Raw genomic sequence first — 50125 nt, 5'->3', positions numbered from 1 at the left:
CGAACTCGTCGGCGAAAGCGTCAAGAGCGGTCTCCCCCTGAGCGAGCCTCGCGGCCAAATCCCTGCTCTGCCTCCCCGCTTCGTCCCGCCCACCAACTCCCACAGCCTGAAGGGCGGCGACACTCGCGGCCACCCGTGCTCGCTGCGCGGCGATCCGCGGATCGAGTCCGGTCTCGTCCGGCACGCCGGCGACCTCGCGCAGCCGCTGCTCGACGGCCTGAAGTTCGAACCACTTCTGATCGGCAGCGCCCTGTTTCCGATGGAGGCTCGACTCCTTGGCCCGCCACAACGCGGAAGCCTGAGAAACCCTGTCCTGGGCCTGCGAGGCCGTCGCCGGAAGCGGCGCGCCCAGGACCTTGGCCAGGTCGGCGTTGATCACCCGGGGCAGGGCCGATCCGGGAAGCTGGACGACCACGGCGCTGGTGACCCCGCCCACGTCGGCCACGATCAAGTGCTCGGTGTCGAACTTGATCAATCCGCTACGCCCCGTGTCCTGCAGGGTCACCGTGCGCAATCCCGCGGTGACGCCGGAGAGCTGGCCACTCGCCATGGCCGCCTGCACGTCAGCGCCACCAGGAATGTGCAGGTTGTCGGCTCGATCGGTGATGCCCCCGTCACCGCCGACAACCTGGGCACCGGCGGTGCCGGAACGGGCGGTGTCGGAAATGAAGCTTTCGAGGATTTTCGCGGACTGGTCGAAGCGGACGCTGTCACTCAAGCCGACGATCTGCGCCCCGCTCAGCCGGGAATAGATCTTGACCTTCGCTTCCTGCCCCCCGGCGAGCGACATCGTGTAGAGGGTCGGCAGTGGCAATGAAGCCGAGGACGTCTTGACGAGATTGGCGCGGATCACCGTGTTGGTCACCGACAGCGCGAGCGTGTTCATCGCACCCGTCTCGCTACTGGTCAACCCGGCTTTGGCGCCCGCACCCTCGATCGCCCGAACCACGCCTTCCCGGATGTCAGCGGCGCCGCGGAAACCTTCGACGAGAACGTCAGCGGGAAGTTTCAGTCCACTGCTCTGCCATCCCTTGACACTGGCGTCGGTGTGCCGTCCGAGGGGGATCGTCAAGCTCTCGTGTTCCCGTCCGCGATCGGCGCCGATCTTCAGGTCATCCGCGTTGGCCCGGATCGTGATTTCGTCGGTCAACGCGCTCGACGCGATCTGACGGCCTTCCTTCTCGACCGTCAGTTCCCATCGCAGCCGGACCCGGTACCGGGCACCGGGACCGGACGCGGTGGTCGCGCGGATCGTGGTCAGCCCCGAGCCGGTGACCCGGCGGTCGATGCGCTCACGGGTGCCGCCCACACCGGCCGATCCACCCAGCGCGCCTCCGCCGCTGGGATCGCCGGTGGAGAACAAGGACCGCCAGCCAGGACGGAGCCACCCGCCCCTCGACTTCGAACGTTCTTCGACGGCCTTGTTCATGGCGGCGTTGGTGATCGCCTGCTCGATCTCGCTGCCGTCGTTTTCGTAGCCGTCGAATTCAACGGTCTCCGCCGTCGCTTTCAGCAGCACGTTGTAGTCGTCCGACCACAACACTCCCGGCTTGTGTACGCGCAGCGGCAGGCCACCGTCGAGCGCGTTGTCGAGCAACGATGTCGCGTTCGAACCATCGACCAGGTCACTCAGCCGTTCGGCGGCGCCCATCGCGTCGTCCAGAACGACCTTGGGTATCAGATTACGGTGTTCGCCGTTGAGGCCGGCGCGAAGGGCGGGCAGCAAACCGGAAAGGTCCGGCAGGTCCTCGGCGACGTAAGAGCCGAACGAGCCCGAGGAACCGAACGACAGTTCCGGCGCGGCGAGTTTCGGTGCCGTCTCCCGCGGTTCCGCCGCGGGAAGCAGGCCCTGCGCCCTGGCCTGACGCTCGGTCATCCGGACGAAAAGCGAACCTGGCATGAACTTGTCGGCCCCAGCGGCGGACACCGGGCCGTCGATGACCCGCTTCTGCCTGCTCTCGGCGACCATTCGCGCTCGGACGTCGTACCGGACGAGCACCGTACGGCTGTGGGCGGACGCCCTTTCCTTGTGGTCGACCATGACGGTGTGTTCGCTCGACTGGCCTCGCTTCCTGCCCCAGAACCTGGCCGAGGTACCCATCGCGATCCGTCCACCCGCCGACGACGTCGGCGTCGCGTCGGGCGCGAAGAAGTTCACGTTCGCGCTGGGACCCACCGCCTTCACTCTCAAGGATTCCGACGCCGCCTTGGTGGCGCCGCTGAAGGTCACCTTGTCGCGGCCGACGTCGGACACCTTCACCACCAGCGGATCGGTCAGTTCCAGCCGCATGCCGAGGGCGCCGATCCTTTTGGTGGCGCGACGCCCGTAGCTGAGACCGTTCCGCCGGAAGGCCGGTATCGAAGAGGATTTGAGCAGCGCCCGCAGCGTCTCGGGGGCGAACCATTGGTGCACGAGCTGGTGTCCCTTACTTCCCGGAAGCACCAGCACCTCGTCGTCGTTCGTGGCGCGGTTGGACAGATCAACAGCCAGCTCACCGAGTTCTCCGGCGTGGGCGAACGCCTCCACATACAGGAATTCCGGCACGGGAGTGGTCGACGCGGACAACTCGTCGATGGCGGGCGTCTGCTCGGGATCGAGGTGGACCACCTTCGTGGCCCCGGGAGTGAACTTCGACGGGTCGGTCTTGTGGACCGCGGATTCGCTCACCCACAACTCGGTCTTCCCCGTCACGGTGGGGATCGGGACCGCGGCACCGGGCTGGGAGCCCGCGAGGACGCGCACCTTAGGTATGGAACGGAAGGGCGATCCGGGGGTCAGCCGCCGGACCCAACGGCGGGGACGCCGGTGACTGACGATCTCGATATCGAAGGCGATGTTATGGCTGAAAACGTGGGACAGATCGGCGCCGACCTGTTCGACGGTCACAGCGCTGCCGGCCGCACCGGAGTTCTTCCACGACCGGCCGTCGGCGAATTTGACCGGCGTCGCCGCGATGTTGGTGATCGCACCGACGTCCAGCGCGCTGGAGAAACCGACCCGTCCACGTGCTTCCGGCCCGCCACCCCAGCCGCGCTCCACGCCGGCGCCACCGGCGACGGTGACACCCGTGGTCTGGATCCCGGCCACTGTGCGCCCGTCGGCCTGCCCCAGATGACGACCGTCGTCGAGCTTGCCCTTGACCCGCACGCTGATGAACTCGTCGAAGAAGAGGCCACGACGTTTGAGCTGGGTCGAGATTCCCGGTCCGAGCAGGCTGTCCAACCTGTTCATCATGGCTGTCGCGGAGAACACCGATGCCAGCTTCCGCTGGTTAGCCAGGCGTTCCTCCGCCTTGTCGCCGGAACCACGGGACGTTTTCGCCTCACGGTTGCTCCACTTGGGCAGCAGATCTTCCAGACCAGGAGCTCGCCTCAAAGCGCTTTCGATCCGGGGCAGGATACCCGCGGCGACGGGTGTGGCCCCGGCCCGAATATGTCCGCCGGCCGCGGCGGCGGCCACGTAAGGAGGTTCGAAGCGTGGTCCCACATCGATGAAGCGCTTTTCGTAACCCGGCGGTACCGGCAGGTTTTCGGCCGTCGCCTCGTGCAGGTCCAGCCGGACGTACTTCGTCGCCGGCTCCGTCACCCAATCGCCATGCGTGGTCTGCACGGCGATCTCACCCTTCACCCGATAAAGACCGACGTCACCTTGGACGTACATGCTGGTTCCAGTGGTGGTCGACCGCCCCGTGATCGCGGTGTCGGAAATGCTCGCGGCGATGTTCCCGGTCACTCCCCCGTAGCCGGCCGCGACCCCGGGAACGCCCGCGCCACCGCCGACACCCCCGAGAAGATCCGGCCCGGCCTTCGTGGTCGACGCGACCGATTCTTCGGCCGTCGCTGTGTCCTGCGTGCGGGACTCGCCCTCCGCGGGCACCACGCCGACGAACTCCACGTCGTGCGGACGGAAGATCATCCGGGCGGCTTCGCGGTAGGCGCCGTGAGGGCTCACGAAATCCGCCGAGTGCGCAGCCTCACCCAGCCACATCTTCCTCGACAAGGTGCGAACGTTCGCGGCGGAAACGAAGTCGCGCAACGCGGACCGACCGGGAGCCCCCAATTTGGACACAGACGGGTGGAGTTTCCGCTGAACCTTTTCGAACATGGTGCGCTCGTCGAAGAGCACCGCGTCGACAGCGAGGAATCCGAGCCTCTTTTCCCAGCCGTCACGGGGCTTTCCCTGCGAAACCCCGGCCGGCTTGGTGACCTTGCTGACCGAATCCGATAGCAGCAAGGTGATCTCACCTGTGGTGGTACCCCCGGTGATGCCGCCGTCTTCGCCGGTGAGGGTGATGTAGTACTTGACGGGGACCTTGGCGCTCCGCACCTCGGAATTGGGCCGCCAGATGGTCTGCGCGTTCGTAGACGCGTCGGAGGTGCGCACGCCGACCGGCCTGGCCAGTCCCGTGCCGCCACCGGCGATGACCGGCACACCGCTGCTCATCAGCGAGATCGTGGAAAGCCCCAGCCGGTAAGAGGAATTGTCCGCACGGGACTGCGACTGGCCGAAGACCTGCTGGTCCCGTACTTCGCGGACGGCCCTGGCGGGCTCTCGCTTGCCCTCACCCGGCGCCGCCCCGCCGAGATCCGGCACAGCGACGACGTGCGCCTCGAACCATTTCTCCCCGACCCGGACCTGGAAGCTCCGTCCACCGCGCGCCTCTGGTTCCGCGGTTCCGGACGATCGATCCACGCCCGGCTCCTTGCCGAGGAAGGTCTCGAACCTCGCACGGTTCAGCTTTCCGACGATGGCCTTGATGCCCTCCGGCTCCGCGGTGCCGAAGGGAGCCAGCAGCTCGGTGATGCGTTTGCCGACCTGGTCACGATCCTTCACCTCGCTCACCACGACCAGTCCCAGAGCCTTGCCGTCGCGGGCGTACTCCGGCAGGGCCCCCCGGAACGACGAACCCATCTTGCCCGTTTCCGGGGCCACGGACGGCGCATGGCCATCGCCCTGAGCGTCCGATCGCGAAGGCCCGGCCGCGTCGTCTTCTTCCTGGATCGTGGCGAGCGGCCGGTATTGCCCCGGTCCCGGATGCGATGATCCAGGCGGGGTGCCGTTCTCCCTCGCCCAAATCTCGATGACCGGGTTTCCGACGCCTGAGACGACCTCGGGGGTGCCGGGCAGGCCGAGCGCGATCGGCCCGGGCCGCGGCGCGGAGCCGGGACGCGACACCTGGGCCAGGTGGACAGCCGTCTCCAGCGCGGGCATGACCAATGCTTGATAGATGTCCTCTGCTTCGTCGCCGAAGGCAAGGGCCTGTACCTCGGCTCCCGGATTGTCCAGCAGGAACTGGGCGACATCGCGGGCTTGGTCCCTGAGTTCGACGCCCCCGTCCAGGTTTCCGGGCGCCAGTTCGACGCGCAGGAGACGCTGCCCACCCGACAACGCCGGAGCGGTACCCGCGCCATCGGAGTCCGAGCCCTCCCCGTCGTCCTCCCAGATCGGGGGCAGATCGGCGTCGTAGACGTCATCCACGACCAGGAGCTGTTCCGCGTTCTCGTCGACCCAGATCTCGACGATCGTGTCACCGACGCCGGGCAGGAACTCGGGCATGGCCGCCAGGCCGAGTTCGCTCCGCCCGAGACGGTGCCCCAAGGGAACCGAGAGCTGCTCGAGGTTGGCGAAGGAGTCCAACTTGGGCATTACCACGCTGGTGAAGTCCTGTACGGCCCTCAACCGCTCCCCGATCACGCGATAGCGCACCCGGGGAGCGCGGCCTTCCTCACGCGCGACGAGAAGGTCGCGAGTGAGCCGGGAAAGCGGCTTCCAGTGTTCGACCGGCACGGTCAAGCTGTCCGCCGGGAACTCCATCCGGACGACGCGTCGCCCGCCGTGGAGAGCCGGATCCGCCTGCGCGGCGGCCAGAGCGTTGTCATAGTCGCGTTTCGCGTTCCAGAACTTGGCGGCGGCGCGTCGCTCGAAGGCGGCCTCGATGAGGGCGCCGTCGGGGGTCCTGGCGGCCACCGCCCTGGCCTTCCCCCTGGCCGCGGTCCACTCCTTGTCGCGCCTGGCCAGTTCGAGGGCGCTGTTCTTGAGCGCTACGGGCAGCCGGTGGTTCTGGTCGTTGCGGCGAACGTGATAGCCCTTGTCGTAGTCGACGTCTCGCACCTGCGTCGTGCGCCGGGTGAGCGGGCCAGTGGAGACGGGTTCGGCCACCAAGCGGAACCGGGTGGGATAGGACCAGGTGCTGGTGAGGGGATCGGCCGCGGCGGGGGTCCCGGGCTTCGGCAGTGCCCTGCCTCCCGACCGCTGGGCACCCTCGTGCTCGTGGCCTTCGCCGAAGACGGCGTGCGGCTCGAAACCGAAGAACAAGGCCTGCATACTGCCGAAGACCTGACGGCCCTCTTCGAAGGTGGTGTGCCCGGGCGCCTGGGGTACCCCCGCGCCGAAGACCGGCAGGGTCGCGACCACCTGTGTGGTTTCGCTGCCGCCGCTGAACTCCTTCATCCGCGTGGCATCCGTGTGCCCGTTGAGCTTGATCCGCCCGCTCACGTTCTCGAGGGCGCCCGGCCCGTCGATCATGGCGTGCAGCGTCAACTTCACGCCGAGTTCCGAAGGGAGGATCAGCTCGGTGCCCGTGGCGTCATCTGTTTCCGGCAGGACGGCTTCGGACGGCAGGGTCGAGGCGCTGCCGGCGCCGAAGTGCGACGGCGCCAAGGCGTTCAGCTGGCTCGGGGTGAGCTGCTCCCGCAGCAGCGCCAGCGTCCGCGAGTCCAGTTCCTTCCCGGTCGCGGCCTCCAGCGCGGTTCGGGCGGCGTCGCGCAGATTCTCGACCACGCCGTCGAAGTGGGTGATCCGGAAGTCCGCGGGGTCGTCCGGCAGTTTCGCGGCGCCGGAAGGGTTCCGCCACTTGTCGAGCCTGGCCTCGGTGGCTTCGGTTTCCGGACGCCAGGTGACCGTGCCTTCGTGGGGCAGGTCGTCGCCGGTTCCCTGGTCTTCCACCGCGGACCGGGTGAGCACTGTGCGCTCGGCGGAGATTTCGGCGATGCGCTCGCCGTGCCGTTCGATGCGGATGTCGAAATTGAGATCGACGCTGCGCTCGGCCAACGCTCCGCTGACCGTCTCCGACTGAATCAACTTCGCGGTGCGGCTGTTGGTGCGGCTCCTGAATTGGCCCAGCCACTCGATGATGTGCCCGACGCCGTAGCCGAGCGTGATGAGGGGCGCACCGTGCTTGCCGGGCTCGCGCTCGGCGTCCTTCACGTCGGATTCCGATTGGAACGCCATGCCCGCGGCCGGAATCGTCATCAGTTCGAGGAGGTTCCGCTTCGCGGTGCGAGTCGTCGCCGCCAACACGGACGCCACTGACGTCTTGGTGAGCTCTCCGTGCACGACACCGACCGGCATCGGCTCGCTCGTCGGCCGAACGTCGACGACGAGATCGTAGGTCTCTCCGCTGAGTTTGTTCTCCAGCCGCAGGCCGGCACTGGCGCCCCCGTTGGCCAAGTCGACCATCGACGCCTGGAAGTTGGACAGGAACCGCACGATCGCGCGATGGTTGTCGTGTCCGGTGTCCGAGGCCGCGCTGTTCAGCAGTTGATCGGCCTTCTCCTTGGTGAGAGCGCTCTCCAAGCGCGAGAGGAGGCCGGCCGGGTTGCCCGTCGCGTCAGCCTTGTCGGCTTGGTAAAGCTGGCCGCTGAGGTCCACCGGCTCGCTGACGCCATCGGCCCAGTTCGAGCCGCCGAGGCTGTGACCTTTAGGGACGTCGTCGACCTGTCCGGCGAACAGGGGCGCCGGCGCCGCGGAACTCGCGTGGCCACGGCGAGCGTCTTCGGCCGCCTGCTGGATCCTCACCTCGTGCAGTTGCTCGTCGGTCAGCAGGACCCTCACGGCTTTCGGCAGCTCGGACCGGTGCGCGGCCGTTTTGGCGGGCCGTGTCTTCCGGAAGTGCCACCGATCGAGAAGACCACGCCTGGCCGTCTCCACAGAGACCGTCGTCTCCAGCGTGGCTTCGACCACATGGACGCGGCGCGGCTCGAGGTTCTGCGCCCTGTTGGTCGACACCCGCGTCTTGCGGCTCACCTTCTTGCTGATGGTGGAGCGCCAGAGGTTCAGCTCCGCGAGGATCGGGCCCACACCACGCATGACCGTTCCCGACGAGTGCGCGGCCCCCTCGCTGACAGCGAAGACCGCAGGCTCGACCTCGTTCGAGAACCCCCAACTGCGGCTCTTCTCCGACGAGGTCGACGTCGAAGCTCCCACACCCTGCTGAGGTTGCTGCCAGACGGTGTCGAGCACTTCCGGGTCGCGAAGGCGGTAGGACACTCCCACCGCGGCGGTCCGCGCCGCCTTCCGGCGCTTCCACCGCAAGCCGTCGATCCGGGTCGGACGGTTGAACACACGCAAGTCCGAGCGCATGGCCTCGACCGAGATCGCCTGTTCGATCAACGCGGAGTTCTCGCCGTCCCGGAATTTCCAGATCGGGTCACCGGACGCGCGGTTGAGGGTCGTCCTGACGAGCTTGCGCACTTGGTCCAGCCCGGCCACCGAAAGGACTTGGACGCCATCGAGGACACGGGAAGTCCCGGTCCGCAGGTAGTCGGCCTTGTTCAGCGGTCGCGACGGAAGCCGGGTACCCGCGGTCACCGACACCGACCGCAGAGCGTCGCGTTCCGCCTCCGTCAGCTCGAGCACCACCTCGGTGACGATCGTGCGGGGAGCGCGGCGGTCCGCGGTGGCTCGCGAGTCGATGACGGGCAGGTGGTGTTCTTCGGGAACGTCCTTGCCTCGCTTCCCGAGGGTGAGTCCTCTGGCGAAGTCGTTGTGCCGAGACCAATACGAACCCGAGACCTTCAGTTCGACCTTCGCCGCGTAGCGGTATTTCGGCTCCGGAACGACCGCGCCCGACTCGTCCAGCTCGGAGCCGACGGTCCCACCCGCGGCCAGCTCGGTGGCACGTGCTCGTCCCGTGGCCCTCGCCCGGGTGAACGCCACCCTGTGGGTGCCGGTCATCATGACGGTGTTGCCCCCCAGCGCCGCGTAGATCCGCTCGCGGATCCCGGCGCTGACGTTCCAGCCATCGCCGGCGGTGTCCCCGCCGCGTTCGGCGTCGGTCAACGCCGTGGTGCCGGTACCGCCCTTGACCGGCCCCAGCGGCTCTCCGAGCGACAGCAGCTGGGCGTCGATCTGGAATCCGCTGTGGTAGTCATGCCCCCGGCCCGGCTCGGGGGCCAGGTCGAGGAACTGTGACTGGTCGAAGAGCAGGTTCGGCAACCGCCGGGCGAGGTTGTCCGCGGACAACGCCGTTTCGATGGCTTCCCAGCGTTCGTGCTGGCGCTCCAGTTTCCCGGTCAAGCCCTTCTTCAGTTTGCGGTCGCCGAACGGGGTCACGAGCCCCGCGTCCCGCCACGCCCAGCGCTTGTGCCCGGGAATCGTCTTCGCCGAGTCGCGGAGGATCGTCTTGAGGCGGGCGCTGGCTTCGGACAGCTTCAGCGGCTTCCCCACAGTGCCGGGACCCGGGGCGGCGTACCCGTTGATCGCGGCGCCGGTGACCTCGCCGGGCAACAGACCGGCTTGCCGTGCGTCGTCGAGCTGAGCCCACTGAGTCCCTTCCACAGCCCGGTCGAAGGTGAGCGGCGACCGGCCGGGCACGCGGACCTGCAGGTCGTACACCGTGCGATAGCGGACCACACTGTCGGTGTAGGAGCGGGTCACCGAAAGACCTGAATCCTGGCCGTTCGTGGCCGTCCTGCTCTTGCTGTAGCCGCCCCCGAGGGAGGGACCGGCTCCTGCGGCGACCAAGCCGTAGTCGAAACCCGGACCGCCGGCGATGTAGCCGGTGAAGTCGCGGCTGCCGGTACTCGACGCGGTCTTCGAGCTTGTCTCGGCCTCGTGCTCGCGGAACTCGGCGTCCTCGATCGTCTCCAAGTACGCGACCTTGCGGGCGACGGCCCGCATCTGCACCTTCTGCGTCCGCGAGGAGACAAGACGCTTGATCGGATTCCCGCCTCGGACCAGCGAGTGCGAGGTGACCCAGCCAGTTTCGGCATCGGCCTGTGGAGTCACCGCCATGTCCGAGAGGTTTTCGGTGATGGAGCCCGTGCCGAGGAACTCTCTCAGCACTTCACGCGAGTCCTTGTCCAGTTTGCCGAGGCGAACGAGGACCTGATCGAACATCTTCCGCGGCGTTCCCCGCCGCACCGTGACGGCTTCGGTGGCCGAAGGGGGCAAGGCGTCGGGCATCGGCACCGGACGGCCCTCGTCACGCAGTCCTTCGGGCACGCTGAACTCAGCCGCGACCGGCTTCCACAACGGGCTGTCACCCGGGAGCTTGATACTCAACTTCGAATCGTCGCTTCGGGGCTCTTCCGGCTCGATGACCACGGTCATCGGCACCCTGACCGAACGCGTTCCCCGGTAATCGCTCTCGCCGTCCACGGGCCGCTCCGGCAGCGAGACACTGATCTGCTTGGACCCGCCCAGGTCGTGGCCGTGCGTACGGCTGGTGGACACGGCGGTCGGCATCGAAAAGAACCCGGTGGTGAACAGACCGGGAACCATCGGGGTGAAGAAGATCCAGGTGGTCTGCGGGTTCGTCTTCGTCCCAGTGCGCGCGCCGCTGTTCCCGGAACTTTCCCGGGTCACCGCCTTCGTCGTCCCGGTCCGGCTCGCCGTCTGCTGCTTCGGCCAATGGAGTTTGTCGACCCTGATCCGGATAGGCCTGCCACCCAGGGTGAATACGCGACCTTCGCCGACGAAGGAGCCCGCCTTGGTGCCGAACTCATGCTCGAGATGAGCGAGTTCCGCCGCCGTGGGCGGCTTCGAGGCGAATGAGCCGGCCGACTCGACCACTCGGTCCACTTCCTCGGTCCGGCTCAACTGCGCGGCGATTCCCGGCGCCTTGCTTCCGCGGAGATATCCCGGGATCGCCCGGGCGGTACCGGGAAGCGCACGGGTTTCCGTGCCGGGAACGACCTGCGGCATCGAAGATCCACGGGCGTCGGTGACAGGCGCTGGGGTTTCCGAGGTGACCGGAGCCCCGGTCAGCCCGGCCTGCGGCGGTGTCTGCGACACCACGGGTGTCTCGGCGTCACGCGGTCCCAGGCCTTCCAGTCCGGTCGCCATCGAGGGAATCACGGGGGTTCGAGAGTCCACGGTGGACGATGTTCCGGTCTGCGGTCCCAGGTGGACCGGCCGCTTCAGTCCCAGCCGGGGAGCCCGGACAGGAGCCGTCAACACATACGCGCCCGGCTTCTCCGCTCCCCCCGGCTCCTTCTCGATCCATCCCTCGCCGTCCTTCGCCAGTCGCGGCACCGGAACACCGTCGACGTGGTCCATCCAGCCCACCCGCGCCGCCGGACCGTCCATCAACTCGTCGTCGATCGCCCCGAACCACACCTGATCACGCGGGTAGGACACCTTGACCTGCAACTGGTCCGCCAGCGCCCCAGCCAGCTCCGGCAGGCCCTCCTGAGCACAGAGGAACAAGCGCACCGAGTCCTTGCCGTTCCACCCCGCGTCACGCAACGCGTTCACCACGGTCACCGAATCCGGCACCTTGTGATCCGTGATCACCACACCGAACACACCCGGCTCGTGTGGCAACCATCGCGCTGCTCCGCCCACCTTCGACTTCGGGTCACCCAGCACCATCCCCGCCCGGACACGTCCCACACCGTCACTCACCGGCACCAGCCCACCCAGCACCACCAGACCATCCGCACCTACACCGCGAACGACGTCTTCAGGCAGCAAAGCGTCGAATGCCTTCTCGAACCGCTCGATCGCACGGGCGGAGTCTCCCGTGAGCAAGGGCTCGAGTGTCGCCTCGCCGAGTTCGCGCTTCGTCAGCTTGACCTGGACGTGCACGCTGCTGCCGTGGCCGGCACGAGCCTTTTCCCCGCTTACCTCGATGGCGATGTGCCTGGGCTTGATCTTCAGTCCCGCCTGGGTGAACCGGCTCGTCTCCGCCACCAGCTTCTCGCGCACCAGACCGGCCACGGCCTCGGCCCGTGTCAGCCCCATCTGCTCGGCCCGGCCGCCGTCCGCCCAATCGCCTTCGTTCCCATAGCCGAGCACGGTGATCTTCGGCAGATCCCGCTGGTTCAGACGTTTGCGCAACCGCCACGCGCCGGCACCCGTCACCGACGCCACCAGAGCATCGATTTCCGTCTCCCAATCACCGGAAACCGAACTCAGCTCCGTGCTGTCGAACGAGAACTGAATCATCACGTTGTCGATCTTGTTGACGGCGAAACTCTCCATCGAGATCGGCGGAGCCAGTTCATCGTCTTCCGAGCGGCCAGACGTCTGAGTAGCCCCGTCCTCCAGTAGCCTCGCCCGCTCCCCCATCTCCATGGCTCCGGTGTAGCCGTAGACATCGGCGTCCTCACCGGTCAGCTTTCGCCACTCACGCAGGAGTCCAGCCAGGAAACGCCGGTCCAGCGGTTCGGACGAGTGCAGGAGGTCCAGCGAAACGCTCTGCCCCGATGGGTGGGCCTGCTGGAAGATGCCGCTGCCGTGGACGATATGTGCGCCCACATGGGCCGAGTCCCCGACATCATCACCGATCTGGTCGGGAACATCAGTCCGAAGGGCGAAACGTAATCCGTCCGACCGGCTCGTCCACTGGATCTGCCACAACGGCTTCCGGTCGGCCACTGAAGCCCCTACGTATGGGACCGCGCCTTCCTCCATACCGAACTGCGTCTTCAAGACGCCCGTGCTCAGGAAATATCGCGGCGTCATTGCAGTGGCGCTCTTGGCTGTCATTTGCGCTGAGTGCGCCCCGATTTCGTCGAGCGGGAACACCTGGCCGTATACGCCGAGTTCCTCGTTGACCAAGGGGTAGCTCAGAGCATTCTCGACACCCGGCAAGGGAGCCAGATCGGCCAGTGTGTTGCCACCGTCTGTACCCAGCGTGCCGTCGCTGTTGAAGCTGAAACGCCCCGACAAGGCGAACGTCCTCCGGCGGAACCCGCCGGGCACCAGTCCTTGAGTGAAGGCACGCAGTTCACCGATGGCGTCCGCACCACGGTCCTGCTCGTTCACAGAGCGCAGCACCAGGCCACGTTTCCGATTATTGCCGAACCGATGGTCCAGCCTCGCCCGCAGCGCGGGTTCGTTGCGCAGGATCCGCGTGAGCTCCGCCATCGTCGACGGGTGCTCGACACCATCGATCCGAGTCGTCTGGAAGCCTTCCTCGCCACGGCCGAGGAAGAGGAACAACGGCATCGTCGTTTTCCCCCACATGGACGGCGATTCCATCAGTGAGCCGTCCGCCTGCCGTTCGGAATACGTGCGGATACTGTCGACCGTCGCTTCGGCCGCCCATTGCTTGACCTCTTCGAAGTACGACTCGTCGCCCTTGAACCGGGTGAACAGCGCGACCGTGTTCCCGGATCGGTCGGGCAGGACCTCAATGGCCAGATCGCCTGCTCGCAGCCCGGACACCAGCACCGGCCGATCTTGGCCGAGCGTGGTGATGGCGTCCGGCGAGACCGTCACCTCCCCGTCGAACGCGTAGACGGGATTGAAGAGCCCGCCGGCGTGCAGGGCTCCCGCGAAATCGAAGCCCAGACCACCGAAATTGTTGCGCGCCCCCGCTTTGTTCCCGACGATCAGTACCGGTTTGCCGGCGTTCGCCCGCAGCGTCGAATGGAAGTTCTCGTCATTCAGCCACAGCCGTCCCAGTTGTTCCCCGTCGATCTCCGCGACCGGGCCGGATTCATGCTTGTATCGGGCGAACGTGCCATCCGGCGCGTTAACGACCAGCACCAGGGGATCCACGATTCCCCAAGAGCCGAGACGCTCCGCGACACCGTCAGAATCCAACGACGTCGCGAACTGCTCGAAGACCTCCTGCTGCCGCTCGCCGCCCGCCAATCCGAACACCGGGCCCGAGGCGACGTGGACCAGGTCCGCCACGGAAGGCAGGCCGCCTTCAGTGAACTTGGCGCCCTTCGGCACTTGAAGGATCATGCTCGGTTCGGCGCCCGACTCTGCTTGGAAGCCGAAATCATAGTCACCCACGAATTCGTGAGTGAGGATGGGGCCGGCCTGCGAGCGCAACTCCGTCATGAACTGTTTCGCGGCCCTGTTTCCCTCGTTCAAGTTACTGGTTTCGAGCCAGAGCAACAACGGTGGCCGCACCGACGCTGTCATGGCCTCTTGGAACCACTTCGCCTTCGCCATGGTCCTGGCTTGCTGTCGCGGTGAGATACCACTCACCCGGCCGTCCTGCAACGGTGTACTGATCTGACCGTCACGCTGCTTCAGGGGAACCACGAGGGGAGGAACCCGTATTCCCGATGTCGCCGACGCCCACGCCGCCCGTCGGGCCGAGACGGACAACTGACGATCGTCCTTCTCAGCCACCACACGGAGAGTGTGCTCGTCCAATTTGTGCGCGAACTCCTCGATCCCCCTTCCGACGAAACCCATTCCTCCCGGCTGCCTGCCCCAGCCACCGCCGATCGGAACCCATGCGACGTCTTCCGGAGCCAGTTCCGACACCTGGACCGGATCACTGTTCGGGAATACCTCTCCGGTCTCGTCGAAGCTGACGCTCATCCAGAACACCGGCCGGAACGGTCCGCCATCGCGCAGCGCGGCCGAGAATTCCCCACCCACCGAGAGGACGTCATCCTCGCCGAACAGGTCTGTCCCATCGTCGGACACGAGCAGGAGGACGGGTTGCCGGGCGTCTGCGGCCGGGAAGAGAGAAGACGCCTTCACGTGACCTGCGAGCGCGACCGCGTCGATCACTTGGCCCTGGTGGGAGAAGCCGGATCCGGATCGCTGAACATAGACGTTGAACGACTCGGAGTCGATCAGCGGAAGATCCGACTCGTGCAGGCTTCGCCACCGGGCCTCTTCGCTTGAGCCTTCGGCGGCGAGGCTGAGCGCGCCCAGCGAATTCATCGTCGCCGGGTACTCGACACCCTCCCGGGGAACTTCCTCGACGTCGTCCTCCGAATCGGAGGAATCCGAGTCGTCGTCGATCACCACGGCCTCGACCGCCGAGTGGTCGGTTCCCTCTGATTCCGTATCGAACTCGTTTGCCGAGCCACCCGTACCGACGTAGGAATCGGCTGCCGAATTCTCGGCTTCGCTGAAGCCGAAGTCGGTCACCGGCTCGTCCGCGGCCTGGAAGGTCGCGTCGGATGCGGCGTCGGAGTCCGAATCGGCGGCGCCCGAGGACTCACCCGCCTCCGGCAGTGCATCATCATCGTTCCTTGCGCTCCCGGGGAAAACGGGTGTGTTCCGCGGGGAGGTCCGCAAGGTTCCGAGTTTGGTGGCGAGTTCCTTGGACAGCTTCTCGGCGTCCTGTTCGGACAGTCCATTGGCCAGATATCCCGCGACGAGGTCTTTGATCGCGTTGTTCAGCCTGACAGCGTCCGCTTGTTCGGGGGCCGGGTTTTCGTTCCAGACGGGCACCCGGTGATACCGAGACACAATTCTGGTGGCTTGCGCGATGTAGGGTTGAACATCGTGTGCGGGTTTCTTCCCGAACTCCCGCTGGAGCAGGCCACCATCGTTGTGAACCCACTCCAGCGCACCCTCGCGGTTCGTCGGAATCGGCGGCCACAACGGTGCCCGTTCCTCGCCACCCAGGACACCATCCCGGCGACGCCACCCCACCGGGCCGGTCAGATCGAACGCCTTCAGATCAGCGAGTCGGTCAGCGGCCGCAGCGCTCCTGGTAGCGAGGGACTCGTGCAGTCGCCAGGCGACGATGTCGATTCCTGCCTCGTACCGGGCCCGGTGCAGAGCGTGGACCCGCGGGACGGTCCCGTCGAACCGCAGTGGCTCGTGGTGGTACCTGTTCATCAGCTCGCGAGCCCGCGTGAGGACCCTGTCCCTGCCGGTGCTCTCCAGTGCTGCCAGCCCGTCACGCGCTGTCCGCAGATCGGAAGACCACGGCCCCGCCGGATCAGCGACGTCGTTGTAAACGACCGGGCCGTACAACCCACCCACAGGACGCTGCCCCTCCACCGACACCCGCACCGTCGCGCTCCGCGGGTCGTCCGCCGGCACCACACGCGACTCGATATCCACCCGTGCCCGCACATCCTCGAACTGCACCCCCAGCACATTCACCGGGTAATTCGCCAACCGCGCCTTCACCGCGCTCTCCACCCACGACCTCAGCGAATCCGCGACAGTACCGGGCTGCCCCTCCTCGACGAACACCGTTACCCGCATCTGCGGCGACACCTCCGGCCGAACCCGCACCACCGCATCGACAAACCCCAGCGTCATCAAGCGGACGGAGTCATCGCCGAAGTCCCTCAACGCGCCGGACTCACTCAGCGGCCCCGCCCACTCCGCCCGGGCGACTCCCCGCGATTCCTCCACGACCCAGCCATCGACCAACCCGCCCGACATCTCCGCCACGGCAGTGTTGCTGTAGCGGTAATCCCCCTGCGGAGTCCTCACATTCACGATGTTGTCGAACCAGGCCTGAACCCATTCCACAGGTGCGGGGTCCAGCTCCACCTGCTCCCGGACCATGTCCAGCAACTCCACCGGACGCCGTCCCAACGGCGTCCGTTCAAGAAGTAGCCTGGTTTCCTCACTCAGCGAGGATTTCCGCAGCTCGGTGACACTCAACCATTTCGCGATGCCACGCCGCAGCAGAAATTCCTTCAATGTCCGCGGCCCCGACTCATCCGCCGCAGGCCGCCACTCCACCACCTCCAGAGGAACAACAGAAGCGGACTCCGGTTCGCTGGTCTGCACCACACCACTACGAGATGACTCACCGGCCTTCGGCGGGGCATCGTCGTTGCGTGCGCCACCGGGCAAAACAGACGTGCTCTGCGGAGACCTCCGCCGGGTGCCGCGTTTGGTGGCGAGTTCCTCGGACAACTGCGACGGGACCAGTGGTGTCGAAGTCACTTGCCCGCCCCACGGCAGCAACATCTCGTGCTCGTCGGGGCCCCGGTCCAGCTCATGCTCCGGACCTTCGACGGTCATCACCAGCGCCGGCCCCTCGGCCGATATGTCTTGACGAAACTCGATGTTGTCCTTGATGAACCTGGTGACCTGCTCCTCCGACGCCCGCGGCATCGCCGCCCAGACCCCGGCGGTCACCTGCGCCGTGGCCACAGCCCCCCGCCCCGAAACCGTGTCACCAGGCACGGACAGCAAAGTCAAGACCAGACGAGGCCGCTCCCCCAGCACATCGCTGTCGTTCACCCGCTGAACGAATCCCTCCAGCTGCCACCCCATCCGACGCCACGAAGCCTGCGAGAACGCCACACCGTCCTCCAGGAAAGGCAGGGTCTGCGCCCTCGCGGCCCGGTAATACCGCACAGACCGGTTCGGCGACCGGCGCACCAACACCTCGACACCGGGCGACTCCCCCTCAGACAGCTCCCTGCCCACCCGGTCGAACGCGAACCGCACCGCCTCCCCGTCCAACCCTCGGTCCCCCAGCGCCCCCCGCAACCGGCCCTCCAGCGAGTCGAGCAACCCCGGCCCGTACTCCGCCCGCCGCGAAGCGGTATCGGTCAGCCCGACCATGATGTCCAACGGCTCCCGCATCTCCCGCTCCAGCACCACAGCGTTCCCCGCGATCCGGTCCACCAAAACCACCAGCGAAGCCTCATCCACCGGAGACCACCACGGTGAACCATCCACCCCCAGCACGGCACGCCACGCAACCTCCACCTCCGCGGACACCCCACCGGATTCACCCCCGAGGACCGCGGACTCTTGGGCCGCACGCAAAGTCCTCCGCCTCGACTCCACCTGCTGCTGCCACTCGTCCCGCACATCCGGCGGGAGCGACGACACCTCACCCTTCCCGTCCACGTACACATCCAGCAGAACGGCGGATTGCTGTTCTTTCCTACGCTTGGGGTACGCGGTGATGTGGACGGACTCGTCCAGGATCCTACGGGCCCATTGCTCACTTTCAGCCCCTGGCAACTGCTCGCGGAAAGCGGCGAGGACGAGTTCCTCTACCTCCTTCAGTCGAAGGTCGGCACCGGTTTTGGGGGAATACATCACCCCGATGGAGAGAGTCTCGTTCCCGCCCTTGAGGCGCTTGAGGATGAATCCCGTTGACAGCCAGGTGATCCGCTGCCGGGCGGCCTCCGGCAGAACGGCAAATAGCGGCACGAAGAACTCCGTCAAGGACGTCGCCGCAAGATAGTGTTTCTTCCCGAACTCTGGTGTCTCGTGCACGGCGATTGACACCGCACGGTCTCGTTGCTTCTCGGCCGCATGAGCCACGTAAGTGAAGCGAAACTTACTGAGATCAGGGCCACGTTTTTGAACCTCCGCCTTTACCAGATTTTCGAGCTCCACATGCTCAGGGAGGAAAACTCCGACACCGGACCTGATCGTCTTTCCCCAGACGTGCAACCGGATATCGTTGGGTTGCTGATCCTTGCCCGCACGCGCTTCGATTTTGGTCACGAGTTCGTCAATGAAGCCGTTCAGCCTCTTTTGAGCCTCCTCGACGAGCACGAAGGGCTCTCCGTCCTTCAACTCTCCCTGCCAGCTATCGAGTTCGCGATCCGCGCGGTCCATGGCTCGGGCGTACAGTTTGATCGGCAGCTCCGGTACCGGATCGGATTTGAGTCCGGCGAGAGTGACGAAAAGAGCGGGATGGCTATGGTTGGCCGTCCGGGTGACACCCATCACTACATGCTGGGCGATGAACGCCTCGACATCCTCGTCCGAGTACTCTCGCCGCACCGCCTTCACCGCCTCGCGGAGCTCGGCCGTGACCCCCGCCATCCGTCGTGCGGCCGCGTCGGCCCTGGTCATCAGGTGCACCACGAGACGCACCTGCTCGTGGGGAGAGTCGTTGTTGTCCAGCCGCTGGGCAAGGCCCTCCACCAGCAACCGCAGACGGCGCACATCGGCGGCGAACAACACGTGCTTTTGCCTCATGGTGACCAGGGGCAGGTTCAGTTCACCCCCCGTCTGATAGCTCTCTTCGGGCCGGTTCGGCGAGACATGCAGGGTGATCCCCACTTCCGTGCCGCTGTTCGATCCGTGCTCTTCGCGGTCAAAGGTCAGCTTCTCTTGGTTGAAACCCGGACTGGCGACGTCGACCGCCGCGCGTAATTCATCCTCCAGAGTCGACAGTGCGGCGGCATACTCGTCGTCTGTCCGGCGGGCTACCTTCCGGTAGAGGTGCAGCCGGGCTTCCGGCATCTCCTGCTTTTCATCGACCGCCTCCTTGACCTTGGCCGCGAACCGTTTCTTCAGCTCCTCCAGCTTGTTCACGCTGTCTTCGGACAACGGCCATGCGGCACGCCAGCGGTCCTTTACCTTAGCTAGACGCACCCTTCCCTGCCGCAACTCGCCGTTAGCGTCACGCCAGGCCGGATATCCGGCTCCGACCTCCGGGGCCACGGCCTGGGTCACGACCGACTCATCGAGCGCCATGTCCTCATCATGGGAGCTGCCGTCTCTTCCCAGTGTTTCCTGAACCGGCGAGAGCCTGTTGAACCAGTCCTGTGCCCGCCCGGAGTCCGGACCGCTGACAGGCGCCGCAGCAACACCACGCGAGGACTCACCTGTCGTCTCCGGCCGGGCATCGATCCGCGCCCCACCCGGCAAAGCGGGCATACCCCCACGACCCGACGCCCCCGGGGCGGGCGCGGCATTCCGGCCACGACCGGGACCTGCCGGCAAAGCGCCCGCACGCTGTGGCGAGGGCCGCAGTGTGCCGAGCTTGGTGGCGAGTTCTTCGGACAGCTTCTCGGCGTCCTTTTCGGACAGTCCGTGGGCCAGATATCTGGCGACAACGTCCTTGACCGCGTCGTACACCCTGGCAGCTTCCGCTTGTTCGCGAGATGGTTCTTCGCTCCTGCCGGGCACCTGGTGATGCAGAGCCACAATTCTTGTGGCCTGCTCGATAGAGCGCTGAGTCTCCTGCTCGGGCCTCTTCTCGAACGCCTGCGGGGAGAGGCCACCATCGTTGTTGTGGACCCACGCCAGCGCACCCTCACGATCCGACGGAATCGACGGCCACAACGGCTCCCATTTGCCGCTCAGGACACCTCTCCAGCGAAGCCACCCCACCTCGTCGGCCAGATAGAGAGCCAGCTCATCAGCGGCGTGCTCAGCGTCCTCGAAGTCCCCGGTGTCATTGAGAAAGGTGTGTAGTCCCCAGGCGACCAAGTCGACCGCTGCCTCGTACCGGCCCCGGTACAACTGGTGGATCAGCGGGGCGGGCCCGTCGAACCGCCGCGGCTCGTAGTTGTACTGGTTCACCAGCTCGCGAGCCCGCGTGACGACCCTGTCCCTGTCCGCGCGGTCCAGCCGTTCCAACCCGTCACGCGCTTCCTGCAGATTGAACTCCGACGGCCACGCCGGATCGTCGGCGTCGGCGTCGGCGTAAGCGGCCGGGCCGTACAACCCACCCGGGGGGCGCTGCCCCTCCACCGAAACTCGCGCCGTCGCGAACCGTGAGTCTCCCGCCGGCACCACAAGCGACCCGATAGCCACCCGTGCCAGCAAATCCTCGACCGACACCTCCGGCGCATCGTCCGGGTACTCCCCTAACCGGTCCCGCACCGACCTCGCCACCCGCGACCTCAGTGCCTCCGCACCAACACCGGGATCCCCCTCCGCTACAAAAAACTCTGCCCGCATCCGCGGCAACGACTCCGGCCGGGCCCGCACCACGGCATCGACAAACCCATCCACCATCAAATCGACGACGTCAGTGTCGAAGTCCGTCAACCTGCTGTACTCGTCCAGCAACCCTTTCCACTCCGCCCTGGCAACCCCCCTCGATTTCTCCACGAACCCCGCACTGACCAACCCACCCGACATCGCCGCCACGGCACCGTCGCTGTAGCGGTAATCCCCCTGCGGAGTCCTCTCATCCGCGATGTAGTCGAACCACGCCTGAACCCACCCCACAGGTGCTTGGTCCAGCTCCAGCTGCTGCCAGACCATGTCCAGCAACTCCGGCGGAAGATCGTGCAAAGGCGTCTCGGTCCTCCACCACTGCCGCCACTGCGCGATCACACGCCACGCCAGGAATTCCCTCAGCGTCCCCACCCCACCAGTACCAGGCCGCCACCCCACCACGTCCTGCGGAACACCAGAAGCGGAGTCCGGACCGCTGACACGCGCCGCACCGTCACCCGAGGAGGACTCACCTGTCACCGGCAGGGCGGCCTGATCGTCCTGCGCCCCGCCCCGCGTGGCAGGTGTGTTGTGCGGGGAGGTCCGCGACGTGCCAAGTGCGAGGGAGAGTTCCTCGGACAGTTCCTCGGCGTCCTGTTCGGACAGTCCATTGGCCAGATATCCCGCGACGAGGTCTTTGATCGCGTTGTTCAGCCTGACAGCGTCCGCTTGTTCGGGGGCCGGGTTTTCGATCCAGACGGGCACCCGGTGATAGCGGGACACAATCCTCGTGGCCTGCTCGATATGAGGCTCAACATCCCGCGCAGGCCTCTTCCCGAACTCCCGCTGGAGCAGGTCACCGCCTTTGGCCACCCACTCCAGCGCTTCCTCGCGGTCCGTCGGAATCGACCACGTCGGCTTCGTCTGGGTCGGCTTCGTCTGGGTCGGTGTCGGGTCGGTGCGAGTGGTGGCTTCCTGGTCGAAGGTGTCGTGCAGGCCCGCGGCGGCGTGGTCGAGCAAGGTTCGCCAGTCGTGGCCTGCGCTACCTGTCGGGATCGTGTAGTCGGCGTAGAAGTCGGTGAGGAAGTCCTCGTTGAGCCGGGCGGTGACCGAGGCGGGTATGACCAGATCAGGGTGGGCGGCGCGCCAGGTGCCGAGCTGGTCGGTGAAGGTCCGCTGCGCGGCGGTAAGCGCCTCGACCAAGCCCGGGTCGGTCTGGTGTTCGTCAGGCGGCGGGGTTTCGGGTTCGTCGCCCGATGTCGTGGGGCGGTTTCCCGGGCTGGTGGGCGGGGCATTGGGCTGGGCGGTGTGCTGGTCGATGGTGGGATGCCCGGAATTGGCCTGGATTCCTCCGACCAGATCGCGGAGACCCTGCTGGGCGGCGGTGATGGCAAGCGCGTCCCCAGAGGTGACCGCGTCGGTGTAGTGGGTGATCGCCAGCTGCACGTCGGGGTTCTGTGACAGCTGGAACAACTCGTCCTTGGGTGAGGAGTAGTACACGACTTCACCGCCGCCGCCGGAGCGACCGGCCCGGTTCTGGGCCTGGATGTCGATGTCGCGGGAGATCTCCGAGTGCGCGGTGATCCGCACCACCAGATCCCCGGCGTCTTTGGCTTCTTTCGTGGTGGTGATGTCGACCCCGCGGGCGCCCTGCATGTTGATCACCAGGACCTTGCCCTGCGCGCCGGCGGCGTCGATGACCCGCTTGAACTCGTCGTCGAAATCGACGTCCTTCTCCAGCTGCCATTTCGCGTCGATCGCCTCGTGGGTCACACCGAGCTCGGTCAGCATGTCCGACACCATCGCCACTTGATCGTTACGGGTCGCGAGGATCAGCTGCGGTTGGCGGGTGCCCTCGGGGCCCTGCATCGCGTGGACGTCCTCAGCCAGCTGCCGCAGCTTCGTGGCCTCGTCGGCGGCGACCACGTCATCGGCGATCTTCAACCGCGGCTCGTAATACCGCGAAACATCCTGCACCTGCGACGACATCCCCTGCTCGGCGAACTTCGCCCCGTGCCCGTTCGCCGTCCCCGACGCCCCCGTCTTCTGCCCGTACTCCTTCTTCCCCAGCAACTCGTGCGCCGTCACGACCTTGTTCCCCGCGGAATCACTGCGGATCTCCAGACCGTGCTTGAACTCCACGGCCTGAGCCAGTCCACCGTTCCACCGGCTCTCCGAACTCGTCGCCGGGTTGAACATCACGTTGTGTGTCGTCTGGTCGATGATGAAGATCTTGCCGTCGTGCACTACGTAGTGCACGTTCTCCTTGTATTCCCAGCGAGCGGCGGCGGCCATGTTCACCCGGGTCACTTCGTCATCCGACAACGTCCGCCCCAGCAGCAGTTCCACCTTCTCCTGGCCAGGGCCCGTCAGCCGGGCCTGGCCACCCGCCTGCCCGTCCCGGCGCCCGAAATCGGCCTCGGTCAACCAGCCACTGCCCATCGCGTCCCGCACCAGATCATGCGCCGTCCGCACCTGTTCCAGCACCTCCGGCGACGCCACCCCCTGCACCCCCTCGCTCAGAATGTATTGCGCGTTCGAATACACCAGCGCCTCGTCGATTTCGTCGATACTCACCGTCAACAGCACCGGATCGTCCTTCGCCTGCTGCCCCGGCAACGTGTCGTGCCGCAGATAGGTGAACCCGACATCCTCCGCGGTACCCAGATACACCGTGGGCCGCCCCTCCCGTGGCCCCGGCGGCGGATCGTCCTGGTTCAGCCGGTGCACATCCACCCCCAGCCGCTGCAGCAAGTCCACGTAAACCGGCAACTCCCGGTCCGCCAGAATTCCCCGGGTCGTGGTCACCTGCACCCCGTCCACCCCCGGCCGCATCGCGTTCACCGCCGCATGGGCGAAGAACAGCCAGGACTTCCCCTCCCCCGCGGCCATGTTCACCACCCGGCCCTCACCGAAAGCGTGCACCGCCGACACCTGCGTCCACCGCAACGCGATCCCCTTGTTCCGCCGGATCAGCTCGAACACCGCCGCGAACGCGTCCGCCTCCGGCCCCCGCCCATACAGCTCCTTCAGCTCCGCCTCCGACAATTCGGTCAGCCGGCGGTGCCGTGGAACCTCCGGCCCAGACCGAGCCGCGATGTCCCACAATGTCCGCGCCGCCTCCGACGCCTTGTTCGCGCTCGCCAGCCAGCCCTCGTACGCCACCGCGTCCGTCGTGTGCTGCACCCATCCACCGTCACCATCCGGCACGAACACCCGCGGCTTGCTCAGCCAGTTACCCTCGGCGTCCTTCAATTGCCGGTACGCCACCACCTTCTCCGCGCCGCCATGGTGATCGATCACGCGCTCGCTCTCCGGCGGCAACATCACCCTCGACCCGTCGGCGAGGGTCATCACACCGGCCTCGAGCACTTCGGCCTCAGTCATCTTCTGCGCCCGGACCTCCCCGGCCCGCGAACGCGGCGGTGACCACTGGCCGTCCAGACCCCGGTCGACACTGACCCCTTCCCCCAGCTCCACAAACCGTGCCTCACCACCCGCGTCGAACACCGCCCGCGCGCCCTTCGGCACCACCACCGGTCCATCACCGCTCTGGACCACCCCCGCACCCTCTGCCCCATACCAGCCGTCCTCACCCCGCAACCACGACGTCCCCAGCCCCCACACCCGCTCCGGCCACACCACCGTCCCCGCAGACGGACCCGCCACCACCGCCGGCCGTGCCGGGTCCGTCTGCGGCGGCGTCTCCCGCGCGTCGCCCGCGGTGTCCCGGAGCGCGGCCTCGATCCCCGCGAGATCCCTCGCGTCCAGGTGGGCGCTCCGCCCCTCAGCCGTACCGCCGAGCCTCGCAGGCTCCGACGTCCGTCCCTCCGCCCCGATGAACCGCAACAGTTTCCCCACCGCCGCGTCGGTGTCCCCGGCCAGCCACGACAGCTGGCCACGCTTCGCTGTGGTGCCCACCTCGACCGGCACCGGCCGCTTCCCGTCCCGCTCCCATCCCGCACGGGGCGGCGCGTCCGGCGTCCGCGCGTCGAGCACCACATGCAGCTGATCCCCACCAGGGAACCGGTACCGGCCGTTGACCCGCTCGTCCAGCACCCGCTGCACAGCGTCTGCCAACTTCCGGCGCGTGGCCACGTCCACCCCGCCCGGCTTCGACACCAGCTCCACCGGCACCGACAACTCCCGCACCCACCGGCCCGGCGCCACCTCACCGCGACGCACATCGAACCGCAGCTGCACCATCCCGCTCTCGGTGTCTTTGTCCGATGACGTCGCGAGGTCCCGCCGCTCGCCACGATGCCGCGCCGGCGACACCGACTCCCGCACCGCACCCCACTCCGCGGCCGTCACGAACTCCGCCACCGGACCATCCGAGCGTCCGTCCGAAGTGGACCTGCTCACCTGCTCCGGCCGGGTCGATCCCAGCTGTGCCGCCACGAGCGCCGGTGGCACATCCTCGGCGTCCACACCCGAATCCCTACGCGACACGGGATCACCTGGCTTACCGGCCGGCCGGCTCTCCGGCGCTCCCACCACATGCGGTGCCTCACCCGGAGCCTGCGACCCACGCCGATCCGCGACCGACTCCGCACCAGACCGGACACCCTCACCCTTCACCGGCGGCGCCGTCTCCGTCCGGGCGGCCAGTGGCCCATCACCCTTCGCCGCGGGCACCGTCTCCGTCCGAGCAGGCAGCGACCCATCGCCGCCACCCTTCGGCGGCTGCGCCGCGGGACCGGCCTCCGTCCGGGCAGGCTCACCACGCAAGAACTGCTGCGCTGCCGACCCGTCACGCCCCGGGACCCGGTCCGCACCAGACCCCTGCCCGGAGGCCGGCCGCGCGGCGTCGTTCGCCCCCGGCTGGGTCCCGGCGGCATCGGCACGCCCGGCCTGACCCGGCCCCGGCTGACCGGAGGCAGGCGGCGGCCGGCCGTTGTCCACCACCACGGGTTGATCGGGATCGGGACGCGCGCGATCGCCCACCTTGCCGGAAGCCGGGTGGTCCACAGTGGGCTGGTCCTTGGCAGGCCCGGTGTCCCCGGCCTTGGGCGCCGGGCCATCGGTCTTGGGTGTCGGCAGCTGCGGGGAACCGTCGGGCTTCGGCGTGCCGGTCTGGACCGGGGCATCGGCCTTCGGAGCGGACGGCTGATTCGTGCCCTCGGCCGGGCGCCCCACCTGCGGCTGTCCCTCGGAAGAACCGGTCTCCCCGGCCTTCGCCGTGCCCGGCTGCGCCGGACCGCCGGCCGTCGTCGCGGGCGCCTGGGTCGGCGCGGACTGCCCGGCCGCGGCGGGGCGTCCGTTCTCGCCCGCGCCAGGCTGACCGGCGGTTCCCGTTCCCGGTTGCGCCTGCCCACCGGCCGTGGTCGCGGGCGGCTGGCTCGCCGCAGGCTGGCCCGCCTGGTTCTGCGCCCCGGTAACCGGCTGTGCCGGACCGCCAGCGGTGGTGGCGGATGGCTGGCCCACCGTGGGCTTCTCGCCCGCACCCACCGGACCCTGCGTACCCGGAGCCGGCTGAGCCGATGTCCCGGTGCCCTGCTGCACGGGTCCACCGGACGTGCCCGCACTCGGCTGACCCGACGTTCCTGTGCCCGGCTGCGCCGGACCGCCTGCGGTAGTAGCGGGCGGCTGAACCGACGAAGGCTGAGAGGGCGTCCCGGTAGCGGCCGGGGCCTGGGCACCGGCGGTGACCGATTGTCCGTTCGTGTTCGACCCAGGCTGGCCCGCTGTGGACACCTGCTGGCCGCCGGTGGTGGCGGGGCGAGCATCGCCACCCGCCGAGACCTGGCCGTTGCCCATACCCGCGGCCGGTTGCGCCGTGCCGGTTCCCGACACCGGTCCACCGGTCGTCCCTGTTACCGACTGCGCCGAGTTGGACGACACCGAGCCACCGGTGGCCGAGGACGCCGGGCTGCCCGCCGAGTCGGCGCCCGGCAAGCCGGTGGTGATGGCGGGGCTGGTGGTGAACAGCTGGCCGACCGGGCTGCCGCCACTGCTGGTGACCGGCTGCTGCACGACATCGGCCCGCCCATCGGTCCCGGCCTGGGTTCCCGGAGTCTGCGTGTTCCCGGTCCCGGTGCCCGACCCTGGCGCGCCAACGGTTCCCCTGCCCTCACTCTGCCCACCCAGCGACTCGGTGACCGCAACGACCAGGGCCCCGATGGCACTCTTGGCGCCCGGAATCACCAGCGCCGGCTTCGCACTATTCTTCTCGCCCGAGCCCGACGTCCCCTGACCCTCGGAATCCCGCAACGTCTCCCCAGAATCCACGGAATTCCGCAGCGTCGCCTCGGAGTCCGCATCGGACGATGGCCGCGACGACACCGACTCCGCATCACCGGACGCACCCGGTTTCTCCGACCCATCCGGTGCGGGCTTCTCCGGCGCATCCGGCAAATCCAGACCGAGGTCGTCGACATCGACCTTCATCCCGTCCTCGCCACCCGCCCCATCCGGCCTCCGCGGCCGGCCGAACCCCGACAACGCCCCCAACGCCCCACCCCAGAACGCCTCCGGATTGTTCAGCACCGCGTTGATGATCGGCGTACTCCACAACACCGACGCCACCTGACTACCCGCATACCCCAGCTGCCCCCAGATCACCATCCCCCGCGGGATCTTCTTCCCCAGATCCCGCGCCGCCGACTGCGCCGTATACACGACAACCCGCGCACCACCCGTCATCAACCCCGACGCCGCGCCACCGATCGCGCCGCCCACCGTCGCCTGCCACACCGCCTTGCCATCGATCTCATCCCGCTGATGGTTGTTCATCTGCCCCAGCTGGGTGAAGTAATCGATCGACGTCATCAACCCCGCGCCCACCGCCGCGGACACCCCCACGTCGATCGCCGCCTGCTGCGCGAACGGCGCGATCCGCACCAGAGCCTGCTTCAACCCCTCCCACGACAACTTCTCCAGCCCCAACGTCGACAACTTCGCCAGCAACTGCTGAACGATCATCCGCATCGTCAACTGTGTCGCGGCCTTCACCGCCGGGATCATCCACGAAAAGATCAACGAAGCCGCCAGAAACGCGATCTGCGCCACCGCGAACACCGCGGCCGCGATCAACAGAATCTGCGCTTTCTCCACATTCGCCGCGGCCGTCCTCGTCGTTTTCGACAAATCCCTCGAATACGACGCCAACTGCCCCAAAGCCTTCGCGACAGTCCCCCGCAAATACTCCGTCATCGCCTCCGCGTACTCACCATCCATCGACCGATCCAGCTCGGCCGCCCGCGCCCGCACATCCGCCGCGAAATCCTCTGCCACCGGAACAAAATCCGCCCACGCCTGCGACATAGCCCGCATACTCCGGACATTGCCCTCAGGCCACTCCATCCCCACCATGACCTTCAGAAAATTCTGCAGGGCCTTGGGCGGCTTCGCAGGACCATCACCAGACTCGAACACCACCCACCCCCTTTCGCAGAAAAGTCACGGCAACACAGAACACAAACCCACGCCTACCGCATCAATTAATCCTTGGCATCCTTCTGCTGCTGCAAAGCCTCGGCCAACCGGTGATCGAAGGTCTTCGCGTTCGCCTCGTCCAGATCGCCGAAATCAGTCACCGTCGTGGTCACCCCGTCGGACAGGTCGACCACTCCGTTGGACAGCTCACCCAGCCCTTCCCGGACATCATTCGCGTTCTTCACATACCCCTCGGCGAACTTCTTTCCAGCCTTGTCATCACCCCAGCACCCGTCATACCTGTTCAAAGTCTGGTTCAACGCCGACACCGCGGCCGCGAAATCGGTGTTACCAGAACGAAGCCTGGCCACCATCTCCCGCATTCCCGTGGTATCCAGACGAAACTCTTCCGCCATCGTTCTCATCCTTTCGAAAAAGCAATGTCACGTCGCGAACAACTTTTGGCCGGACCTGTTATGAAGCCAGCGTTACTGTCTGCCCCTTGGCGGACGAAGACGACACATCTTCGCGCCACTCGTAGAGGGAACTCGTCATACGGCCCAGCAGGCCGGGCTCTTCGATCAACCGCAACGCACCGCGACGCCTGCGCTCGAGCGCCCGGTCGAGCTTCGCCAGCACGGCCAGATCGTGTTCGTCCAGTTCACCGGAAGCCGCAACGGTTTCGTCCGGCGCGAGTTCCCGGAACAGTGCCGCCACCCGGGGCGCGGCCGGTTCGTCGCTCGGCTCGCCGTCGACCGGCTCGGTCGCCCGGAGGGCCAAAGCCTTGAACCGCGCTCCCGCGAAGAAAACGACCTCGTTCACCGGCTGCCCGATCAACAGCTCCGACGTACGGCGCGCGGACGCGGGCCAGATGAGGACATCGAGATCCGCGTCCGGAACGGTCACATCGAGATCCATGCTGCCGACGAGGAATCCCGGCTCGGTCAAGATCGATCCCGGTGCGATCGTGCCTTCGAGCCCTTGTGCGTCCTTGCTCTGTCGGAGCACCGCACGCCGGTGGGTGGGCAGCCGCCGCAGCCCCGAGGCGAGACAGCTGACCTGTCCGTCGATCTCCCCCGCGACTCCGCCGCGCACGGCGGTGTTCAGGTCTGCGAAACCGCCGCGGCCACGGCCCAGGTAGAGGCAGACCGCGACGTAGTCGGCCTTGACCCCGGAATCAGTCTGGCCACGCATGGACGGCCAGGTCGCCAAAGCGGCGTTCACCGTGGCGAGCGCTTCGCCGTACTCGTCCCCTGCCGCGGCGCTGAACCGAGTTTGCTCAGCCGTCGTACTGGCGCGGTCGGCGACGACGAGCGCGGTCCCCGGCATCACCCGGGACTCGGCCGGTGCGACCGGCTCTCGCGCGCCGGCCGCGGCGTGGGCCAAGACCTCCGTGCGGGTCTCCTCCACCACCGGCATGGGAGCCGGAGCGGTGTCCTCCGAGCGGGCGTCGGCAACGCTCGCGGCTTCGGGGAGTTCTTTCTGTTCCGCCTCGGCCGGTGCTTCTTGCCGCGTAACGGACATCGGGACTGCCGGAGCCGGTGGCATCTGCGGAGCTTCCGCGACCGCCTCGTGCGCGGTGGCGGCGAACGCCGAGCCGGACACCGTCGGTACCGGTGCCGAAGACACCATCAACGCGGCCGGCATGACGGGCGCGCCCTGCGGACTCGATGTCTCGGCGACCGGGCGAGCCGCTTTCCCCGCGCCTGCCTGGGGTGCCGCCACCGGAGTGGAGGGCCTGGCTTGTTCCTCCCGGCGCTGAACCGGTTCGGCTCGTTTGGTTCCGGCAGGGGGACCCGGCCGGGTGGCGATGGCCGGCGTGCGATCGATCAGGTTCCGCGTCTTGTCGTCGAGCAAGCCCAGCAACTCGAGACGGGCGACCTTGCGGGTTTCCGGGGCGAGTTCGCCGAGCAGCGCCTCCGCGCCGGAAAGCAGCTCCGGCCCGATCGGCTCACCGGGCGTTCCGAGGTACAGCGTCCACCCTTCGGGGTCGAACGGCGCCGCCGAGGCCACGGAATCACCGGCTCCGGTCCGCAGCGCGAGCCCTGACGGGACGACGTCGGCCATGACCAGCCCGCGCCGATATCCGAAGGCGTCGCGCCGCTGCCATCCCCGGGGCGGGACAACGGCTTCGAGTACCTGCTGGCCTCCGTCCGCGCGCTGTAGCAGTTTCGTCACGAACGGCCGATAGCGCTTCTTCACGTCCGTAGGGGAGATTTCGACGACGACGTTCCGGCTGAGCGACTTCGCGAACTCGCTCAGCCAGGCGTGGGCACTGGTCGTCGTGGACAGCGAGACCAACCTCGTCGATACGAGCGGGAGCCGGCCGACCACTGTGGACACGAGCCCGGCGGCCGGCGCGGCACCTTCCCCTCCGACGACGATCTTGGCGACGGACGAGTCGGCGGGCACCGAAAAGGCCACGTCGCCGAGAGCCGCCGGAGGTGAGTCCGGACGCCGTACCAGCAGACCGGCAGGCACCGGTTCGAGAATCGCGGCCGGCACTGGTTCGACGATCGCGCCCGGCACGCCGAACGGCGTGGCCGGCACCGCGGCTTCCCAGGCGGGAACCGGATACCGTCGTCCATCGGGACAAGCGGGCACTCCCGGACGGAACCGCAGCCATCCGGTGCCGCCGGTCCCGTGGCCCGCGTAAAGGAGTGCCCCCGGTTCGGCGATGAAGGCGCCGTCCGGGGCGAAGATTTCGATGTCGAGCGCGTCGGCCAAAGCCTGCGGGACGAAGGGATCCCGGCCGAGTCCCGGCAAGGCGATCCGCACGGCATCGACGTCCTTCGTCACCACGGAGCGGTGCAACAGGGCGGGCAACGCGGTGATGAGCGAGCCATCTTTCGCCGCGCCTGGGGAAACCAGGACGAAAACGTGACCGTCGACGGGTTCCGGCCAGCCGATGAGGCCGGCTTGAGTGTCGGCTTCACCGATCCGGCGGATCAGCACGTGGGCACCGCGCCGTTCGACTAGGAAGTCACCGGCTCGTTGATCCACGGTGTCGCGGTTCATCTTGCCTCCTGCTCGGGCAGTGCGAATGGACGAAACCGATCCCTCGAGCGTGCTGGTCATCGCACACCGATTTCGAGGTCGTCCGCCGTCAGCAGTGTCAGGTCGGCCGCGGTCACCTCTTGGGACTCCGCGAGACGGGATGCCTGCCTGTCGGTCATCCGCTCGAACACCCGCCGCGCGGTGCGGCCGTTACCGAAGGTGCCGTCCTTCGGAATCGCTTCGAAGTAGTCGAGCAGGTTGCCCGCCGCCTTTTCGTCGAGGCGGTAGTCGTGCTTGGCGCACTGGGTCCGGACGATGGTGACGAGTTCGTCCGCCGTGTAGTTGGCGAACTCGATCGTGCGGCTGAACCTCGACTCCATACCGGGGTTGGATTCGAGGAATCTCGCCATCTCGTTCGAGTAGCCGGCGGCGATCACGACGACGTCGTCGCGGTGGTCTTCCATCAGTTTGACCAGCGTGTCGATGGCCTCGCGACCGAAGTCCGGCCCGTTGCCTCCCGAACCGGAGCTCAAGGTGTACGCCTCGTCGATGAACAGGACGCCGCCGAGTGCGGTGGTGAAGGCCTCTGTGGTCTTGATCGCCGTGCCACCGATGATCTGCGCGACCAGATCGGCCCTGGCCACCTCGACCAGATGCCCCTCGCGCAGCACACCGAGCTGAGCGAGCACCTGCCCGTAGAGGCGCGCGACCGTGGTCTTGCCGGTGCCCGGAGCGCCCGCGAACACCAGGTGGCGGGCCATCGGCGGAGCCGACAACCCCGCGTCCTGCCGCCGCTTGGCCATCTTGTTGAGGTTGATCAGCGACGTCACCTCACGTTTGACTCCGTCCAGCCCGACGAGCGCCTGCATTTCCACCAACGGATCTTTGGCAGCCGCGGGACGGGCGGGCGCGACGGCGGGCGCGGGGCTCGCCGCCTCGGCCGAGGCAGACGTCCCGAAAGCGTCAGGCCGAAGGTTTCCGCTGGTGATCAGGTCGATCACTTCGATCGAAGTGCCGGGCCGTGTCTGCCGCACGCCACTGCCATGGTTGTCCCGCACGGTGCACGAGGAGACCCGCACGGCCTCCCTCGTCTCGAGCCGGATGCCATCGGCCCTGCCGCCGGAGAACTCGGAATCGGTGACGCTGCCCGACGCGCCTTCGGCGAACTCGCAGCCCATACCGCCGCTGCTGTGTACGCGGCTACGGGCGACCGACAGGTTGGCGCCGGCGCCGGCGTGGATGCCGTCCCCACCTGACCCGGTGATCGCGCTGTCCGCCAGCGCCAGCGCGGCGTCGACGACCTCGACCCCCGCGGCCCGGGTGTTCCGAACGCTCAGCCCGCTCGCCGTCATCCGGGAGCCGCCGAGCACGCGCAGCCCCACTTCACCGCCCTCGATCTCGACGTTCTCCATCGTGCCGCGGCCGCCCTCGTCGACCTCGATTCCGGCGCCGTCCGAGCCGAGCACCCGCAACCGGCGGAAGAACGGATCAGCGGCTTCGGACACCCGTACGCCGGAGCGCTTGCTCCCGGCGACCGAGAGCTGATCGAACTCCGGCGTGGAGCGCTCGGTCACGTGGACGCCGATCCCGTCCACCTCCGCGACCTCGCAGTTGGTGAACTTGCCGCCCGAGCGGGCGGCGAAATGCACCCCACGGAAGCCGGTGGCCCGGACTCGGCAGCCGCGCAGTTCCGGCTTGCAGCCCTCGCCCACGAAGATGCCCTCGGCGCCGACGCGCTCGACAGAGCAGTCGTCGAGGACGACGTTGCCGGTGCTGGCCAGGTAGAACCCGATCCCGTCTCCGGCGGAGACGGACAATCGCCTGGCCTTCATCGCCGCTTGCTGCTCGACGGCGACCGCGGGCTTACCCGTGCCGGTGATGGTCGTGTCTTCGACGGTCAGCGCACCGCGGCCGTTGAGGCAGATGCCGTTGCCCGCGGCCTTGTCGACAGTGCAGGAACGCATCATCAGCGCGCCATCGTCGGCGACGACCACCGCGGAGGTCCCCAAGTCGGTGAACCGGCAGGACTCGAGCACTCCCCCGTCGCTGGCGGTGACCACGACGCCGGCCCCGACACCGTTGCGGACCTCGCAATCGCGCATCAGGACCTTGCCGTCACCGGACGCGAAGACCGAAGACCACCCTGTCCCCTCCAAGGAACACTCCGTCAGGCTCAACTGCCCCTGCGCCACGAAAACGGCGGGATTGTCCTTGTCCGTGGACACGACCGAGATACCCGACAAGGCTGCGGACGACGTGGCCACCGAGACCGCGACCCCCGAGCCGGTCAGGACCGTCACCGTCCCGATCCCGTCCTCGGCGGTGATGGTCACCGGCCTGGACAACACGAGGTTCTCGCTGTACCGGCCGGGAGCCACCACGATCAGAGCGCCTTCGGGCGCACCGGCCACCGCGTCACCGATGCGCCGGTAACCGTGCCCAGGCGTCTGCGTGACCATGATGACGTTTTGGCCCACGTTCCAGCTCCCTTTCTCGTCCATCACCTGTCCCGGCACCCAAGTCCGGGACTTGAGCACACCAAAAAGGGCTCAACGAAATCTTCATTCAAAGATGGGCAGATCTTCGAGCAAGAACACGGGATTAAGGCCGCGCAGGGGACCTTCGGGCAACATGTCGGACAGAATCGCCTCTTGCGCCATGCCCCGCCGCCGCCCCCGTGAGGGAAAGCCCTCCCTTTCGGACCTGGAGGGCCGGTGGTGTCCCTGAACACGGGTGCAAGGCCATGGACGGGACACGCCGCGAAGATCGCGTCGTCGCCGCGTCGTCCCGGCGGCGCTCCTCTCCCTGGTCAAGAGCCCGGCCACCGATGCTGCGGGCACAAGTTTGTCAACGGTAGGCCTCCGGCACCCCGCCGAGCCGGAACCAGGGAATTACTGCCAGGTTGACTGCCCTCAAAGGACAAGGACGGGCTCCGGCGGCCGCTGGTGTGCCTAACCTGACGGAGTGAACGAAGTCACAGCCGGTAGTTCCTTGATCCACGAACTGGGCTGCGCGGAGTTCTCCGGGATCCCTTTCCCACGACGCTCGACTTGCCCAGTTCGTTTGCGCGCGGATGCGACACAAGAACCGAGGACATTCGATGACAGTTCGGGCCGGGAACGGCGCCCCTGCGGCCGTACTTGCCGGTGTCGGTGCGTGCGTGCCGTCGAAAACGGTCACGAACGCTGACTTCTCGACGCGACTGGACACCTCGTCCGAGTGGATCACCTCCCGCACCGGTATCGAGGAGCGGCGGATGGTCAGCGATGGTGAGTCCACCGTCGACCTCGCGGTGACGGCGGGGCAAAAGGCCTTGAAGTCCGCCGGGGCGGCCGCGGTCGACGCGGTGGTCCTTGCCACCACGTCGCCGGATCGGATCTGCCCCGCGGGTGCTCCCGAAGTGGCTCACCGCCTCGGCCTGGGGGTCGTGCCGGCTTTCGACCTGACGTCCGCTTGCAGCGGGTTCCTGTTCGGTCTCGGCACCTGTCAGGGGCTCATCGCCTCGGGGATCGCGGAATCCGTCCTGTTGATCGGCGCCGAAGCGTTCTCCACGCTCGTCGATCCGGAAGACCGTGGCACGGCCGTGATTTTCGGGGACGGTGCCGGTGCTGTGGTATTGCGCGCGGGAACCGCGGACGAGCCGGGTGCGATCGGCCCGGTGACCCTGGGCACCGATGGGTCTCTCGCGGACCTGCTCTACATCCCTTCAGGGGGATCTCGCCAAAGGTCGGCGAGCGGCCTCGGGCGCGAACTGGAGACCTCCTCCTGGTATTTGCAGATGGCGGGCAGAAATCTCTACCAGCACGCCGTCGCACGTATGACGGAGGCTTCCCGTACGGCTCTGGAACTCGCCGGCTGGCCAGTGGACACAGTGGATCGTTTCGTCGGCCACCAAGCCAACTTGCGCATCCTCACCGCCGTCGCCAAACGCCTCGAGGTTCCGGAAGAACGACTTTTCGTCAACATCGACCGGGTGGGGAACACCCTGGCCGCCTCCATCCCGCTCGCCCTCACCGATGCCGCTTCGCAGGGCGAGCTCCGATCCGGGGACCGCGTCCTGCTGAGCGCCTTCGGCGCGGGTCTTTCCTGGGGAGGGACCACGTTGGTGTGGCCCGCCCTTTCGGCCGAAGCTCCCCTGTGACCGGTTCCCGAGTGGGTAAGCAAATAAAGAAAACGAAGGAGATCGCCATGACGGTTTACGAACGCGTCGAAGCAATGCTGACCAAAGCCTTCGGCGTCGAGCCAGGGGCCGTTTCACGGGAGGCGACCTTCGACCAGATGGACCTGGACTCACTGGCACAGGTCGAGTTCAGCGAGGTTCTTTCCGAGAGTTTCGGCTTCGAACTCGACGCCGACAAATTCTTCGAGCTGGAGAACCTCGGTGAGCTGATCGATCTGCTCGAGGCGCAGGCGGCGACTGTATGACTCCACCTTTCGCGGCGGCAGTGACCGGCATCGGCCTCGTGACCCCTGCCGGTATCGGCGTTAGCGAAAGCTGGAACTACGTGTTGAAGGGCGAGTCCGTCGCGGCGCCCGACCCGGAATTGGCGGACCTGCCCGTCGATTTCTCGTGCCGGGTGCCCGGTTTCGACCCGGTCGCCGTGGTCGGTCCGAAACAATCGTGGCGGATGGATCGGGTGCAGATGCTGTCGATCGCGGCGGCTCGGCAAGCGGTCGAAGACGCGGGGCTGGTCACCGATGACTGGAACGGCGCTCGCGTGGGTGTGGTCGTCGGAACGGGTTTGGGTGGGATGTCGACCCTCGAATCACAGCATTCGGCCATGCGGGAAAAGGGCGCGGGCAAGGTGTCCGCGCTGACCCTGCCGATGTTCCTGATCAACATGGCCGCGGGTCAGCTCGCGATCGAACTCGGCGCCCGCGGTCCCAATCTGACCGTGTCGACCGCCTGCGCGTCCGGTGCGACGGCGATCGGCGTGGCGAGGGACCTTCTGCGCTCCGGCGCGGCCGACGTGGTCGTCGCGGGAGGCGCCGACGCGGGCGTCACGCCCATGACCGTGGCGGCGTTCGCGAAGATGAACGCTCTGTCGACGAGGAGGTCGGATCCTCGCACCGCCTCGCGTCCCTTCGACGCCGATCGTGACGGGTTCGTCATCGCGGAGGGCGCGGGCATGGTCGTGCTGGAGACCGAAGACCACGCCCGCGCTCGCGGAGCGCGGGTACGGGGAAAGGTCATCGGATACGGGGCGTCGGCGGACGCACATCACGTCACCTCCCCGCATCCCCAGGGGGGAGGTGCCGAGCAGGCGATCCGCACGGCGCTCGCGGACGGCGACGTGGCGGCCTCCGATGTCGAGTACATCAATGCCCACGGCACGTCGACACGACTCAACGACTCGGTGGAGGCGTCGACGATCAACCGGATCTTCGGAACCGGGCCCGCGGTGAGCTCGACGAAGGGGGCGATCGGTCACACCCTGGGCGCGGCCGGGGCGATCGAGGCCATCTACTCGGTCCTGGCGCTCGAACATGGCGTGGTGCCCCCCACCGCCAACCTCGTCAACCCGGACCCCGAGATCGATCTCGACCTGGTCGGCTCGCCTCGCGGTGGCGCGTACCGGGTCGCCATGAGCAATTCCTTCGGGTTCGGCGGCGCGAACGCCGTACTCGTCCTCGCCTCTTGACAAGGAAAACCGTATGACCGCAGCAACGCCGAAGAACACGCCCACCGACCGCTGCCAGGAGGACCTTGCCCGGATCGTCTACGACGGCGAGTTCGACAGGATTCACCGCGCCCTGCGCACTGTGTTGAAGGACCCGGTATTCGACCCCAGGGAAAACCTGACCAAACACGAAGCCGGTCGCTTGTCCTACGACCGGACATTCCGCATGCAACGCGGTTTGGGCTCCGCGGTCGATCTGGTCGCCGATCCGATGCGGATGTTCGCGGCGACCGAGTGGTCCAGCCTGCTGGACACCACGACGACCGCTCTTCTGAACAGTCACTACAACCTGTGCCTCGGCGCGATCCTGCAGCACGGTGCGGGCCGCACGGATCTGGCGGACTACATCGAAGAGCTCAGCACCATGTCCTCGGTCGGTATGCTGATGGTCACGGAACTCGGCTACGGGAACAACGTCGCGAACCTCGCCACGGAGGCGGTGTACGACCCCGCCACCGAGGAGTTCGTGCTCAACACCCCGCACGCCGGAGCACAGAAGTTCATGCCGTACACGGGGATCCGGAACATCCCCAAGATCGCCATCGTCATGGCCCGGCTGAAGGTGGCCGGGACCGACCATGGCATCTTCCCCTTCATCGTTCCTCTCAGTGACCACAAAGGACTGCTGCGCGGCGTGCACGCCGCGCCCTGCCCGGAGAATCCCGGTCTCGCCCTCGACAACGGGACCACCTGGTTCGATCACGTCCGGCTGCCGCACCGGAACCTGCTGTCCGGGAAGATGGGACGCCTGGCCCTCGACGGCACCTTCCACAGCGACATCCGCAGCCGCCGCAGGCGGTTGACCGAGGCACTGGACAGGGTGAATCCCGGCCGCGTCAGCCTCGCCGCGTCCATCGTCGCAGCGGGCAGGGCGAGTACCTACATCAGCGTCACGTATTCGCTCAACCGTCAGACGGCCGCACCGGGCCACGGTCGCGAAATGCCGATCATGGGATACCGCACGCATCAGGTCGCGGTGCTCGGCGCGCTGGCGAAGGTCTACGCGATGACCGTCCTGGTGAACCACACCAAGCGGCGCTTCGCCGAAACCCATGGTGCGGACGCCGGCGACGTGACCTCCCTCGTCAACATCGTCAAAGCACTGACGAGCTGGGAGATGTCCGAGGTCATCCATACCTGCCGTGAACGACTCGGTGCCCAAGGCGTGTTCTCGGTGAACCGGATCGCCGACTACGTCGGTATGGCACAGGGTGTCGTGACGGCGGAAGGCGACGCACTGCCCAGGATCGCCACCACCGCGTTGGAGCTGCTGCACCAGACGCCCAGGGTCCCCCTGCCACAGCCCCCCGAGACCGCCGAAGGTGACATGGCGGACAGCTCGCTGCAGCTGGACTTGATGCGGTACCGCGAGACGCACCTGCGGGAAACCTTCCGCAAGAACATGCGGGGATTGGCCTCCTATCAAGGAGAGGACCCCTTCACGTCGCTGTGGAACGACAACATCACCACGGCGGTGGCGATGGCCCGCAGTCGTGGCGTGCGCATCGCGATGGAACAGTTCACCGCCGCCGCGGCGGACGCGCGGGAAGAGCGTGTCGGCGAGGCCCTGCGCCTGTTGTGCTCGCTGTACGGCTTGATCGAGATCAACCGGGAAGCCGCCTGGTACCTCGCGGAGGGCGCGCTGACTCCCGCGCAGTTCAAGCGGATCCCCGGGCTCATCGACGAGGCGGCCGAGGCCCTGGTGCCCTTCTCCGCCCTGCTGGTCGAGGGATTCAACCTCTCACCCGAACTGTTGCGCGCGCCGATCGCCGCCGACGACTACCTCACCGCGGTGGACCGGTACATCTGGTCACGCGTGTCGCCGGACGACCAGGCGAAGATGGCCGGCATTCGGCGACGGAAGGACGACCTCGCCGTGGTCGGGCCTCGTTCTCCGCAGGACGCGAACCCCGCCGCCGCTGACGCCACGGCCGTCAGTGACAGTACCGAGAACGTGGAAGAGCAAGTCCTGGGCCGGGTCTGAACCCGCCCTTCACACCTTCCCCAGTACATGATGGCCCCCTTCCTTGCGCCTGGCGAAAGGAAGGGGGCCATCATGTACTTCGAGAGGGGTGACTCAGCCACCAGGAAAGTGTCTCTTGTGGGCATTCGAAGCACGGCCGTGTTGCGTGCGCCGTCGGCTCGCGCCGCGGCCTGATGTCCCCCATGAGGCATCGGGGACGCTGACCGTCTCCCATGCGACATTGGGGACATGCCAGGCTCCCGATTCCCGCTTACACCACGTTCACCGTACCGTCATCAGCCTGAAACACCACTCACGACCGCCCCAGGAAGCGGCAAGGCCCCACCGGGGAGGATGGCCAACTGCGCCGGCCGAAGTACGATAAGCGAAGATGGCCCCCACCCAGGTGGGGAAAAACGACCCGCGAAGGCGTTTTTCGCGACTCGATCCGGCGTGGCCGGGCCGATCGGCGACCGAACAGGTAGGCGGGACGGGGAAAGGCATGACTGAACGGGGCAAGCCGGACGACACCGCGGCCGCGCTCGAAGCACTCGAGGCCGCACGTAAGGAACGGGCGCGGTTGAGCAAGCTGGGCCGGTGGTCCGAGGCCGACGAAGCCGCATTGAGCACCTTGCGCCAAGTCCTCTCGGTCGGCGCCCCCGATATCGTCGGACCAGACTTGGGTGGCCTGGTCTACGTGGCGGGCAGTCCCCGGCCTGGACCTCAGACCAGTGGTCGGCACGGGCATCCTGTTCCGCCGGAGCGCCTGAGCGCGACGCAAGCGATGTTGCTGGTGAACCACGGGAACCAACCGCTCGAAGCGGCCGAACTGGCCCACCGGGCCCTGAAGTCGTTCAACTGGCGGGATGTCGGCAGCTTCTGGTACTCTGTTCTGTCGTTCGTCTACGTCGACGACGGCGACAGCGCCCAGTACTATTGCGAGCGTGCCATGGCACGTGCGGGTTGGGCGACCTCGTCCACGTTGACAGTGCTCCGAGCCCGCGTCGCGACTCTCAGCGGAGACTCGGTCACCGCTGTCCGGCTATTCCTTCCTCTCATCGCCGACGGCGTCGGGGATCAATTCACCGAGGTCGCGGTGGCCTGGGCCATCGAAGCCCTGGTCGATCTCGGCGATTTCGATCGCGCGGACGATTTGATGCGCGCCCACGCTTTCAGCGGCAACCTGGACGCCGTCGTCGATCGCGCCGAAGTCCTGGCGGCGCGCGGTCTCCTGAAACGGGCGATCGGGCAGCCGGAGTCGGCCTACGAGGACTTCATCGCCTGCGGCCGGGAGCTCGCCGAATGGGGGGTCACCAATCCCGCCGTCATCCCTTGGCGGTCACGCGCGGCGCTCTGCGCCGCCGCGACGGGACGCGAGACCCTCGCACTCCCCCTTGCCGAGGAGGAGCTCAGCCACGCGAGGCGATGGGGTACCGCCCGCGCGGTCGGTACGGCCTTGCGGGCGGTCGGCCTGGTGTCCACCGGGGGCCGGGACATCGAGCTCTTGAAGAAGGCGGTCGAACTGCTGGCCCGCAGTAATGCGCGGAACACCTTGATGGAAGCCCAGTACGAACTCGCGGTGAAGCTGAAGCTCGAGGGACGACACGAGGAGGTCCAGTCCGCCCTCAGAGACTCCCGCGAAACAGCGATTTCGCTAGGCAACAAGGCCTGGGAACTCCGCGCTGACGACGCGATGCGACGCTGGACGGCAGCCGACGCCACCCAGAGAGTGTCTTCGAGGGAACGTAAAGTCGCGAACCTCGCTCAAGCCGGGTTGAGCAACGGAGAGATCGCCAAGCGTTTACGCTTGACGATCTCGACCGTGGAGTTTCATCTCTCGAATACGTATCGCAAGCTCGCGATCTCCGGACGAAGCGAACTACGTTCCATCATAGTTCCCATTTTGTAGGACACCAGGCGTCGATGGCCGGAGTGCCCGTTCGACCGAAAATGCTTCCCGAATGACCTTCTCGGGGCAAAGCGCGTCCTCCGGACGGGGCACTCATTCGCCCTGTCACTGTGACGAACCGTGACGCATATTGCTTTGGAGTAGGCACGAGCATCCCGGATGGCGTCGTTTCACCGCATCTCCTCGGCGCCGACGGGGCGCGTGAACTGCGCGAAGTCCTGACCGGCAAGCTGCCTGAACAGGTCGTCACCCTCGAGTCGGATGGCCGTACGGCCCGAATGCGAGCCAGTCTCCCTGCCACGCCCTCGACCGTGCTGCAACGGTACGAACTGTCCTGGCAACCGGAAAAGGCAAGCCCGAGCTACCGGCCGGGCCACTGTTCCCCGCAGACACGCCGGTGGTCCTCGGTGATGGCGCGTCAGTGCCGGAGGGGTTGCCGGATGACGCGGCCTTACTCCGGTTCGACGACACGGGCTGGCGGCTCGGCAGGCGACGGGTGGACGACGGCGAGGAGCTTCTCGCGACGTTGACCGAGCGGTCCTACCGGCACGTGCGCGTGTTCGCGACACTGGAACCGTGGGACGGCTGGCCGGCTCGGGAATCCGCTCCGGCCTCCGCACTCCGGCTGCACGACGCCTGTTTCCTGATCGCCAGGGGCGGCCAAGGGACTGGGAACCTACGGCATCGCCCTTCCCGTGGCGCGCGTGAGGACGGAGCCGTCCACCCGTACGCGGGGCTGTTCACCGGATTGGTCAAGGAGCTGGAGCTGGAGCCGGTGGTCGCCGGGGCACGCTTCCGTGTGCTCCTGACCGCCGCGCACGACGAGTTGGCTCTCGCGGAACTCGCCAAGGAAATGCGGATCCGGCACGCCCTGCCAGGAGTGGTCCTCGGAGGCGGCAACCGCTGGGTAAGGCGCGCGCGGCCCGCCCACGTACCCTCCGCCTGGGGACCGGTCCTTGCCGAGGACGCCGTCGTACTCGGCGCGGGAACGAGCCCCGGTTTCGGATGGTCACCCTCCTCGGTCTGGCCGAGAGCTGCCGTCCCGTCATTTATATCCTCGGCACCAACGACCTTTCCGCCTACCAGTACACAGAACTGGTAGAGGACGAAGAAGCCCAAGAGGTAGCTCGGTGACTCGTCCCAAGTGGACACGCGCGGGACGTTCGTCCTTGTGCCACAAGCCCTCCTCCGTCGTTCCACCCGACGGAACGGCCGTTGTCGCCACCGAGTGATCTACATAGCATGATGGTCGGTTCGTCACACCGGTCCGACGAAAGCCAACGAGCACTTCATTTCGGTGATGCCGAAAAGGTCGTGGTGTGTATCGAGCCACGGCACCAGGTAGATCCGCGAGCCGCACAGGACCGTGCCGAGAGGATGTGCCTAGCGTGACCTTGATCCAGACGCCGCCTTACGTTCCCGTCATTTCCGTCGCCGAATCACGCACGCTGGCCGATCTCGAGGCCGCCGGCGGCGCCATCGAGGTGACGCTCGACCCGGACACCAGGAACCGGGTGGACGAGGGACGGAAGTTCGTCATGCGGTGCCTCGCCGAAGGGCGTCCTGTCTACGGTGCGACAACAGGTTTCGGACCGTTGGTCGGCTTTTCCGGACGGGACGCGGACGCCGACCAGTGCGAGAACCTGCTCTCCCACCTCACCGCGGGGCAAGGTCCCGATCTGCCGGAGTCCATCGTCCGCGCGGCCGTGCTCGCCCGGCTGTCATCGCTCGCGCGGGGACGGTCGGGCGTTTCGGTGACCGTGCTCGAGGCTCTGGCGGAAATGCTGGGGACGAGCTTCGCTCCAGCCGTACCCCGGCTCGGTTCGGTCGGTGCCAGTGGCGACCTGGTTCCGCTCGCACACATGACACAGGCCTTGAAAGGCCGGGGGCACGCCTATGCCGGTGGCGTTCGGATGGAGGCGGGTGACGCGCTCGCATCCTGCGGCCTGCGGCCTCTCGAACTCGACGGCCGGGACGCGCTGGGCCTGGTGAACGGCGTCTCCCTGACCGCCGCGGCGGCCGGACTGGCCATGGCCCAGTTCACCCGCTCGCACCGGATCGCCGGACTCTTGACCGCACTGCTCGCCGACCAACTCGGGTGCGGCACCGACTTCAGCCATCACCACCTCCTCGATGCCTTCGGGCATCCCGAAGTCGTCGAGGAGGCCGCTGACCTGCGGGCACACCTGGCAGGCACCCGGCCGACCGGAGACCGGCCGCTGCAAGAGCCCTACACCATCCGTTGCGTTCCTCAGCTCCTCGGCGCGGTGCGGACGAGCATGCGCCAAGCGCGGGAAGTGATCCTGCAGGACCTGAACGGCATCAGCGACAACCCGTTGTTCTTCCCGGAGCACGATCTCGTTCTCCACGGCGGTAACTTCTTCGGCCAGCCTGTCGCTTTCGCCGCCGACACGATGACCATGGCCGTCGTGCAGACCGGTAACCTCGCCGAACGCCAGCTCGACCTCCTCGTCGACCCTCACCGCAACGGTGGCCTTCCCCCGGTATTGGCCACCGAACCCGGGCGACAGCACGGGGTACAGGGGGTTCAGATCGCCACGACGGCGATCGTCGCCGACATGCGCCGTACGGCCATGCCTGCCTCGCTGCAGAGTCTGCCCACCAACCTGCACAACCAGGACATCGTTCCGTTCGGGACACAGGCCGCGTTGAACGCCTTCGATCAAGTACGGTCGCTGCGGCTGTTGCATGGTTCCTTGGCCCTCGCCCTGCGCCAGGCGGTCCATGTCGGTGCGCGCAGGCCGACCGCCCCTGCCTGCGCCGAGGTGATGGACAGGCTGGTCGACGAGATCGCCCCGATCGATCCGGACCGCCCTCTCCACGAGGATGTGCGGCGGGCCGCCGACGTACTCGACGACGTCGCGATGTCTGGTGTGGACAGATGACCCGGGCGGCTTCCGGATGTCCCGTCCAGCCGTTCAGCCCGGCTTTTCTGTCCGACCCCCACCCCACCTACGACCATCTCCGCCGGGAAGCACCGGTACAGCAGGTGGTGATGCCGAGTGGTGAACAGGTTTGGCTGGTCACCCGGTACGACGACGTCCGGCAAGGACTCGCGGATTCACGGTTGTCGAACGATCAGACGCGGCTGAAGATCCAGCGGCCGTTCGCCGCGCTCCCGTCGAAGGTCGAATCGGCGCTCACCACCGACATGCTGAACGTCGATCCGCCGGTGCATACCCGTCTCCGCTCCGTCATCGCCGAAGCATTCACACAGCAGAAGGCCAACGCCATGCGGGGGACACTCCAACGCATCTGCGACCAACTGCTGGAAGAGCTGGCGACACGAGAGATCGTCGACGTCGTCTCGGACTACGCAGGGGTGTTCGCCACCCGTGCCACCGCTGCGCTGCTGGGCATTCCCGCGGAGTACAGCCAGCCGTTCCACCAGTGGGGCAACGAAATCGCTTCGACGATCCTCAAGAAGAACAACGACGACGAACTTTTGCGGCCGGCGGCCGACATGCACGATTTCGGCAGCCGGCTGATCGACCACAAACGCCGGGAACCCCAGGACGATCTGCTCAGCAGGCTCGTGCTGGCGCACGACAGCGACGAACTGAGCTGGGAAGAGCTCGCGTCGATGATCAACCTTCTGCTCATCGCGGGCCGTGAGGGCCCCGCGAACATGATCGGCACCGGCATCCATCTCCTGCTGACCCACCCACGGGAACTCGCTCGCCTGCGTGCCCGGCCGGAGTTGATCGAGACAGCCGTCGAGGAATTTCTTCGCTTCGAGGCGCCTTTGGGGCTGGCCATCTACCGGAGCGCGGACGAACCGATCACCCTCTCCGGTGTCACGATACCCGCGGGCGAGCCGATCCTGTTCTCGCTGCTGTCCACCGGCCGTGACCCGGAACGCTTCGAGGACGCCGACGATCTCGACGTCGGCCGGACCGCCAAGCAGCACCTCGGCTTCGGCTGGGGCAGACACTACTGCCTGGGTGCGCCGCTCGGCCGGTTGGAAGTCCAGACGGCGATCGGTTCCCTGGTACGGAAATTCCCGGAGCTACGGCCGGCCGAGCCGAGTGAAGAGGCTCGATGGAATCCCAGTGTGATCACGCGTGGGCTCGTCTCGCTGCGCGTCCGAACGAAGTGAGGTCCGTATGCCGGACACGCAGCACACGGATGTCTTTCCCGCCCTGGTGAAGCTGATCAACCGACGCTTCATGCAGGATCCCTACGACGATCTCGCGAAAGTACGGGAAACAGAGGCCGCGACACCCATCGAGAACAACGGCATGCGCATGTGGGTGGTCGGCCGCTACGACGACGCGCGCGCACTCCTTGCCGACTCCAGTCTCAAGAAAGACCTGGTGGTCAAACGCAAGGAGATCCTGGAACAGTCCCTCGTACGCCCGGAGCGCCGTCCGCGGCTACCCCACGCCATCAGGCGGAACATGCTCGATCGCGACGAGCCGGACCACACCCGTCTGCGAAGCCTGCTCGCGAAATCCTTCACCTCGGCCAAAGTCGAGCAGATGAAGCCCAAGGTCGAGCGCTTGGTGACCGACCTGCTGGACGCCATTCCACTGGGCAGGCCGATCGACCTCATCGAGGAGTTCACCCGGCCGCTTGCCGTGACGATCATCGCCGATCTGCTCGGCGTCCCGGCCGAAAGCCGTGAGGATTTCCCCACTTGGGAGAACGACATCCTGACTGCCCCGGACATCCCGCAGATCGAAGAAGCGGGTGCGGCTCTCGTCGGATTCTCGGAAAGCCTCCTCGCGGCGAAGAAACTCGACCCAGGGCCGGATCTGATCAGCGGGCTCGTCGAAGACCACCGCAACGGTGCACTCGACGACGTCGAGCTGATCTCGATGGTCACGTTGATGCTCATCGCGGGAATGGAACCGGGAAGCGCGCTCTCGAATGGCCTGTTCACGCTGCTCCGGCACCCCGCGCAACTGAGCGCTCTCGCCGGAGATCCCGGTTTGCTGACCGGCTGCATCAACGAGATCCTGCGCTACGAGAGCCCGTTCAGGATGCTCACGCCCCGGTACTCCGAATGCCCGATGAAGCTCGGCGACACGACGATCCCGGCCAACGAACTCATCCTCGTGTCCGTCGCGGCGGCGAACCGCGACCCACGTTGGTTCGAAAACCCCGACGAGTTCGACATAACCCGCGACGCACGAGGACATCTCGGATTCGGCCGAGGTACTCATCGTTGTCTCGGCGCCCAACTGGGGTGGCTGGAGATGGAAACCGCGTTGACCCGATTGCTGAGCCGATTCTCAATCAGGCTCGCCGTCCCGGCCGACGAAGTGGTCTGGCGTCCCGGCATGTTCATGCGACGCCTGCAGGCCTTGCCCGTGGTACTCACCGAACTCGCTTGCTCCGAAAGGTGATCCGTTGTGGAACGACTTGAGCTGGGCGCGACCGACCTCGTCGTATCGAGGCTCGGCCTTGGCACGATGACCTGGGGCGGAGTGACCGACGAGGAGGCCGCGGCCGAACAGCTGAAGGCTTTCATCGAGGCGGGTGGGAACTTCCTCGACACCGCCGACGTCTACGCCGGCGGCCGGGCCGAAGAGACGATCGGCAAGTTGCTCGGCGGTGTCGTCGCCCGGGAGGACATCGTGCTCGCGAGCAAAGCTGTCGGTGTGCTGGACGGAGGACCGCGGCCGAGGTCGGACGCTTCGAAGCGGCATCTCCTCGAAGCACTCGACGCCTCATTGCGCAGGCTCGGCACCGACCATCTCGACCTGTGGCAAATGCACGCTTGGGACTCCACGGTCCCGCTGGAAGAGACCATGGAGGCGATCGACGTCGCCGTGTCGAGCGGCCGTGTCCGCCACGCGGGGATCTGCAACTACTCGGGTTGGCAGACGATGAAGGCGACCGGGATCCAGAAGGCACAGGGCCGGCCTCCGCTGGCTTCGACGCAGGTCGAGTATTCCCTGCTGGAACGGGGTATCGAGCGCGAGGTCGTTCCCGCGGTCCAGGATCAGAACCTCGGGATTCTCTGCTGGGCGTCCTTGGGCCGCGGGGTACTGACGGGCAAGTACCGCAACGGCGTCCCGGAGCGACGGTTGAAGAGCAAACCCTTCCAGGCCTATGTCGGTCAGCGCCTGGACGAACACTCGACGCGAATCGTCGCGGCGGTCGCCGAGGCGGCGGACACACTGGGTGTCGGCATGGTGGACATCGCCCTTTCCTGGCTATGGCGACAACCGTGGGTGACCGTCGCACTCGTGGGCGCGCGGAACTCGGCTCAGCTCCAAGATTCCCTCGCGGCCGCCACCAAGAACTTCACCCTTCCCGAGGACACACTCTCCAGTCTCAGCCTGGTGTCCAGGCCCCAGCGCGGCTATCCGGAAAACGGAGTCTGAGCACAACCGACAGCCAGAGCAACACCAGCAGGAGGCAATGATGTCATCGGTTTTCGAGACCCGGGAAGCGGAACGTCTCAAGAAATGGGACCGGTACTGGCGAGAACTTCCACCCGGAGAGGGCGTCGCCGTCTGGGACACCCCCGCGGCGAGCAACGTCGGCACCCATATGTCATGGATGGAACCGTATTTCGAAAAGTCCCTGCCCGTCCTCGACATCGGGTGCGGGAACGGCACGCAGACGGCCCACCTGACCGGGAAATACGAACGGGTCCTCGGCCTCGAGATCTCCGAATCCGCGGTCGAGGCCGCCAGCGAGACACACCGGCACCCTGGCCTGGAATTCCGCCAGTTCGACATTCTGAGCGATCCGGCAACGGCGACACTGCACGACGAACTCGGCGATTGCAACATCTACGTCCGAACGCTACTGCATGTCTTCCCCAAGGACGAACAACTCGCCGCGGCGGCCAACCTGGCCCGGCTTCTCGGAAGCACCGGACACATCCTCATCCTGGAAATGCCGCACTCCGCGGGCCCGGTGTTCGAGGCAGGACTGAACCAAAGCGAGGATTCACTTCCCAAGGTGCGCCGGAACATCAGTTACGATGTGATCGGAGCCAATCTGGCCGACGGCGAAATAGCCGAGATCCTCGACAAGGCCGGGATCGAAACAGTGGAGCACGGCACGACACTGATGCCGTCCACCGATCGCCTGAGCGACGGAACCGCACTGGAAATTCCACTGGAATACGTTTTGGGCAGGAACCGTCCGTGAAGGTCGGCTGACGGCCGTCTCCCGCAGCGACGGACGCCAACGAAATGTGCTCGTCAGAAGGGAAAGACATGGACGCGTCCGGAAAGCTGTCCGTCGTTCTCGTGCAGCAAGGCGTCTGGGACTCGGAACTGGAATCGATGCCCCTGGCGAGCGGATACCTCAAGGCGTCCGCTCTCGCGGACGAGAGGCTCAACCGGGAAACCGCGGTCTCCATCCGCAACTATCGCGGGAGGGTGACGACGTCCGGTATGGCGAACGACCTCTTCGGCGACGCCGTTCCGGATGTCCTGGCCTTCTCGGTATGCGGCTGGAACTTCCGCCAGTTCGGCGCCTTGGCCGAGACCTTCAAGCAGCTCAATCCCCAGGGTTGGGTGATTTTCGGCGGCACGCACGTCGCGCACCAGGGCGAGCGGACCTTCCGCATGTTCCCCGCGGTCGACGTGGTCGTCGACGGCGAGGGAGAATTCGTCTTTCCCGAGCTCCTGCACGCGGTCCTGGGCCGACGGCAGCCCGACGACCTGGGCGACCTCGCCGGGCTGACCTACCGTGACCGGCAAGGCAGCGTCGTCAGCACCGACGCCCGGCCACGCATCACGAACCTCGACGATGTGCCGTCACCCTTCCTTACCGGCGCGATCGAGCTCACCGACGGGAACGGCCGTTTCCGTTACGACGTCGCCCTCATGGAGACGAACCGCGGCTGCCCCTACAAATGCGCGTTCTGCTACTGGGGAGGCGCGACCGGCCAGAAGGTGCGCGCGTTCTCACGGGAACGCCTCCGCGCCGAACTGGAAGTGTTCGCCAAACTCGAGGTGCACACAATCGTCCTCTGCGACGCCAACTTCGGGATGTTGCCCGGCGACGAACAGTTCGTCGAAGACGTCATCGAGCTCCGGGAGCGTTATGGTTTCCCCCGCGCGATAGAGGCCTCTTGGGCGAAGAACAAGTCCAAGACCTTCTTCCGGATAGTCCGTCGCATGAAGGAGACGGGCATGCGCAGTTCGTTCACCCTGGCGCTCCAGACTCTGGACGACGACGCGCTCGACCTGATGAACCGGCGGAACATGAAGGTCAACGACTGGGAGGAACTGGTCGCCTGGCTGGCGGCCGAAGGGCTGGACTGCTACGCCGAGCTGATCTGGGGAGCTCCCGGCGAAACGATCGAATCCTTCATGGCAGGCTACGACCGGCTTTCGGCGAAAGTGTCACGCATCGCCTGCTACCCGATGCTGCTGCTCCCCAACACCGATTACACCGAAAAGAAGGAGCTGCACGGGCTGGTGACAGTGCGCGGGGACAACGACGACTTCGAATACGTTCTCGCCAACAGATCGGTGTCCTTCGCCCAGAACCAGAAGATGGCACGCTTCCTGTACTGGGCGCGGGTCGTGGCGGAGATGTGCGTACTGCGCCACACTTGGGTCGGGCTCCGCGGGCTGACCTCGATAACCCAATCCGAGGCACTCCTCGACTTCGACGAATGGCTGCTCACCACCGACAATCCCGCCGCCGAGCCCCTCCGTGTCGCGGCGAGGCCCACCATCGGCGGCGCCGGCGATCTGGAAACGGCGATCACGTTGTTCTACACGGACAAGGCGACCAAGCAGCTGCTGCGTGCTTGGTGGACGGAGAGTATCCTTCCCCGGGTGCCGGATGGCCATCGATCCCTGCTTCAGGCGATCTTCGATTTCGATCTGCTGACTCAGCCGGTGACGGCGGATTCTGACGATCCGCGGCCGCAACGGGTGTCGGTGCGCTGCGGTGAGTACTACGTCCTCAAAGAGGTCAAGCTGCGGTATGACATTCCGGGGATACTCGGCACTTTGCGCAGGGGTGAGACACCCCGCCTCTCCCCCGTCCCGACCGTCGTGGACCTGTACTACCGCGTGGGGGCGGACGATGTCGTCCGCTCCACGAATCACGAAACGATCATCCACTTCATGGGGCAGACGACCGAAGAGGTGATGGCGAACGCGGGCGTCACTTCCGCCGACTTCACCCTGAACACGGAAGAGGTCGCGTAATACCGCGAGGGTCCCGCGTGGCGATTCGTGTTCTAGCGAGCCCTCTGTTCTTGAGGGCGAGGCAAGGTGTCTGGTCGCGGGATTCGCTCGCGGCCGCGGGAAGGCCGTGTCGCGAAAGCCACTTTCGGGACCTCGGGCGTCGCGAAAGTGGCTTTCGCGACGCATCCCGACCATGGGTTTCAGCGACAGCACCGGCTCAGCGAAGACCCCTCTTCGCTACCACACCCCTGCCCCGATGAAGGGCTTCTTCGATCGCTTCAAGGCAGGCAGAAGGCTTCCGTTGCGTAGCTCTGGACTGACCACAAGAGCCGGCCGCGTCTTGAGTGCCCACAGGGGACACTTTCGAGCGGTCAAATGTCCGGTCGATACCCATATGAACGGTTTGCGCGGGCGTGGGGGGGGGGGGGGGGTGGTGGTTGGGGGGGGTGTGTGAAAAACGCCCCCCCCCCCCCCCCCCCGAAAAAGCCCCCCCCAGCCCGCGCCCGCCGGTGG

At 66.8% G+C, this 50125-nt stretch carries 15 protein-coding genes and 1 pseudogene; 12 read left to right on the top strand and 4 right to left on the bottom strand.

Translation table 11 applies throughout. From position 1 onward, the window contains the following. The 4 genes and pseudogenes from ACIRGA_RS33195 to ACIRGA_RS33180 all read right to left on the bottom strand — a co-directional run. Positions 1–27784, bottom strand: a pseudogene (locus ACIRGA_RS33195) (hypothetical protein); the annotation flags it as partial. Positions 27785–27990: 206 nt separating this feature from the next. Continuing rightward, entirely contained in the window at positions 27991–28341 is a 351-nt protein-coding gene (locus ACIRGA_RS33190) for a WXG100 family type VII secretion target (protein ID WP_400948714.1), read from the bottom strand. Between the two features lie 58 nt (positions 28342–28399). Next, on the bottom strand, positions 28400–30943 hold the full coding sequence (locus tag ACIRGA_RS33185) for a hypothetical protein (protein WP_400948710.1): 2544 nt from the start codon (positions 30941–30943) through the stop codon (positions 28400–28402). Between the two features lie 56 nt (positions 30944–30999). Next, complete coding sequence (locus ACIRGA_RS33180) at positions 31000–33399, bottom strand: right-handed parallel beta-helix repeat-containing protein (protein WP_400948707.1); 2400 nt, start codon at positions 33397–33399, stop codon at positions 31000–31002. A 623-nt stretch (positions 33400–34022) separates the two neighbouring features. On the opposite strand from ACIRGA_RS33180, the gene ACIRGA_RS33175 reads away from it, so the two are divergent. The 12 genes from ACIRGA_RS33175 (at position 34023) to ACIRGA_RS33120 (ending at position 49633) form a co-directional block, all read left to right on the top strand. Next, on the top strand, positions 34023–35063 hold the full coding sequence (locus ACIRGA_RS33175) for a beta-ketoacyl-ACP synthase III (RefSeq protein WP_400948704.1): 1041 nt from the start codon (positions 34023–34025) through the stop codon (positions 35061–35063). Between the two features lie 47 nt (positions 35064–35110). Continuing rightward, positions 35111–35347 (top strand): acyl carrier protein, encoded by a 237-nt coding sequence (locus tag ACIRGA_RS33170; RefSeq protein WP_400948701.1) that lies wholly within the window; start codon positions 35111–35113, stop codon positions 35345–35347. Next, a complete protein-coding gene (fabF, locus tag ACIRGA_RS33165; RefSeq protein ID WP_400948696.1) occupies positions 35344–36564 on the top strand; it encodes a beta-ketoacyl-ACP synthase II in 1221 nt (406 codons plus the stop codon). The genes ACIRGA_RS33170 and fabF overlap by 4 nt, the downstream gene beginning before the upstream one ends. 13 nt (positions 36565–36577) lie before the next feature. Continuing rightward, positions 36578–38587 carry an acyl-CoA dehydrogenase gene (locus ACIRGA_RS33160; RefSeq protein WP_400948694.1) on the top strand — a complete coding sequence of 670 codons (2010 nt, stop codon included), beginning with the start codon at positions 36578–36580 and terminating at the stop codon, positions 38585–38587. Between the two features lie 370 nt (positions 38588–38957). After that, entirely contained in the window at positions 38958–40475 is a 1518-nt protein-coding gene (locus ACIRGA_RS33155) for a response regulator transcription factor (RefSeq protein WP_400948692.1), read from the top strand. A 421-nt stretch (positions 40476–40896) separates the two neighbouring features. Continuing rightward, complete coding sequence (locus ACIRGA_RS33150) at positions 40897–41577, top strand: hypothetical protein (protein ID WP_400948689.1); 681 nt, start codon at positions 40897–40899, stop codon at positions 41575–41577. 286 nt (positions 41578–41863) lie between these two features. After that, entirely contained in the window at positions 41864–43381 is a 1518-nt protein-coding gene (locus tag ACIRGA_RS33145) for an aromatic amino acid ammonia-lyase (RefSeq protein WP_400948687.1), read from the top strand. Next, positions 43378–44595, top strand: a complete 1218-nt coding sequence (locus ACIRGA_RS33140) for a cytochrome P450 (protein WP_400948685.1) — start codon at positions 43378–43380, stop codon at positions 44593–44595. The genes ACIRGA_RS33145 and ACIRGA_RS33140 overlap by 4 nt, the downstream gene beginning before the upstream one ends. A gap of 7 nt (positions 44596–44602) precedes the next feature. Beyond that, positions 44603–45847: a cytochrome P450 gene (locus ACIRGA_RS33135; RefSeq protein ID WP_400948682.1), complete on the top strand. Its 1245-nt coding sequence runs from the start codon at positions 44603–44605 to the stop codon at positions 45845–45847. A gap of 6 nt (positions 45848–45853) precedes the next feature. Next, positions 45854–46831, top strand: a complete 978-nt coding sequence (locus ACIRGA_RS33130) for an aldo/keto reductase (protein WP_400948680.1) — start codon at positions 45854–45856, stop codon at positions 46829–46831. A 40-nt stretch (positions 46832–46871) separates the two neighbouring features. Continuing rightward, positions 46872–47609 (top strand): class I SAM-dependent methyltransferase, encoded by a 738-nt coding sequence (locus tag ACIRGA_RS33125; RefSeq protein WP_400948677.1) that lies wholly within the window; start codon positions 46872–46874, stop codon positions 47607–47609. 68 nt (positions 47610–47677) lie between these two features. Next, positions 47678–49633 (top strand): KedN5 family methylcobalamin-dependent radical SAM C-methyltransferase, encoded by a 1956-nt coding sequence (locus ACIRGA_RS33120; RefSeq protein WP_400948675.1) that lies wholly within the window; start codon positions 47678–47680, stop codon positions 49631–49633. Positions 49634–50125 lie beyond the last annotated feature (492 nt).

The sequence above is a fragment of the Amycolatopsis sp. NPDC102389 genome, from assembly GCF_044765885.1.
Lineage (GTDB): Bacteria > Actinomycetota > Actinomycetes > Mycobacteriales > Pseudonocardiaceae > Amycolatopsis.
This window is presented reverse-complemented; position numbering and strand designations above follow the sequence as displayed.

Bases quoted from the DNA above. Each gene is read 5' to 3' on its own strand.
- ACIRGA_RS33190 (WP_400948714.1), bottom strand. From the start codon at position 28,341: ATGGCGGAAGAGTTTCGTCTGGATACCACGGGAATGCGGGAGATGGTG.
- ACIRGA_RS33185 (WP_400948710.1), bottom strand. From the start codon at position 30,943: ATGAACCGCGACACCGTGGATCAACGAGCCGGTGACTTCCTAGTCGAA.
- ACIRGA_RS33175 (WP_400948704.1), top strand. From the start codon at position 34,023: ATGACAGTTCGGGCCGGGAACGGCGCCCCTGCGGCCGTACTTGCCGGT.
- ACIRGA_RS33170 (WP_400948701.1), top strand. From the start codon at position 35,111: ATGACGGTTTACGAACGCGTCGAAGCAATGCTGACCAAAGCCTTCGGC.
- fabF (WP_400948696.1), top strand. From the start codon at position 35,344: ATGACTCCACCTTTCGCGGCGGCAGTGACCGGCATCGGCCTCGTGACC.
- ACIRGA_RS33160 (WP_400948694.1), top strand. From the start codon at position 36,578: ATGACCGCAGCAACGCCGAAGAACACGCCCACCGACCGCTGCCAGGAG.
- ACIRGA_RS33155 (WP_400948692.1), top strand. From the start codon at position 38,958: ATGGCCCCCACCCAGGTGGGGAAAAACGACCCGCGAAGGCGTTTTTCG.
- ACIRGA_RS33140 (WP_400948685.1), top strand. From the start codon at position 43,378: ATGACCCGGGCGGCTTCCGGATGTCCCGTCCAGCCGTTCAGCCCGGCT.
- ACIRGA_RS33135 (WP_400948682.1), top strand. From the start codon at position 44,603: ATGCCGGACACGCAGCACACGGATGTCTTTCCCGCCCTGGTGAAGCTG.
- ACIRGA_RS33125 (WP_400948677.1), top strand. From the start codon at position 46,872: ATGTCATCGGTTTTCGAGACCCGGGAAGCGGAACGTCTCAAGAAATGG.
- ACIRGA_RS33120 (WP_400948675.1), top strand. From the start codon at position 47,678: ATGGACGCGTCCGGAAAGCTGTCCGTCGTTCTCGTGCAGCAAGGCGTC.